The organism is Lacinutrix himadriensis, from assembly GCF_001418105.1.
In the GTDB taxonomy this organism is placed as follows: domain Bacteria; phylum Bacteroidota; class Bacteroidia; order Flavobacteriales; family Flavobacteriaceae; genus Oceanihabitans; species Oceanihabitans himadriense.
The window spans coordinates 1-57,671 of sequence record NZ_LIQI01000032.1 but is presented as its reverse complement, the minus strand read 5'-3'; the positions used below and the strand labels follow the sequence as shown (position 1 = coordinate 57,671).

51 protein-coding genes and 2 pseudogenes (1 of these 53 running past the window's edge) are annotated in these 57,671 nt (G+C 32.4%); 23 read left to right on the top strand and 30 right to left on the bottom strand.

The window, feature by feature from the left end:
• Positions 1–57, bottom strand: the start of a protein-coding gene (locus tag AMD28_RS17475) for a 2,3,4,5-tetrahydropyridine-2,6-dicarboxylate N-succinyltransferase (RefSeq protein ID WP_055445434.1). Its footprint begins 759 nt before the window's first position; 57 of the gene's 816 nt are visible here — the first part of the coding sequence; it begins with the start codon at positions 55–57; its stop codon lies beyond the left edge, outside the window.
• 157 nt (positions 58–214) lie between these two features.
• Between AMD28_RS17475 and ruvX the strand changes: the two genes are divergently transcribed.
• From ruvX to mazG, 5 genes are all read left to right on the top strand, one after another.
• The gene (ruvX, locus tag AMD28_RS17470; protein ID WP_055445433.1) at positions 215–625 is read left to right on the top strand and encodes a Holliday junction resolvase RuvX; all 411 of its coding nucleotides are present in this window, start codon (positions 215–217) and stop codon (positions 623–625) included.
• 153 nt (positions 626–778) lie between these two features.
• Positions 779–1,357: a T9SS type A sorting domain-containing protein gene (locus AMD28_RS17465; RefSeq protein ID WP_055445432.1), complete on the top strand. Its 579-nt coding sequence runs from the start codon at positions 779–781 to the stop codon at positions 1,355–1,357.
• A 116-nt stretch (positions 1,358–1,473) separates the two neighbouring features.
• The gene (gene def / locus AMD28_RS17460) at positions 1,474–2,064 is read left to right on the top strand and encodes a peptide deformylase (RefSeq protein ID WP_055445431.1); all 591 of its coding nucleotides are present in this window, start codon (positions 1,474–1,476) and stop codon (positions 2,062–2,064) included.
• Positions 2,065–2,120: 56 nt separating this feature from the next.
• Positions 2,121–2,540 (top strand): DUF5606 family protein, encoded by a 420-nt coding sequence (locus AMD28_RS17455; RefSeq protein ID WP_055445430.1) that lies wholly within the window; start codon positions 2,121–2,123, stop codon positions 2,538–2,540.
• Positions 2,541–2,619: 79 nt separating this feature from the next.
• Positions 2,620–3,393, top strand: a complete 774-nt coding sequence (gene mazG / locus AMD28_RS17450; RefSeq protein ID WP_055445429.1) for a nucleoside triphosphate pyrophosphohydrolase — start codon at positions 2,620–2,622, stop codon at positions 3,391–3,393.
• A 234-nt stretch (positions 3,394–3,627) separates the two neighbouring features.
• On the opposite strand, the gene AMD28_RS17445 is transcribed toward mazG, so the two are convergent.
• The 12 genes and pseudogenes from AMD28_RS17445 to AMD28_RS17390 all read right to left on the bottom strand — a co-directional run bounded on the left by AMD28_RS17445 (position 3,628) and on the right by AMD28_RS17390 (position 19,300).
• On the bottom strand, positions 3,628–5,550 hold the full coding sequence (locus tag AMD28_RS17445) for a DUF349 domain-containing protein (RefSeq protein ID WP_055445428.1): 1,923 nt from the start codon (positions 5,548–5,550) through the stop codon (positions 3,628–3,630).
• A gap of 113 nt (positions 5,551–5,663) precedes the next feature.
• A complete protein-coding gene (locus tag AMD28_RS17440; RefSeq protein ID WP_055445427.1) occupies positions 5,664–6,401 on the bottom strand; it encodes a shikimate dehydrogenase family protein in 738 nt (245 codons plus the stop codon).
• Positions 6,394–7,413: a DUF368 domain-containing protein gene (locus AMD28_RS17435; protein WP_055445426.1), complete on the bottom strand. Its 1,020-nt coding sequence runs from the start codon at positions 7,411–7,413 to the stop codon at positions 6,394–6,396. Before AMD28_RS17435 ends, AMD28_RS17440 begins: the two co-directional genes overlap by 8 nt.
• A pseudogene (locus AMD28_RS17430) lies at positions 7,414–8,420 on the bottom strand (DUF368 domain-containing protein).
• Between the two features lie 55 nt (positions 8,421–8,475).
• Positions 8,476–9,861: a tetratricopeptide repeat protein gene (locus AMD28_RS17425; protein ID WP_055445425.1), complete on the bottom strand. Its 1,386-nt coding sequence runs from the start codon at positions 9,859–9,861 to the stop codon at positions 8,476–8,478.
• A 139-nt stretch (positions 9,862–10,000) separates the two neighbouring features.
• The gene (locus AMD28_RS17420; protein ID WP_055445424.1) at positions 10,001–11,185 is read right to left on the bottom strand and encodes an aspartate aminotransferase family protein; all 1,185 of its coding nucleotides are present in this window, start codon (positions 11,183–11,185) and stop codon (positions 10,001–10,003) included.
• 2 nt (positions 11,186–11,187) lie between these two features.
• Positions 11,188–12,999, bottom strand: coding sequence for an OstA-like protein (locus AMD28_RS17415; protein ID WP_055445423.1), 1,812 nt, complete (start codon positions 12,997–12,999; stop codon positions 11,188–11,190).
• A gap of 127 nt (positions 13,000–13,126) precedes the next feature.
• Entirely contained in the window at positions 13,127–14,398 is a 1,272-nt protein-coding gene (locus AMD28_RS17410; RefSeq protein ID WP_055445422.1) for an adenylosuccinate synthase, read from the bottom strand.
• A gap of 10 nt (positions 14,399–14,408) precedes the next feature.
• Positions 14,409–14,861, bottom strand: coding sequence for a Fur family transcriptional regulator (locus tag AMD28_RS17405; RefSeq protein WP_055445421.1), 453 nt, complete (start codon positions 14,859–14,861; stop codon positions 14,409–14,411).
• Between the two features lie 24 nt (positions 14,862–14,885).
• On the bottom strand, positions 14,886–17,099 hold the full coding sequence (locus AMD28_RS17400) for a RelA/SpoT family protein (protein ID WP_055445420.1): 2,214 nt from the start codon (positions 17,097–17,099) through the stop codon (positions 14,886–14,888).
• Positions 17,100–17,178: 79 nt separating this feature from the next.
• On the bottom strand, positions 17,179–18,411 hold the full coding sequence (locus tag AMD28_RS17395) for a M48 family metallopeptidase (RefSeq protein WP_055445578.1): 1,233 nt from the start codon (positions 18,409–18,411) through the stop codon (positions 17,179–17,181).
• Between the two features lie 88 nt (positions 18,412–18,499).
• Complete coding sequence (locus AMD28_RS17390; RefSeq protein WP_055445419.1) at positions 18,500–19,300, bottom strand: TrmH family RNA methyltransferase; 801 nt, start codon at positions 19,298–19,300, stop codon at positions 18,500–18,502.
• A gap of 37 nt (positions 19,301–19,337) precedes the next feature.
• On the opposite strand from AMD28_RS17390, the gene AMD28_RS17385 reads away from it, so the two are divergent.
• Together AMD28_RS17385 and AMD28_RS17380 are read left to right on the top strand one after the other, a co-directional pair.
• Positions 19,338–24,011, top strand: a complete 4,674-nt coding sequence (locus tag AMD28_RS17385) for a T9SS type A sorting domain-containing protein (RefSeq protein WP_055445418.1) — start codon at positions 19,338–19,340, stop codon at positions 24,009–24,011.
• 104 nt (positions 24,012–24,115) lie between these two features.
• Positions 24,116–24,919: a DUF6503 family protein gene (locus AMD28_RS17380; protein WP_055445417.1), complete on the top strand. Its 804-nt coding sequence runs from the start codon at positions 24,116–24,118 to the stop codon at positions 24,917–24,919.
• A 79-nt stretch (positions 24,920–24,998) separates the two neighbouring features.
• On the opposite strand, the gene AMD28_RS17375 is transcribed toward AMD28_RS17380, so the two are convergent.
• Both AMD28_RS17375 and AMD28_RS17370 read right to left on the bottom strand, forming a co-directional pair.
• Positions 24,999–25,331: a hypothetical protein gene (locus AMD28_RS17375; protein ID WP_055445416.1), complete on the bottom strand. Its 333-nt coding sequence runs from the start codon at positions 25,329–25,331 to the stop codon at positions 24,999–25,001.
• 43 nt (positions 25,332–25,374) lie between these two features.
• Positions 25,375–26,442 (bottom strand): DUF3810 domain-containing protein, encoded by a 1,068-nt coding sequence (locus AMD28_RS17370; protein ID WP_055445415.1) that lies wholly within the window; start codon positions 26,440–26,442, stop codon positions 25,375–25,377.
• Between the two features lie 299 nt (positions 26,443–26,741).
• Here AMD28_RS17370 and AMD28_RS17365 point away from each other — a divergent pair, with 299 nt between their 5' ends.
• Positions 26,742–28,202 carry an aminoacyl-histidine dipeptidase gene (locus AMD28_RS17365; RefSeq protein WP_055445414.1) on the top strand — a complete coding sequence of 487 codons (1,461 nt, stop codon included), beginning with the start codon at positions 26,742–26,744 and terminating at the stop codon, positions 28,200–28,202.
• Positions 28,203–28,278: 76 nt separating this feature from the next.
• On the opposite strand, the gene AMD28_RS17360 is transcribed toward AMD28_RS17365, so the two are convergent.
• Genes AMD28_RS17360 through AMD28_RS17350 form a run of 3 tightly spaced genes read right to left on the bottom strand, consistent with a single transcriptional unit; the run spans position 28,279 to position 31,040 of the window.
• A complete protein-coding gene (locus AMD28_RS17360) occupies positions 28,279–29,460 on the bottom strand; it encodes a peptidylprolyl isomerase (RefSeq protein ID WP_055445413.1) in 1,182 nt (393 codons plus the stop codon).
• 22 nt (positions 29,461–29,482) lie between these two features.
• On the bottom strand, positions 29,483–30,028 hold the full coding sequence (gene gldI / locus AMD28_RS17355; protein WP_055445412.1) for a gliding motility-associated peptidyl-prolyl isomerase GldI: 546 nt from the start codon (positions 30,026–30,028) through the stop codon (positions 29,483–29,485).
• Positions 30,021–31,040, bottom strand: coding sequence for a DHH family phosphoesterase (locus AMD28_RS17350; RefSeq protein ID WP_055445411.1), 1,020 nt, complete (start codon positions 31,038–31,040; stop codon positions 30,021–30,023). Before AMD28_RS17350 ends, gldI begins: the two co-directional genes overlap by 8 nt.
• Positions 31,041–31,128: 88 nt before the next feature.
• Here AMD28_RS17350 and AMD28_RS17345 point away from each other — a divergent pair, with 88 nt between their 5' ends.
• The 4 genes from AMD28_RS17345 to AMD28_RS17330 all read left to right on the top strand — a co-directional run bounded on the left by AMD28_RS17345 (position 31,129) and on the right by AMD28_RS17330 (position 36,168).
• Entirely contained in the window at positions 31,129–31,548 is a 420-nt protein-coding gene (locus tag AMD28_RS17345; protein WP_055445577.1) for a nucleoside-diphosphate kinase, read from the top strand.
• A gap of 116 nt (positions 31,549–31,664) precedes the next feature.
• A complete protein-coding gene (locus AMD28_RS17340; RefSeq protein ID WP_241492541.1) occupies positions 31,665–34,211 on the top strand; it encodes a M4 family metallopeptidase in 2,547 nt (848 codons plus the stop codon).
• A gap of 74 nt (positions 34,212–34,285) precedes the next feature.
• Positions 34,286–35,170, top strand: a complete 885-nt coding sequence (locus AMD28_RS17335) for a LysR family transcriptional regulator (RefSeq protein WP_055445409.1) — start codon at positions 34,286–34,288, stop codon at positions 35,168–35,170.
• Positions 35,171–35,247: 77 nt separating this feature from the next.
• The gene (locus tag AMD28_RS17330) at positions 35,248–36,168 is read left to right on the top strand and encodes a YeiH family protein (protein ID WP_055445408.1); all 921 of its coding nucleotides are present in this window, start codon (positions 35,248–35,250) and stop codon (positions 36,166–36,168) included.
• Between the two features lie 97 nt (positions 36,169–36,265).
• Here AMD28_RS17330 and AMD28_RS17325 read toward each other — a convergent pair whose 3' ends face one another.
• The 4 genes from AMD28_RS17325 to recF all read right to left on the bottom strand — a co-directional run bounded on the left by AMD28_RS17325 (position 36,266) and on the right by recF (position 38,372).
• Complete coding sequence (locus tag AMD28_RS17325; RefSeq protein WP_055445407.1) at positions 36,266–36,457, bottom strand: cold-shock protein; 192 nt, start codon at positions 36,455–36,457, stop codon at positions 36,266–36,268.
• 81 nt (positions 36,458–36,538) lie between these two features.
• A complete protein-coding gene (locus AMD28_RS17320) occupies positions 36,539–36,835 on the bottom strand; it encodes a DciA family protein (protein ID WP_055445406.1) in 297 nt (98 codons plus the stop codon).
• Positions 36,836–36,864: 29 nt separating this feature from the next.
• Positions 36,865–37,296, bottom strand: coding sequence for a hypothetical protein (locus AMD28_RS17315; protein WP_055445405.1), 432 nt, complete (start codon positions 37,294–37,296; stop codon positions 36,865–36,867).
• Positions 37,293–38,372 carry a DNA replication/repair protein RecF gene (recF, locus tag AMD28_RS17310; RefSeq protein ID WP_055445404.1) on the bottom strand — a complete coding sequence of 360 codons (1,080 nt, stop codon included), beginning with the start codon at positions 38,370–38,372 and terminating at the stop codon, positions 37,293–37,295. The genes AMD28_RS17315 and recF overlap by 4 nt, the downstream gene beginning before the upstream one ends.
• Positions 38,373–38,505: 133 nt before the next feature.
• Between recF and AMD28_RS17305 the strand changes: the two genes are divergently transcribed.
• The 8 genes and pseudogenes from AMD28_RS17305 (at position 38,506) to AMD28_RS17275 (ending at position 45,155) form a co-directional block, all read left to right on the top strand.
• Positions 38,506–39,276: a tetratricopeptide repeat protein gene (locus AMD28_RS17305; protein WP_055445403.1), complete on the top strand. Its 771-nt coding sequence runs from the start codon at positions 38,506–38,508 to the stop codon at positions 39,274–39,276.
• A 24-nt stretch (positions 39,277–39,300) separates the two neighbouring features.
• Positions 39,301–39,783, top strand: coding sequence for a 6,7-dimethyl-8-ribityllumazine synthase (gene ribH, locus AMD28_RS17300; RefSeq protein ID WP_055445402.1), 483 nt, complete (start codon positions 39,301–39,303; stop codon positions 39,781–39,783).
• Between the two features lie 460 nt (positions 39,784–40,243).
• Positions 40,244–40,525, top strand: coding sequence for a hypothetical protein (locus AMD28_RS17295; RefSeq protein ID WP_055445401.1), 282 nt, complete (start codon positions 40,244–40,246; stop codon positions 40,523–40,525).
• A gap of 3 nt (positions 40,526–40,528) precedes the next feature.
• Positions 40,529–42,382 carry a DNA mismatch repair endonuclease MutL gene (gene mutL / locus AMD28_RS17290; protein WP_055445400.1) on the top strand — a complete coding sequence of 618 codons (1,854 nt, stop codon included), beginning with the start codon at positions 40,529–40,531 and terminating at the stop codon, positions 42,380–42,382.
• A 51-nt stretch (positions 42,383–42,433) separates the two neighbouring features.
• Positions 42,434–43,203 (top strand): annotated as a pseudogene (locus AMD28_RS19195) (rhomboid family intramembrane serine protease).
• Positions 43,203–43,898, top strand: a complete 696-nt coding sequence (locus AMD28_RS17280) for a rhomboid family intramembrane serine protease (RefSeq protein ID WP_338035251.1) — start codon at positions 43,203–43,205, stop codon at positions 43,896–43,898. The pseudogene AMD28_RS19195 and the gene AMD28_RS17280 overlap by 1 nt, the downstream one beginning before the upstream one ends.
• Positions 43,862–44,065 (top strand): DUF6576 domain-containing protein, encoded by a 204-nt coding sequence (locus tag AMD28_RS19125; RefSeq protein WP_338035257.1) that lies wholly within the window; start codon positions 43,862–43,864, stop codon positions 44,063–44,065. The genes AMD28_RS17280 and AMD28_RS19125 overlap by 37 nt, the downstream gene beginning before the upstream one ends.
• Before the next feature lie 58 nt (positions 44,066–44,123).
• On the top strand, positions 44,124–45,155 hold the full coding sequence (locus AMD28_RS17275; protein ID WP_055445399.1) for an endonuclease/exonuclease/phosphatase family protein: 1,032 nt from the start codon (positions 44,124–44,126) through the stop codon (positions 45,153–45,155).
• A gap of 136 nt (positions 45,156–45,291) precedes the next feature.
• Here AMD28_RS17275 and AMD28_RS17270 read toward each other — a convergent pair whose 3' ends face one another.
• From AMD28_RS17270 to AMD28_RS17240, 7 genes are all read right to left on the bottom strand, one after another.
• Positions 45,292–45,600: a DUF6122 family protein gene (locus AMD28_RS17270; RefSeq protein WP_055445398.1), complete on the bottom strand. Its 309-nt coding sequence runs from the start codon at positions 45,598–45,600 to the stop codon at positions 45,292–45,294.
• Positions 45,600–46,208 carry a WbqC family protein gene (locus AMD28_RS17265; RefSeq protein WP_338035256.1) on the bottom strand — a complete coding sequence of 203 codons (609 nt, stop codon included), beginning with the start codon at positions 46,206–46,208 and terminating at the stop codon, positions 45,600–45,602. The genes AMD28_RS17270 and AMD28_RS17265 overlap by 1 nt, the downstream gene beginning before the upstream one ends.
• Before the next feature lie 19 nt (positions 46,209–46,227).
• Positions 46,228–47,829 (bottom strand): signal peptidase I, encoded by a 1,602-nt coding sequence (gene lepB, locus AMD28_RS17260; RefSeq protein ID WP_055445396.1) that lies wholly within the window; start codon positions 47,827–47,829, stop codon positions 46,228–46,230.
• An 87-nt stretch (positions 47,830–47,916) separates the two neighbouring features.
• A complete protein-coding gene (dapB, locus tag AMD28_RS17255) occupies positions 47,917–48,615 on the bottom strand; it encodes a 4-hydroxy-tetrahydrodipicolinate reductase (RefSeq protein ID WP_055445395.1) in 699 nt (232 codons plus the stop codon).
• Positions 48,616–48,700: 85 nt separating this feature from the next.
• Positions 48,701–49,318, bottom strand: a complete 618-nt coding sequence (locus AMD28_RS17250; protein ID WP_055445394.1) for a DUF5683 domain-containing protein — start codon at positions 49,316–49,318, stop codon at positions 48,701–48,703.
• A complete protein-coding gene (locus AMD28_RS17245; RefSeq protein WP_055445393.1) occupies positions 49,308–50,213 on the bottom strand; it encodes a ParB/RepB/Spo0J family partition protein in 906 nt (301 codons plus the stop codon). The genes AMD28_RS17250 and AMD28_RS17245 overlap by 11 nt, the downstream gene beginning before the upstream one ends.
• A 3-nt stretch (positions 50,214–50,216) precedes the next feature.
• Complete coding sequence (locus AMD28_RS17240) at positions 50,217–50,981, bottom strand: ParA family protein (protein ID WP_055445392.1); 765 nt, start codon at positions 50,979–50,981, stop codon at positions 50,217–50,219.
• Positions 50,982–51,259: 278 nt separating this feature from the next.
• On the opposite strand from AMD28_RS17240, the gene AMD28_RS17235 reads away from it, so the two are divergent.
• Positions 51,260–54,028: a M16 family metallopeptidase gene (locus AMD28_RS17235; protein WP_055445391.1), complete on the top strand. Its 2,769-nt coding sequence runs from the start codon at positions 51,260–51,262 to the stop codon at positions 54,026–54,028.
• Positions 54,029–54,608: 580 nt separating this feature from the next.
• Positions 54,609–56,117, top strand: coding sequence for a succinate CoA transferase (locus AMD28_RS17230; RefSeq protein ID WP_055445390.1), 1,509 nt, complete (start codon positions 54,609–54,611; stop codon positions 56,115–56,117).
• A 116-nt stretch (positions 56,118–56,233) separates the two neighbouring features.
• Here the strand turns inward: AMD28_RS17230 and AMD28_RS17225 are convergent, their stop codons facing one another.
• Complete coding sequence (locus tag AMD28_RS17225) at positions 56,234–56,947, bottom strand: PH domain-containing protein (protein ID WP_152975645.1); 714 nt, start codon at positions 56,945–56,947, stop codon at positions 56,234–56,236.
• A 351-nt stretch (positions 56,948–57,298) separates the two neighbouring features.
• Here AMD28_RS17225 and AMD28_RS17220 point away from each other — a divergent pair.
• The coding region (locus AMD28_RS17220; protein WP_152975609.1) for an IS110 family transposase at positions 57,299–57,671 on the top strand (373 nt) is incomplete at its 3' end.

Sequence of the window (57,671 nt, the reverse complement as noted above, 5' to 3'; positions counted from 1 at the left end):
TTTTAATAGTTCTCTATCGTTCCAAGCTGCTTCAATAAGCTGTTGTAATTCTTTCATTTAAAATTATATTATCATTTCCGTTAAAGCGGAAACCTCTTTTGTTTAAAAATATACTTGTGCAAAGATAAATCTATAATTGATAAAAGTAAATGGTTACATTAAAAATATGGTATAGCTATTGAAGCTTAAAAATTAAGTTTAAATTTGCAGCACTATGAAAAGAATATTAGCCTTAGATTTTGGTACTAAAAGAACAGGAATAGCTGTAACCGACGAATTACAGATTATCGCTTCTGGCTTGACTACAGTGCATACTAAAGAATTAATTTCTTTTCTAAAAGAATATTTTAATTCCGAAAAAGTAGAATTGGTTGTTATTGGGGAACCAAAACAAATGAATAATGAGGTTTCAGAAAGTGAAGCAGCTATTCAAGGTTTTATTAAAAAATTCACTAAAGCTTTTCCTGAAATGCCAATGCAACGCGTAGATGAGCGTTTTACTTCTAAAATGGCATTTCAAACGATGATAGATTCTGGTCTATCTAAAAAGAAGCGAAAAAATAAAGCTTTGGTAGATGAAATTAGTGCTACCATTATTTTACAGAGTTATTTGTATTCTAAATAAGGTTTTTCATTGTTTTTTACAAAAGAACGTGCATTTCATCGGTTTAATTTGCATTAAAAAACAGAACAACGAAAATTTGATTGCAGTCATCTAAAAATTAGTTGGTTATATATTTTCAATTATATATTTGTTGCAACCCAAATTATTAAACTTATGAAAAATTACTACTTAACAATGCTAGTATTAGCATTATTCTCGGCAACTCAAATTCAAGCACAATTTTGTCCACCAACTGGATTCGCAACAGCATCTAATCTATATTTTATATATGATGCAGGAACATCAGACTGTATGGATAGACCAACAACAGTTAGTGTTGGTACTTCTATTTTTACGCAAACTTCTTGTGGAGATGAATTATCTGTTTTTGAATTAACTTCAGGTGCTGCTTTAACAGATACTAGTGATATTGCTGTTGATTTCGGATTTTCTATTTGTGAATACGCAGGAGGAACGTTATCTGCTGAAGAATTTGAAATGATTTTTAAATCCATGATTAAAGTATATCCTAACCCTGTTACTAGTGGAGATAACTTAAATATTAAATTAGGTATTAACACTTCTGTTAAAGTAGAGATATATAATGTTACTGGAAAGAAAATGTTAAGCACCGATACATCGGATTTAAGTAGTGTAAGCGTGAATGTTTCTAATTTAGAAAATGGTATTTACATTGCACAAATTATTACAGATATTACTACAATTAGTAGAAAGGTAATTATAATGAATTAAAAAATAAACGACTATCATATTAAGAACTCCTTAAATTTTAAGGAGTTTTTTTGTGCTTTTTAGCTAAGTAGTTCCGTAAGTATTGTATTTTTGCATGAAATTATTTAAAATACCTCATGATATTACCTATTGTAGCTTATGGAGATCCTGTTTTAAAAAAAGTAGGAAAAGACATTACTAAAGATTACCCGAAACTAGACGAACTAATTGCTAATATGTACGAAACTATGTATGGCGCTTTTGGTCTTGGTTTAGCAGCTCCGCAAATTGGATTGCCAATACGTTTGTTTATTGTAGACGCAGAACCTTTTGCAGAAGACGAATCTTTTACTAAAGAAGAACAGGAAGCTTTTAAAGGCTTTAAAAAAACCTTTATCAATCCTAAGATTTTAGAAGAAAAAGGAGACGAATGGCCTTTTAATGAAGGTTGTTTAAGTATCCCTGATGTTAGAGAGGATGTTTTTAGAAAACCAGAAATTACTGTAGAGTATTTTGATGAAGACTTTAAAAAACATACAGAAACGTATGATGGATTAATAGCTCGAGTGATACAACATGAGTATGATCATATTGAAGGTGTTTTATTTACAGATAAACTATCTTCTTTAAAAAAGCGTTTAATTAAAGGGAAACTGGCTAACATATCTAAAGGGAAAATAGGTATCGATTATAAAATGAAGTTTCCTAATCAAAAAAAGAAACGATAAAATTTGTTTTGCATTGGCAAACGCTTGATATTTGCCATCGTTAAAAAAAGAAGCATATGAGTTTAGATAAAGTATTATCCATTTCTGGAAGACCAGGATTATATAAATTAATAGCACAAACACGTGGTGGTTTTATTGCAGAATCTTTATTAGACAAAAAAAAGATTTCTGTTAATATGCAACATAATGTCAGCATTTTAAGTGAAATTGCTGTTTACACATTACAAGAAGAATTACCTTTAAGAGAAGTTTTAAGTAAAATAAAAACGAAAGAAAATGGTAAACCAACTTCTGTTAGTCATAAAGAAAGTAAAGACAAATTAGAGGAATACTTTTTTGAAGTATTACCAGATTATGATGAAGATAGAGTATACGCGAGTGATATTAAAAAAATCATTCAATGGTATAATTTATTAGAAAAGCATAATATGTTAGACTTTGATAAAAAAGAAGCATCTTCAGACGAAGAAGAATAAGCTTTTCAACTATAATATTTTAAAAATCCAACTCATGTAGTTGGATTTTTTGTTTGTAAATTTACCAAAACACCAAATTATGAATGCTAGAGAAAATCAACTAAAAGCCTTTGATAGATTGTTAACTATCATGGATGAATTACGTGAACAATGTCCTTGGGATAAAAAGCAAACCATGGAAACCTTACGTCATTTAACCATAGAAGAGACCTATGAACTTGGTGATGCTATTTTAGATAAGGATTTAGAAGAAGTAAAAAAAGAACTTGGTGATGTATTGCTGCATATTGTGTTTTATGCAAAAATTGGAAGCGAAACAAAAGACTTTGATATTGCAGATGTATGCAACAGTATTTGTGATAAATTGATACATAGACATCCGCATATTTACAGCGATGTGGTAGTCGAAAATGAAGAAGATGTTAAACGAAATTGGGAAAACTTAAAACTTAAAGAAGGAAAAAATAGTGTTTTGGAAGGTGTCCCAAAAAGTTTACCCGCTTTAGTAAAAGCAAATAGAATACAAGATAAGGTTGCTGGTGTTGGTTTTGATTGGGAAGAACCACAACAGGTTTGGGAAAAAGTAGAAGAGGAGCTTAAAGAGTTTCAAGATGAAGTAAAAGCAGAAAACCAAGAAGCCATGGAAAGCGAATTTGGGGATGTTTTGTTTTCTATGATTAACTATGCTAGATTTTTAAATATAAATCCAGAGAATGCATTAGAACGCACGAATAAGAAGTTTATAAAACGTTTTCAATATTTAGAAGAAAAAGCAAAGGCTTTAAATAAAAACTTAAAAGATATGACGCTAGAAGAGATGGATGTTTTCTGGGAAGAAGCGAAAAAAATGTAATTTTTTTAATTCTCGAAATCCAAAATTAAGTTTCCCCCGTATATACTATTAAATGACACTACTTTCATGAGTAGATTAATAGCAGAATCAAATTCTTTTAAAGTGTCATCTTATATCAAAGTTGTTTTTTATCTTAAAAAATAACAGTTTAGTTAGTTTAGTTAGGAACTAATCCTATTTGAATAATTTATTTATTCAAATAGGATTTAGTCTTTTATACAAGGAGCTTTGTAACTAATACAGCTCTTTAATCTTACTCAGTTTTGTTTTCCAAAGTGCTAAAGTACTTTTGTGTTTTTCAATATTTTTGTAGACTTCTTTTACAAGAGGATTATCGTCTTTTACATGTTTAAAGAAAAGTAAATTGTTTTCTAACTGGTTTATTTCCCCTTTTACTTCATCAATTTTCTTTCTAATAAATGAGCGTTCATTATCTAAGAATCTACTGTCGTTAGCATTGCTTAAGTTTTCTAACTTGTTTTCAAACTTAATCATTTCTGCTTCCTCTTTATCCATTTTAAGAGCGTCAAATAAAGCGTCTAAAGCCTTACCGTATTTCCCCTCTATATAACGTTTGTTTTGAGGCACAGCACCTAACGCTTTCCATTGCGCAATATGATCTTTAATAAGTTGTAAGTCTTGTTTATTGTCACCACTCATTTCCAGAGTTTTCATGTTGTCTAACAACTCTTTCTTTTTGTTGTATACTTCTAAGCTTTCTTTGTTTTCGGCATCTTTAGTAGCATGAAACTTGTTAAAATAGTGATTGCAGGCACCTTTAAATTGTTTCCAAATTTTGTCACTATCTCTTCTTGGTACATGACCAATATTTTTCCACTCATTTTGAATTTTCTTCATCAGTGGTGTAGTGGTTTCAAAATCTTCACTATCCTTATTTTCTTCAGCAATTTTAATTAAAGCTAATTTTTTATCTAGGTTATTGTGTTGTTCTTTTTTTAAGTCTTTATAAAAAGCATTTTTATTTCTATTAAAATCTCTAACAACATCTTTAAATTTAGACCAAGTAGCTTCATTAACTTTTACAGGAACTTTACCAGCACTAAAAAACTCTTTTCGTAAAGTTTCAATTTCTTTTATTTTGTTTTGCCAAGCACTATGAGATTTTACAGGTTGTTTAGAAATGGCTTCAATTTTAGAAATTATAGCGTGTTTTGTTTCTAGATTTAGTTCGTAAATCTTATCTAAGTCTTTAAAATAATCTTGACGTTTGTCATGGATAATTTTGGTTGCAGCTTTAAATCGATTCCAGATTTCATCTCTGTTTTCTTTTGCAACAGGACCAAGGTCTTCTTTCCACAGTTTATGTAAAACTTGCAGTTCTCTAAAAGCACGATTTAAATTATCGTCTTGTGCTAATTCTTCAGCTCTTTCAATTATTTTTAATTTTTGATCTAGATTGTGTTTAAAATCTAAATCACGAAGGTCTCTGTTTAAATGAAGGAAATCATAAAAAATTTCTACGTGATGGTGGTATGTGTTCCAAGCATTATTGTATTTATCTCTTGGTATTGCACCAGCATTTCGCCATTGTTCTTGTAGCTCTTTAAAATACTTGTAGGTTGTATTTATGTTTTCTTCTACATTAATTAAACCTTTTATTTCTTCAATAATACGTAAGCGTTCTGCTAGATTATCTTTATGGTTTTTTTCAATGCTTTGGTAGTGAGTTTTTAGTTTATCACGATACACAAAATACGTTTCTTTAAACTGTTTGTGTATTGGACTAGAGTAGTGGAAGTCGATTTCATTACCTCCTTCGTTTAAAAACTCTTCTTTTTTGTCTTCTAAAAGCACATTGAATTTTGTTTTAAATTCTGCTCTTATATCTTCAACATGCGTTTTAATTGCTTGCGCTTTCTCGTCATTTACCAACTTTTCAAGTTCTGCAACTAAATCTTCTAGCTCCATTGCATGATAGTCTTTTACCTCTATTTCGTGCCTCCCTTTTGTATCTTCATCTTCAGCATCTTCCGCATTTACAGCTTCAATTTCGTTTAAAACTTCATCTTGGCTTTCTGGTATCTCCTGATTTTCTGTTGGTTCAGTTACTGTTTTTTCTTCTGTTTTAGCAGAATTTTCTGTAGACTGATTTTCTAATTTTCCGTCTGCTTGCAGCAGGTTATCTTTCTCTGACATTATAAAAATAATTGGTTCGTAAAAGTACTATAGGGTTAAAGATACTAAACAAGGCTTATACTTTCAAAAAAGAAGCTAGTATTAACTAAATGAATTTTTAGGTGTACTCGTATTTATTGCTTGTTCCAGATTTTCCAAGATTTTTCTGCTTGTAATTGCAACATCTTGTAACCATTAATTATGGTTGCGTTTTTTTTCTTGCCGTACTTTAAAAAAGTAGTTTCTTCTGGATTGTAAATAAGATCAAAAAGTAAGTGTTTTTCTGTAATTGCTTTATAAGGAATATCCGGACAAGCATTAATGTCGGGGTATGTTCCTAAAGGGGTACAGTTTACTATTACGGTATGGTTTTTTACAATTTGTTCTGTTAGCTGTTGGTACGTAATTTGATTTTCTTTTGTAGCGCTTCTAGAAACATAGGTGTATGTAATATTAAGCTTCTTTAAAGCATAGGCAATAGCTTTACTTGCGCCTCCGGTTCCTAGAATTAATGCAGCCGTATGTTGTGGTTTTAAGTGTGGTAGTATGGCGTTTTTAAATCCGTAGTAATCGGTATTATATCCTTTTAGTTTTCCTTTTTTTGTAAACTTTATAGTATTTATTGCTCCTATTTTTTCTGCGTTTTTATCTAGGGTATCTACATACGGAATGATAAGTTCTTTATACGGAATGGTAATATTAAAACCTTTAATATTGGTGTCTTCTAAAAGGGCAGGGAAATCTGTGATGCTTTCTAAATCAAAGTTTTGGTACGAAGCATCTGTGATTTCTTCCGTTTTAAATTTTGCAGCAAAATAGGTTTGCGAGAATGAGTAATCTATGTTTTTTCCTATTAATCCGAATTTACGCATTTGTTTTTTTTGTTTTTCGTCCGTAGAACTCTAAAGCCAAAACTACTGCAATACCAATAATAGTATATAGTATAGCAAGGTAGGTTTCGGGGTTAAGTTCTGGTATAAAACGTTTGTAGTTTTCTATAATTTTTCTACCAGCGGAATCTATTAAAAAGCCACCATCTTCATTTAGTTTATAAACCGTTTTTTTAAATGGCCAAACGACACCTAAAGATCCTACTATAAAACCAATAATGGAAGCAGTTGTAATACTTTTGTAGTTTTTCAAGATATAACTTAATACATGGGAAAAGGTTACCAAACCTGCAAAAGAGCCAAGTGTGAATACTACAAGTACTTTTAGCATTCTTAAGCGTTCGGCATTTTTTAAAAATGAAAAATCGCCTTTAATCATATTAGCAAAACTATCATACAAAGCATTTACAGAATCGACTAATAGCAGTACATAATTACCTAAAAGAATTAAAATAAAAGAACCAGAAAAACCTGGAAGGGTCATCCCAGAAACACTAATAATACCACAAAAGAATACAAACCAAAGGTTATCATTTTCTTTAGCAGGATCTAAAAAACTAATACTTACGCCAATGGTAATACCTATAAAAAGCGCTAGATAGGTTTTAAAATTCCAGTCTTCAAAATCTTTACTAATGTAATATATGGAACCTATAATCATTCCGAAAAAAACACTCCAAACATAAAGCTCAAAATGGATGATTAAATAATCTAATATTTTGGAAACGCTAAAATAGCTAATAATCATTCCGAAGAATAACAAGCTTAAAAAACGACCATTGATATAAGTGAAGAAACTTTTAAATCTTCCGTTAATTAAAAGTTTAAAGGCTTTGCCATTTATTTTTTGAAGCGAATAGATAAACTCTTCATAGAAACCAGCAACAAAAGCAACCACGCCACCAGAAACACCAGGAACTTTATTCGCAGCTCCCATTCCTAATCCTTTTAAGACTAGAAACATTTTGTCTGTAAATGTTCTGGTTTGTTCCATTTATTTTACTTTGTTTCCTGTTTTTTCAAGTATAAAAATGGTTAAAAATCCAACCACCATTAAGGACATTGCTACAAGTACTTGTGCGTCTATTTGATTTACATCGGAATAATTAGAGGGTAAAATACTCTTCTCTACAATAGTTTTATAGCTTTCAAAATCTTGAGTTGCTTTTTGATAAACAGAGAGTGTTCCTAAATCACTAACAGTAGAAAAAGGAACCACTTCTTTTGTGGTATCATGCATCACAGAGATGGTTTTTTTCCAAGGCCAAATTTTGTTTAGGGATCCAAAATAAAGCCAGTTAATACGGCTAATGTTATATTGTGATAATGTTTAAATAACCATTTTAAAACTCGTGAAAAACTTAATAAACCTACAATAGCACCTAAAGCAAAAATGGCTATTTTTTTTAAATCTAAACTATCAATAGCAACACTTAATGTTTTATAAGCGCCAAGAATTACTAAAATAAAAGATCCTGAAATTCCGGGTAAAATCATTGCGCAAATAGCAATTGCTCCAGCGAAAAATAAGAAAAATGGATTGTCATTACTTGCCATAGAAGGCAATGAAGTTATATAATACGCAAGAACGGCACCTATAATTACAGCTATGATGGTTGCTAGATTCCACTTTGTAATTTGCTTGGCTATAAAAAGAATACTGGCTATAATTAGTCCGAAAAAGAAAGACCAAATTAAAACGGGATGTTCCTCGATAAGGTATTTTGCAAGCTTCATAAACGAAGCAAAACTTACTACCATTCCTAATAAAAGAGCTAGTAAGAAGTTACCGTTTACTTTTTCCCAGAAGGCTTTAATTCCTTCGGTCTTTAAAACTTTTAAAGTATTTAAATTTACGTTGCTAATGGTATTTATAAGTTCTTCATAGATACCAGAAATAAAAGCGATGGTTCCTCCAGAAACTCCTGGAACAGCATCTGCTGCTCCCATTGCCATTCCTTTAAAAGATATGATTAAGTAGTCAATAAAACGTCTTTGCATGCTTTGGTTTTTTTGCTAAATCCAAAGGTAATATTTTAAGAAGACAATTTTTGTATTATTTTACTTTTAGTAACTTTTTCACCATTGGTTTATCAAAAACATTAGGAAAAAGTTCTTCAATAATAAAAGCATATTCTTGATTATTACGAACCGCATTTTTTAAATGAAATGTACCTTTTTCTGTTTCATGTTGTAAAAAGTATAAACCACCAAGTCTATATTCTAATTCTGCATTTTCTGGATGAAATTCTGCAGCTTGCAAAAAGTTATAAATAGCAGCTTCTTGCTCTCCAAGTTTTAAAAGGATGTCTCCACGAGCAATCCAGGTATCAACTTCGTAATTACCTAATTCTAAAGCTTTTTTAAATCCGCGTTCTGCTTCTTCTAAAAAGTTTAAACGGTGATTTATTTTTGCATAAAGCTTCCAATAAACCACATTTTCTGTGTCTATATTTATTGCTTTATTGATATAATATAAAGCCTTGTTGTAGTTTTTCTTTTTGTTATAAAACTTAGTGATAGCAATCCAACCTTTATCTAATAAAGGGTCTTCGTGTACTGTTTTATAAAAATATTGAACAGCTAAATCGTCCTTTCCTAATTTTTCATAGCATTGTGCAATACGTAAAAGTGCAAAGGAAGTAGGATCGTCTAATTGCAAGGATAAGGTGTAGCTTTCTATGGCTTCTTCATATCTTTTTAATTTTTCTAGAACTTTTCCTTTTTCTAAATATGCACCAACAAAAGTATCGTCGGATATAATTGCAAAATCATAAGCAGCAAGTGCTTTGGTGAAATCTTTTGTTGTATAATATTGCTTCCCTAGTTGATGCCAAGCAACCTCACAATATGGATTCGTGTTTAAATATTCATTTAAATATTCTATAGCTTCTTCATTTTGATCTAGAAAATCAAAACAATAAATCATATTATATAGTGCAGAATAATCTTCAAGATCTTGTTCTAAACACTTCATGAAGTTTTGTTTCGCCTCTTCAAATTTGTCTAAAAATAGATATTCCATACCTATTAAAGAGTATAAATCTGTAGTGTCATCTGCAAACTCTAATGCACTTATTAATACATCCACTGCTTTTGCATGATTGTCTTGTTTAGAAAAGATATTTGCTTTCTGAATATAAATTTCTTCGTTTTGTGGTTCTAGATTGTGAAGCTCATTTAAGAGCTTATCTGCTTTGGTAAGTTCATTTTCAAAAATATACACTTCTACTTTAAACAATCTTAAATTTACAGAAGTAGGATGCTGCTCTAAACCTAATTTGATGGCTTTTTTAGCTAATGCAACCTTACCTTGATTAAGATAATGATGTATAATATTCTCGAACTCCTCTGAATCGAAAAACAACACGTTGTTTGTTTTTAACATCGATTCAAATTTTGTAAGCGGTAAATTGTTGTTGTCGTTTTGACTAAACTCCATAGGCAATTGTATAGTTCTACTATAATAAATGTACTATTCTAAACAGCTAATACGTGGTAATTCTTTAAATGTTTTTAACAAAGTAATGAACAGCAATGATTTTGTTGTTTACAGTTGAATAATAGTAGGTTATAAGGTGTTATTTTGCTTGTATACTATCTAAAATAGCAATAATAATGCCACATCCTTCTATTATTTCTTGGTTAGAAATGGTTAATGGAGGTGTAATTCGGATTGCCTTTTGCTCAAAAAGCAACCAAAATAATATTAAACCAGCGTCTTGAGAACGTAAAATAACTTGATTTGTTATTTCTGCGGAAGGAGTAAACGCAGCCAGCATTAATCCTTTTCCTCTAATTTCTGTAATTAATGGGTGCACTAAATGTTTTCTAAAAAGGGCTTCTTTTTCTAAAGTTTGGGCAATTAAATCACTTTCTGTCACTTCTTTTAAAGTTGCTAAAGCAGCAGCAGCAATTACAGGATGCCCACCAAAGGTAGTGATATGTCCCAGTTTCGGATTGTCTTGTAGTAAATCCATAAGAGCTGATGAAGCAGTAAATGCACCAATTGGCATGCCACCACCAAGACCTTTTCCTGTAACTAAAATATCTGGAGTACAGTTGTAGTTTTGAAAACCGAAAAGCTTTCCGGTACGACCAATTCCTGGCTGTATTTCGTCTAAAATTAAAAGAGCACCAACTTCTTTACAACGTGCTTCAACCTTTTGTAAATAATTGTTTTTTGGTTCTATAAAACCTGCACCACCTTGAATGGTTTCTAAAATAACACAGGCCGTTTTTGTGGTGATTTGTTGTAAATCTTTTTCGTTATTGAAACCAATAAACGAAACATCTGGAAGTAAAGGTCTGAATGCTTGTTTGCGTTCTTCAAATCCCATAACACTCATAGAACCCATGGTGTTTCCGTGATATGCTTTTTTTGCAGCAATAATTTGACTTCTTCCTGTAGCTCGTTTTGCTAATTTTAAAGCCCCTTCAATAGCTTCGGTTCCAGAATTTGTTAAATATGTCTTTTCTAAAGATTTTGGGAGATGCTTTGCTATTAACTTGGTGAGATCTACTGCAGGTTTCTGAATGTATTCCCCATAAACCATGACATGTAAATAACTATCTATTTGTTCTTTTAGTGCAGCAACTACTTTTGGATGTCTATGTCCAAGTGTGCATGCCGAAACTCCTGCTACAAAATCTAAATATGCTTTTTGGTTCGCGTCATAAATGTACGATCCTTCGGCATTAGAAATTTCCATGGCTAAAGGATGCGTAGAAGTTTGCGCTTGATATGTTAAGAAATTTTTTTTAATGACTAATCTTTTTTAGGTTCTATTAACTGTGATTTTTCTTTTAGTAAAGTAGGAGCAGGAGCCATAACACCTTTGTTAAGACTGTTTTTCGGTACGTTTCTAGATGCTTTCGGGTTCGTAACTGGTGTCTTCGATTTTTTTGCTTCCGACTTATCTGCTTTGTCCATTCGTTCTAACATAGCGTCATCAAAGAAGTCTTCTTGAGGGATATAATCCTCTAACCCTTTAATTATTGGTAGCACTAAAGGAGGATCATCGCTAAACAGATCTTCAACATTTTTAGGTCTTTCTTCTTCTCTCCAATTAAACCCTCGCAGTTTTCTTACGTTTTCAGGAAATTCAGATTCTGGATAGGTCTTTCCGTCTACTTGTCTGATCTTTCGGAGCTCATCAATATCTCCATTGGAAAATAGCATCATAATGCTTCCCGATTTAGACTTGTCAATTCCTACTAATTCGTTTTTTTCATTTCTAGCAAAATAAATAGACTCCGCATTCTTGTTAATATCTACTTGCTTTAGTGTATTGTCTTCATCAAAAAGACCAATAAGTATTTTTCCGACAATTTGATTATAACCTGCACCAAGTGTGTCTTTACTAATAATGAAAGCATTGTCAAACACTAAAAGGGAATCTAACTTTTCGGTTTTCGGATTCGATTTTATTTGAATAGTATCTCCAGTCATTTGGTTGCCAAGATTCCATAGAATAGGTTGTCTTTTGGTTACAAATGCCTCTTTAGATGTTGTATTGGTTAGGTTGATAAGTTGTGTTAATCCTGTTAGATGGTTTACATGAATAGAATCTGCTTTTCCGCTCATGTCTGTTTTAAAAAACTTAGCATTTTTATACGCTCTTGTAATTCTTTTTTCTGCTTTACCAGTAACCATTAAAGTGTCTGCATGCATGTACACAGAATCATTTTCTTGTACCGAAATAGCTAAAGCACGTTTGGTTATAAAAACGGAATCTTTGAGTTTGTATATTTCAGCGTAATGCCCTTTTACAATACTCTTGTTTATGGTGTCTGTAACTGTTATGTTATTGGTTGCAGAAGCAAAGCTTTGGTTGTTGTCAAAGTACATACTATCTCCTTCAAAAATACGATTTTCATAATCTATCCTAGATTTCTTTACAGCATAACCTTGTTTGGTTTCGGTATTAAAAAAGCCTTTTTCGCAGTAGATTTTACTGTCTGCAGTAACAATAGTCGAAGGTCCATAAAGAAAAGCATGACCTGTTTCTGTGAAAAAATCTAATCGTTCGGTATCAATAGTGTAATCCGGATTTACCAATTTTACATTTTTTACAAATTGGTATTTTTGGGAGTTCATATAGTAACGACCAATTTGACTAGTAATCGTTCCAGAAGAATCTCGTACTACTTTTCCACCACTTTTGTAAAACGATTGTTGCTTTGCACGATCAAAATACAAGGTGTCTGTGGTTAAGGTAGAAGCTGGTTCTTTTAAAATAACATCGCCACTTGCAAATGCTAGTTTTGTTTTTCCGCTATACTCTACATATTTAGAGGTCATGTTAATGCTGTCTCCTTGTTTCATTTTTACGTTTCCGTAGGCTTCCACAAAATTATCATTGGAGTAGAGTAGTGCTTGGTCACACCACATGTCTACACCTTCGTGTATAATATGAATTTGACCAGAATCATCACGTGTCATGATTTTTAAACCAGGAGTATCTGCTTCTTTAAATTCTAAGAATCCAGAATATTTAATTTCTATTTGCTGTTGTTGCGCTTGTACGAAAGCAAAAGAGAAAAATAGTAATAATGTATATATGTGCTTTACCTTCAAAATCTATAATTTGTGGTAAAAATAACTATTATTATGATGTGTTATTGCAGATTAAGATTTTTTTAATACTAAAAAACCTGTCGAGTGGTTACAAGACAGGTTTGATTTTATTTTTTATATGCGTTTATTACATATATATAGTTTGCTTTCTATCTGGACCAACAGAAACCACATGAATAGGGATTTCTAATTCTTTTTCAAGAAAAGCGATATAGTCGTTTAATTCTTTTGGGAATTGTGACTTATCTGTCATTTGCGTTAAATCTTCTTTCCAACCTTTAAAGTCAGTATAGATTGGTTCTAGATTTTCTGGTTCTACATTATAAGGGAAATGCGTAATCGTTTCCCCTTTGTATTTGTACGCTGTACAAATTTTAAGTGTTTTAAATCCAGAAAGTACATCTCCTTTCATCATCATTAATTTAGTCACACCATTTACTTGGCAAGCATATTTTAATGCTACTAAATCTAACCAACCACAACGTCTTGCTCTTCCTGTAACTGCGCCAACTTCATTACCAATGATTGCCATATCTTCACCAACTTTATCAAAAAGTTCTGTTGGGAAAGGACCAGAACCAACTCTAGTGGTGTATGCTTTAAAAATACCATATACATCGCCAATTTGGTTTGGTGCAACGCCTAAGCCAGTACAGGCTCCTGCAGCTGTGGTATTACTTGATGTTACAAAAGGATAGGTTCCAAAATCGATATCTAGAAGAGAACCCTGCGCTCCTTCAGCAAGAATGGTTTTTCCAGCTTTTTGTGCTTGGTATAAATATTCTTCAGAGTCAATAAATTGTAAAGACTTTAAAACTTTAATAGATTCAAAGAATTCTGCTTCCATTTCTTCTAAATCGTATTGCACATCTACATTGTAGAAGGCAATCATAGCTTCGTGCTTATTTGCTAAAGCTCTGTATTTTTCTTTCCAATCGCTTAGTTCTAAATCCCCAACACGAATTCCGTTTCTACCGGTTTTATCCATGTATGTTGGACCAATTCCTTTTAAGGTAGAACCAATTTTTGCTTTTCCTTTAGAGGCTTCACTTGCAGCATCTAAAAGTCTGTGCGTTGGTAGGATTACGTGGGCTTTTCTAGAAATGATAAGCTTGGTTTTATAATCTAAATTAAATTGATCTAAACCTTCTAGTTCTTTAGCAAAAACTACAGGGTCTATTACAACTCCATTACCAATTACATTGATAGATTCGTCGTGAAAAATTCCGGAAGGAATCGTTCTTAAAACGTGTTTAATGCCATCAAATTCTAGAGTGTGTCCTGCATTTGGACCACCTTGAAAACGTGCAATAATATTGTAGTTAGCGGTTAAAACATCGACAATTTTTCCTTTGCCTTCATCTCCCCATTGTAAACCTAGTAGTAAATCTACTGCCATTATAATTTAGTTATTTAGTTGCTTTTTTTGTGCCGTAAAAGTATAGTGAGTGGTTTGTGATTTCAATATCAAAAACTTCTTCTATTGTTTTTTTAATAGATTGAATTCTTGGATCACAAAACTCGATGACTTCTCCGGTATCTGTAAGAATTACGTGATCGTGTTGCTTATCAAAATAAGATTTTTCATAGTGTGCCTGGCTTTGCCCAAATTGGTGCTTTCTTACCAATGCACATTCTAGAAGTAATTCTATTGTATTATAAAGAGTTGCTCTACTAACACGATATTTTTTATTTTTCATGTTTAGGTACAACGACTCAATGTCAAAATGCACGTCACTATTATAAATCTCTTGTAGAATCGCGTAACGCTCAGGCGTTTTACGATGTCCTTTACTTTCAAGAAACTTAGTAAAGACATTCTTTACAATCTCCTGGTTTTTTGTATCTGTTTTTACACTCATAATTTCGGCGTAAATTTACACTTTTTATACTCTTTTAACCTTATCAATTCCATTAATTTTTTTAAGGTTATCCATAAGTTTTGTTAATAAGTTTTTGTTTTTCACTACGACATTTATTTTTCCTGAAAAGATGCCATCATCACTTTGAAAACTTATGCTTTTCATATTAACGTGCATATTGGAAGATATCATTTTAGTAATGTTATTTACTAAACCTAAATTATCGATACCGGAAAGTATGATTTGTGCTGAAAAATCTTGCTGACTAGAATCTATCCATTTAGCAGATAAAATTCTGTAAGCGTAGTTTGATTGCATGCTTACCGCATTAGGACAATTCTTTTTATGTACTTTAATTCCTTCATTTATGGTTAAGAATCCAAAAACGGAATCTCCAGGAATAGGGTTACAGCAGACTGCTAATTTATAGTCCAATTTTTCTTCCTCTTTACCAAAAACAAGTAAGTCGTATTTATTTGTAATCTCGTCTTTTTCAAGCTCTTCTTTAGTAGGCGTTGTTTTTCTTGAAATTTTATTCTTTATATAACTAACAAAAGCATTACTTCTAGACGAAGCATATTCCTTTAGCATGATGTTATCTATAGCGCCAGAGCCAACACGATAAAATAAGTCTAAACTTGTTTTAAGTTTAAAATGACTTACCATTTCATTTACTGAATTTTCGTTTAAAGTGATTTTAAGTTGTTTTAATTTTCTTCTTAAAATTTCTTTTCCTTCTTCTGCAACCAGTTTTGTGCTTTCTTTTAAAGCGGTTTTAATTTTGCTTCTAGCTCTTGCTGTTGTGGCGTAATCTAACCAGTTTGGGTTCGGTTTCGCGCTTTCGGAAGTTAATATATCTACTTGATCCCCACTTTTTAATTCGTGACTTAAAGGAACTAATTTACCATTTACTTTTGCACCTCTTGTTTTCATGCCAACTTCGGTATGAATACTAAATGCAAAATCTAACGGAGTGGCTCCTTTTGGTAAGGATTTTAAATCTCCTTGTGGTGTGAAAACAAAAATCTCTTTAGAATACAGGTTGAGTTTAAATTGCTCTACAAAATCCACCGCATTTGCGCCATGATTTTCTAATGCCTCTTGTAGTCTGTTTATCCAAGTTTCTAAGCTATCTTCTTTTTCTTCTTTGTTTTTGTATTTATAATGTGCAGCATAGCCTTTTTCTGCAATTTCATTCATCCGTTCACTACGGATTTGCACTTCTACCCAACGACCTTTTGGCCCCATTACCGTAATGTGTAATGCTTCGTAACCTGTAGATTTTGGGGAAGAAATCCAATCACGAAGTCGTGTAGGATTTGGTCTAAAATGATCGGTTACTATGGAATAGATTTTCCAAGCTAGAAATTTTTCGTTTTCCGGATCACTTTTATAAATAATACGAACGGCAAATTTGTCGTACACTTCATCATAGGAAACACCTTGATTTATTATTTTTCTTCGAATAGAAAAAATAGATTTTGGTCTTCCTTTGATATCGTAATTTAGGTTTTCTTTATCTAGAGAGTTTTTTATAACATCATTAAATTCTTTGATATAGATGTCTTGATCTTCTTTGCTTTCTTTCATTTTAAGCAAAATGTCATTATATACTTCTGGTTCTGTATATTTTAAGCCAAGATCTTCGAGTTCGGTTTTAATATTATAAAGTCCGATTCTATGTGCCAAAGGAGCGTAAATATAAAGCGTTTCGCTAGCAATTTTCACTTGCTTGTCTGCTCGCATAGAATCCATAGTCTGCATATTATGCAATCTATCTGCTATTTTAATAATGATAACACGAACATCATCATTAAGTGTGAGTAGCATTTTTCTAAAATTCTCTGCTTGCATAGAAACATCCATGTCTTTATTAAGCGAAGAAATTTTTGTAAGTCCGTCTACAATTTTGGCTACCGTTTCACCAAAAAGCTGTTCAATGTCTTGAATGGAATAGTCTTCATTGTCTTCTACAACGTCATGAAGCAGCGCTGCAGCAATAGAGGTTGCATCTAATCCGATTTCTTGTGCTACAATTTTAGCAACCGCAATAGGATGGAAAATATAAGCTTCACCCGATTTTCTGCGTTGTTCTTTGTGTGCATCTACAGCAACTTCAAAGGCTTTTCGGATTAGTTTTTTATCTTCAGTACTAAGCGTTCTGTAACTTACCTTAAGCAGTTCTTTATATGCTTTGGTAATGGCTGCGTTTTCTTTTTCTATTTCTGCATCTGTCATAAGTATTAAAAATAGTATAAAGAAAATTAATGCACAACCCTTTTTAGTTTAAAGTTGCATGTAATTTAATATGAGGAAATTATTTTCTCAAATTCTGAATTCGCTTTAATAAAGAAGGATGCGAATAATGCATAAATTCGTACGCTTTATGTGGCGTTAAATTACTTAAGCTGTTTTTAGATAGCTTTTTTAAGGAAGTAATTAAAGGTTCGGCTTTATACGTGTTTTTTGCATAATCATCTGCTTGGTATTCAAATTTGCGTGAAAACCAGTTCATTAGTAATCCTGTGATTTCAGAAAGCGGACTATATAAAATTCCGAAAGCAATTAATCCAATATGAAAACTAGGCGTTTCTACACCTAAAGCTTGTGATAATATAGGTTTTGAAATAAACAAGGAAAGTACAAAAAGGGTGAAACCTGTTAGTAAAACCGAAGCAGCCAAGTTAAATATAATATGTTTCTTTTTGTAATGACCAACTTCATGCGCAAGCACAGCAACTATTTCTTCTTCGTCTAAATCGTTAATTAATGTGTCATATAAAGTAACGCGTTTTTCACTACCAAATCCGGAGAAATATGCATTTGCTTTGGTGCTTCGTTTGGATCCATCAATAACAAAAATTTTGTCTAAGGTAAAACCAACTGTTTTTGCATAGGCTGAGATTTTATCGCGAAGACTTCCAGCTTCTAATGGCGTTTGTTTATTGAAAAGTGGTACGATAAGTTTGGCGTAGAACATATTCATAAAAACCGTAAAAGCAGTAACTAAAGCCCAAGCATACAGCCAAAATTGGTTTCCTGTGGTTTGGTAAAACCAAATTATTGCAGAAAGTATAAGGCTTCCCAGAATAGTCATCATAAACCATCCTTTGATTTTATCGAACCAAAAGGTCTTTTTTGTGGTTTTGTTGAATCCGAATTTCTCCTCAATAACAAAAGTCTGGTAATAACTAAAAGGAGTGGTGAGGATATCGCTTCCTATCATAATTATTCCGAAGAAAATTAATGCGATAAGTATAGGGTTTTCAGAATAACTTCTAGCAATATTGTCAATTGCTTCAAAACCATCAAAAATTAAAAAACCTAGTGTTAATATAATAGAGAACGTAGAAGTTAATATTCCAAATTTATAATTCGTTTGCTTATAATCTTGCGATTTATTGTATTCCGAGGCATCGTAAACATCTTGTAATTCTTCAGGAACAACATCTTTATAATGTTTTGCATTTAATGCATCGAGTGTTTTATCAATTATAAAATCGATGATTAAAATGGCTATTATGATGTAAAATAGAGTAGTAGGTGTCATAAATTCAAATTCCAAAAAATTAAAAAACGAAATGCCAAAAGTACGTTTTTGGATTTTGTTATTTGTATTTTGATTATTGCGAAATTTTTTAAAGAAAATTCCGTTGTCTTTTCGCTTCAAAAATTAAAATCCCTGCAGCAACCGAAACGTTCATAGAATCAATTTCGCCTTGCATGGGTATTTTAATATTTTGTTTGGAAGCTTTTCGCCAAGTATCACTCAAACCATCTGCTTCGGTACCAACTACAATGGCAGAAGCTTTGGTGTAATCTTGTTTGTGATAATTTACTGCTTCTTGTAAAATAGCACTATAAATAGCGATGTTGTTTTTGTCTAAAAAAGATATGATTTCCTCCGTAGTTCCTGTAGCAATTTGGTTGGTAAATACACAGCCAACGCTAGAGCGAATTATATTGGGATTGTAAAGATCTGTTTTGGGGTTTGCTATAATTATAGCATCTACATTCGCAGCATCTGCGGTACGTAAAATAGCACCAATATTTCCAGGTTTCTCTGGAGCTTCGGCAATTAAAACTAATGGGTTTTGGGTATTGAATTTTAGGTTTTCAATAGATAATTCTTTTGTTTTTGCAATAGCAATAATACCTTCGGTAGTGCCTCTGTATGCTAGTTTTTGATATACGTCTTTAGAAACTTCTATAATATCCACTTCCGAAAGGTGAAGCTTGTTTAGTTTTTCTTCCGAAAATAATTGCGGGTAAAATAGAATAGTTGCTATTTCATAATTTCCTTTTAAAGCTAAGGATACCTCGCGTTCTCCTTCAATTAAAAATAATCCGGACTGTTTTCTGTTCTTAGATTTCTCTTTTAAAAAAACTAATTCTTTAATGTAAGAATTTTGCGTACTTGTTATTTGTTTGAAGCCCATTAATTTACCTATATTGTGAGCACAAAGTTACATTATTATGAAGAAAAAAATACTTTTATTACTACTTACCGTTTTATTTAGTTTAAACCATTATTCGCAATCCTCTTATATTACACAGGAGCTCGATTGTAGTACTGGCTGTTCAGACCTTACGGTGGACTTTCCGTTAATTCAGGAAACTTCAAATTATACGGTAGCGAGTATTCCTTTTAATCCGCCATCCAATTTTGATGGTTTAGATTCTGGAACTTCTTTAAATTTAGATGATACATGGAGTGGTATTCTTAATCTTCCATTTGATTTTTCATTTTATGGAGATACGTATAGTGATCTAATAATTGGGGGTAATGGCGTGATTTCTTTTGATACTACTAAGGCTAATGGTTTTAATGGTTGGGCTTTTACAGAAACTTTACCAAACAATACGAATACGGCATTGAGTGATGCTAATATTTTTGGTGCAGCGCATGATATGGACGCAAGTGTTAATGGAGAAATTGCTTACGAGGTTAAAGGAGTTGCTCCTTTTAGAGTGTGGGTGGTTAGTTTTATGGATATGGCAAATTTTTCTTGTAACGATTTAAGAACAACGCAAATGATTGTTTTGTACGAAACAACCAATGTTGTTGAAGTATACCTTTTAAATAAGCCACTTTGTGCTACTTGGAATAGTGGAAATGCAGTTGTAGGAATTCAAAATCCTGCAGGTACTCAAGCGGTTGTTCCTCCGGGAAGAAATACTGGAGCTTGGGAGGCAACTATTGAGGCTTGGCGTTTTAGTCCTTCCGGAGGAAATAATACCGAAAATGTATATACATGGTATGATAATTCTAGTCAGTTTGTAAGTAATGATGCTAGTATTAATGTTTGTCCTACAGAGGATGAAGTGTACACTGCTGAAATAACCTATTACGATCCAAATGGTTTTGAATCGAATACCATACTTCAAGATGTTATGCTGACTAACAGTTTGATAGGGCAAGATCCAGAAAACATGGAGGTTTGTAGACCTTATGAGTTTGATGTAGATTTTAATTTAACAACGCAAACAAATGTAATTACTGGAGGATCTACTTGTAGTATTGTTACGTATTATGAAAGTTTAGTAGATGCAGAAAATGCAACAAATGCTATTGCACATACAAGCGATTATAATAGCTATACCAGTAACCCATTTACTATATATGCTAGAGTGGAAAATAGTAATACTGGTAGTTTTGAAACCACAATGTTTGATTTAGTAGTTAATTTATCTCCACAAGTATATCCTTCAGAATTAATTAATTGTGCAAACAGCGATGGTTTTGCTGCATTTAATTTAACGGATATGAATGCAGGTATAACTAACGGAAACACAGATTATACGGTTGCTTATTATGCTACCATGGCAGATGCCGATAACGAAACAAACATATTACCAGATATTTATGTAGTGGATAGTAACCAAACCATTTATGCAAGAGTTAATACTCTAACAAATGCATGTTACAGTATTGTTGACTGTTTATTAGATGTGAATAATGGTTTAGATTTAAGCGGTATTGGTGATGCAGTACAATGTGGAAATAACGACGTTGCATCCTTTGATTTAGTGACACATGTAGACCAACAAATAAATGGAAGTTCGGACGTAGAATTAACTTTTTACCTAACTCCAGAAGATGCAGAAAATAATACAAATAGCATAGCATCTGCAGATAATTATACCAACATTAGCAACCCGCAAACTGTTTTTGTAAGAGGAACAAATCTTATTACAGGTTGCAATTCTATAGGACCTTTCCAATTAGTAGTGACTACAACACCTACAAGTCTTAATCCTTTGGTGTCCTGTGAAACAGATGGTGATGGTATTAACGTTTTTGATTTAACAGTAATTGAATCGGAATTTATAAATGCAACAATTACATATCATGAATCCTTAACAGATGCTGAAAACCAATTAAATGAAATTGCAGATCCTACCAGTTATACTAATATTACAAATGCACAAACAATATATGTGAGTGTAAATTATGACAATTCTTCCTGTTCCAGTATTTTATACTTAACCATTTTGGTAAGTGAAGCTGTTATAGCAACACAACCAACACCTTTAGTAGCTTGTGGTACAAATGATGAAGCAACCTTTAATCTAGATTCAAAAACGAACGAGATCTTAGGAGGACTAGATCCTAACAACACTTCTGTATCCTATTACGCAACTTTAGCAGAAGCAGAAGATGGGGCAGGAATTATCTACCCTACAAGTGCTTATGTGAATGTAACAAATCCGCAAACCATTTATGTTAGAGTAGAATCAAATGTACCGGAATGTGCTGATATTGTAGCGTTAGAATTAGTTGTAGAAAGCTGTCCTACTACAGTAGATGTAGCTGTAGATTGCGCTTCTGCAGAAGTAGTAAACCAAACCTATTGCTATACCAATGAAGATACTACACAGTTTGTTTTTACTAGTACTGATGGATTGCCACTAGTTGTTGTTTTCAATTCAGGAACGACAGAGAATACCTATGATGCCTTAGTAATTACAGATACCGATGGTACTATTTTATATGAAGGTTATGGGGATGATGGAGATTTAACAGGTTTAATCTTCACATCTTCGGGAGACGCTATAACGGTAGGTGTAATTTCAGATGGTTCTGTTACTAGTTGTACTAATGATCCGTGGGATTTTGATGTCACCTGCTTAGACACAACTGCACTTCCAAATTGTAATGCTTCACTTATAGAATCTTTAAATGAGGCGGTTGCTGTGGATTTAGATACGGACTTAAGTTGGAACGCTGCAACAATAGCGGTAACTGGATATACCTTATATGTGGGAACAACTCCAGGAGCAACAGATGTTTTAGATGGTGTGGATGTTGGGAATGTATTAACCTACGAACCTGGAATGTTAACTTATGAAACCACATATTATGTTACTATTGTACCTTATAATGATAATGGTCCAGCAACAGGGTGTTCGGAAGAAAGTTTTACAACAAAGAATGATCCTAATCAAATTATAGATTGCGCTTCAGGAGAAACCATAAATCAAACCTATTGTTATACGAATAATGATACTTCACAGTTTCTTTTTTCTAGCAATGATGGATCGCCAGTCGTTGTTGTTTTTAATTCTGGAACGACAGAGAATACGTATGATGAATTAGTGATAACAGATACCGATGGTACTATTTTATATGAAGGTTATGGAAATGAAGGAGATTTAACTGGTTTAGTATTTACATCTTCAGGCGATTCTATCACGGTAGGTGTGACTTCAGATGGTTCTGTTACTAGTTGTACTAATGATCCTTGGGATTTTACAGCATCTTGTGCTGGAACTATAGGATTTATAGAAGTCAATGCTTTTATAGATGAAAATACGAATGCTATTTTTGATGCTTCCGAATTTAACTTTACTGAGGGCGAGTTTTCTTATGAAGTTAATAACAGTGGTATTATAAATTATGTGCATGCTTCTACAGGGCATTTTACAATTCCGAATTATTCCGATGCAAATACTTATGATATTAGCTTTACTATCTATGAAGGTTATGGCGGTTGTTTAAGTCAAACCATTACTTTAATGGAAGATGTTTCGGTAATAGGAGGAGAAACGTTGCAAGTAGATTTCCCAATTACAGCAATTCAAAACTGTGAAGATATAGGTGTTGCATTATTATCTAGTGTGCCGCCTAGACCAGGAGTAAGCGCTTACTATACTTTAATTGTAGAAAATCATGGAAGTATACCTGTTTCCGGATCGGTAATCTTTACTCAGGATGCTTTATTAACTTTAAATAATGTTTCTAATGTGGATACTGGTAACTCGGTAACAAATACAGCAACTGGCTTTGTTTTAGATTTTAATAACTTACAAGCAGGTGCGCAAGAATTTGTGAATATAACATTAGATGTTCCTACCAATTTAAATATTGGAGATCTTGTTACCAATATGGTGGTATATACTGTAGATGATATCGACACTAGTAATAACCAATCTGTCTTAACACAAGAAGTGGTGAACTCGTATGATCCTAATAACAAATTAGAAGCACACGGACCAGAAATTAAGTTAGACGAATTTACAAACGAAGACTATTTATACTACACCATAAATTTCCAAAACTTAGGAACAGCAGAAGCTTTAGATATTAGAGTAGAAGATGTTTTAGACGCGCAATTAGATGCTTCTACATTTAAGATGCTTAATGCAAGTCATGATTATATGGTAACGCGAGTAGGTAGTGATTTAAAATGGCAATTTGAGGATATTAACTTACCAAGCGAAAGCATGGATGAACCAAACAGTCATGGTTTTGTGTACTTTAAAATTAAACCATTAGCTGGTTACCAAGACGGAGATATTATTCCAAATGTTGCAGATATCTATTTCGATTTTAATCCAGCAATTACAACAAATATTTTTGAGAGTGAATTTGTAACAACACTTTCTGTGGGCGAATTTTCTACAATAAGTTATTCTATGTATCCTAATCCAGCAAATAACACAGTTAATATTCAGTTTAATACCGCTGTCGCTGAAAAGGTGCTAGTTAGCATTTATAATGTACAAGGTAAATTAGTAAACAAACCAAGTGCTATTGCTAATCAGACTAAGGTTAGCTTTGATATATCTAATTTATCACAAGGAATGTATTTTGTAGTACTTAAAGGCGAAAGCTTTAAAGTGGTAGAGAAGCTAATTGTTCAATAATTAGATACGTTAAATTTAAGTTATAAAAGCTTCCGTAAAACGGAAGCTTTTTTTGTAATGTTTATTTTCGCTTTTCGACATAGTTACAAACCAAAAAAATATTGATGAAAAACTACATTTTTGCAATTGCCTTAGTAATTACATTTTCGGCATGTAAACAAAACACAAAAACAGAAGAAGCTACAGAGAGTGTAGAAGAAGTAATAGTAGAAACTCCAGCAGTTAGCTATCCAGAAAACCTTACTAAGGTATTTGATGCACATGGCGGAATTGATACATGGAAATCTATGAAATCCTTAGCTTTCACAATGGAAAAGCCAAATGGAAAAGAAGTGATAACCACAAACTTAATTTCAAGAGAAGGATTAGTAGATAACCCAAAAGAAAGTATTGGTTTTGATGGTGAAAAAGCGTGGTTTGTAAATAAAACCGAAGGAGATTACAACGGGAAAATGTCAAAATATAAATATAACTTAATGTTCTATTTCTATGCGATGCCTTTTATCTTGTCTGATGACGGAATTAACTATGCAGATGCAGAACCTTTAGTTTTTGAAGGTGTAACCTACCCAGGAATACAAGTAACATATAACGCAGGAGTTGGTGAAACACCAGAAGATCGTTACGTGTTATATTACAACCCTACAACATACCAAATGGAATGGTTAGGCTATACCGTTTCTTTTGTACCAGGAATAGATAAAAAAGAATTACACTTTAGAAGATATAATAACTGGCAAAAAGTGAATGGCGTATTATTGCCTAAAACAATTGTAGGTTACGGTTTTAAAGATGATAAACCAACTGAAGCTAAGCATAGTACAGAATTTACAGAGGTTCAAATTACGAATACAGCGATGCCATCTAGTACATTTGCTAAACCTGAAAATGGAGAATTCGCAAACTAAGCGTTCTTTAATATCACATAAAAAAAAGCGAACATTATATAATGTTCGCTTTTTTTTATGTGGTATTTTAAGTTTAAAATTAAAAAGAATCCGGATTAATAGGTCTATGTAAACCGGGAATTTCTAACATCACTTTACGTAACTCGTTTTTTAAAGTATAACTAGTAAAATCTGGATACGCTGTAAGTCTATTAAAATTTTGTGGCGTAAAAACTAAGTTCCCATTAGGTATCGCTTCAAATTTTTTAAAAGGTGCTGTCGTTTTTAAATTTGTTTCTAAAACCAGAATTTTTTCAAAAGTATAGCTGTCAAAAAAAGAATAACTTTCCTTTTCTATTTTCTTTAGCTCTAAGGTTTGTGCAAAAGAAAAAGAGCTTATAAAAAGAGCAACTAGTATTTGTGTAGTTTTCATAAGATATGGTTTAATACTACTAATTTATGAAAAAATCATCTAATTATAGCGTTTCACTTTGATAATAATTTACCAAAAGAGCCACCACATAACTGTAACTCTTCATACCACCTTGTTGATTATTGGCTTTTAAAAAGTTGGTGTAAAACAGTTTAAAAATAGGCTCTGTAATATTTTGATAGCTATTCCAAAAGTCTTGTGTTTCTTGGTAATTCTTGATGATACCAAGATGTATGCTGTCTAATAATGCTTCATAAACTATTGGGTCTCTTCGATACACTTCCAATAAACAATGTTTTAATCCGAACGTGAAACCAGAATAATTAAAGTAGATATCCGGATTATTTGTTGCTGCTAGAAAACCAATAAAATTAGCTTCATTTTCTTTAGCATAACCTAGTTGATGCGCAACTTCATGCGAAGCGGTTGTTGGGAATTTATATTTAGGTATTAAAGCATCTACCTGTGCTTCATTGGTCAGCGGATTTAAATAACCAGAAAAGCCCATAAAAGTTAAGGGTAAACTAAATAATGATTTTTTAATGCTTTTTCTTTTATAGGAAAGATGTGGGAAATCTTTCTCTAAAACGGCATAACCATTTGGGACTTGTTGTAATAATTCGGTTTTACTAAAAGGCATTACCACTTTTACTGTATCGTTATTGGTGATTTGAAGATGTAAAGCATTCGATTTTTCAATCAGCTGTTTGGTAACCTTAATTAATTGTTCTGTGGTATAATCTGCTTCTAAATTTAAATTTTGGTGTAAAGGCTGTCTGTAATAATTCATAGCCCAAAAAAGATGAAAGGCGAAATAGATAATGGAAACTGCAGCAAAAACATCAATCAACCAGTTTTTGGTATCGTTTATTATCCGCTTTCTATTCAGAATAAACCATCGAATCATGTAAATAATAGAAAAAGCATACACTAAATCGCCAAATGAAAACGGAATCCATCCCAAGGTAAATCTAAAAAGATTCGAAATTACTGGATACAAACCGTTACTATAATAGGTTTCTATAAATTCTGGGAATCTAGAAAACAACTTCACTATAAAGTAAAGTGGTACTATAGAAAAAGCAATATAGGTTTTTGGGTTTTTCAGCATCTTTCAAAAATAAACAAATGTAGCTAATACTTTGCTTGTAGCCTTTGAAAAAAAAATAGGAGGATAGAAAGAAGTTTTCATGGCAATAGTTATCCTATTTTTTTAGACCTATCTTCTTTTCAAGAAGACAATTTCCTTCGTTTAAATATAGCATTGTCCCCTCGAGGAGACTTTAGGGGTGTTTTATTTTATTTAAAAGCAGAGTCAAATAACTTGCCTTCTTTATGCTGAGGTTTTTAAAACCTGCAAGGTTAGTTAGTAGACTATTCGTATCTTCGCACTTTCAAAAATATATACAAATGAATTCAGAAATAAGAGAACTAGAACCGCAACAACTTTGGAACAAGTTTGCAGACCTTAATGCAGTGCCAAGAGCATCTAAAAAAGAAGAACGTGTTATTGCGTTTATGAAAGATTTTGGAAACAAGCTTGGTTTAGAAGTTATTGAAGATGAAGTAGGAAATGTTATTATAAAAAAGCCTGCTACTTCTGGAATGGAAGATAGAGTTACTATTGTAATGCAATCGCATTTAGATATGGTACACCAAAAAAATAATGATACAGAATTCGATTTCGATACCCAAGGAATTGAAATGTATGTAGAAGGAGACTGGGTACGTGCAAAAGGAACTACGCTTGGAGCAGACAACGGTTTAGGTGTTGCAACTATTATGGCTATTTTAGAAAGTACCGATATTGCACATCCAGCACTTGAAGCTTTATTTACCATTGATGAAGAAACGGGTATGACAGGAGCAATGGGTTTAAAAGGAGGTTTGCTGGAAGGCGGAATCTTATTAAACTTAGATACCGAAGAAGATGATGAAATAGGAGTAGGTTGTGCTGGTGGAATCGATGTTACAGCAACTAGAGAGTATAATGTAGAAGAAACGCCAGAATTTAAAACAGGGTTTGCTATTACGGTAAACGGTTTACAAGGCGGACACTCTGGAATGCAAATCCATGAAGGTTTAGGGAATGCGAACAAAATTATGAACCGTGTTTTATTTGACGGTTTTGAAAACTTTGGTTTACGTATTTCTGAAATTGATGGAGGAAGCTTACGTAATGCAATTCCAAGAGAAAGTAACGCTATAGTTGCAATCGATGCGGTGCATGAGGCTGCTTTTATAGCAGAAATGGAAGAAATGGCAAAAACCATTAAAACCGAATTAAGAACTATGGAACCGGATTTAGAAATTACAGTTTCTAAAACGGAAACACCAGAAACTATAATGGATCTTGGTGTACAAGAAGGAATAACAAGAGCAATTTATGCGGCTTGTAATGGTGTGTATAGAATGAGTGCAGAGATTCCTGGTTTGGTAGAAACATCGAATAATATTGCGAGAGTAATTATTAAAGATGGTGCCATTAAAATAGGATGTTTAACGCGTTCTTCTGTTGAGAGTGCAAAAGACGATTTAGCAAATACACTTCGTGCAACTTTTGAGCTTACAGGTTGTGAGGTAGAACTATCTGGTGATTATCCTGGTTGGGCACCAAATATGGATTCTTCTATACTAAAAGTATTAGATGGTTTATATGAAAAAATGAATGGCGAAAAAGCACATGTTGCTGCTTGTCACGCAGGATTAGAATGTGGTATCCTTGGAACGCATTATCCAGAAATGGAAATGATTAGTTTTGGACCAACCATTAAAGGAGCACACTCTCCAGATGAAAGAGCAAGTATTTCTTCTGCTCAAAAATACTGGAAGTTTGTTTTAGAGATTTTGAAAGAGATTCCTAAAAAGTAAGAACAGTAAATACAATATAGTAGAAAACAAAAAAGCAGCTCATCGAGCTGCTTTTTTTAGGTAATACAATTAGGAATTACTTTTGAATCCCCATTATTTCTAAGTCAAAAACTAAGTTTGTGTTTCCAGGAATTGGTCCCATTCCGTTTTCACCATAACCTAAATAACTAGGTATGAAAACGTGTGCTTTATCACCAACGTTCATGTTAAGCATTGCTTCTCTAAAACCAGGAACTAATCCAGCAGTTTCATTATAAATCATTGCAAAAGGCTTGTATCCGTTACCTTTATCGCGTTGTTCGTTATATTGGTCGTTATCTTTAGCAACTTGAACCCAACTGGTATCAAATAATCTGCCGTCTTCAAAGAATCCAGCATAATTAACTAGAACTTTATCTGTAGAATTTGGTTTTACACCGTTTTTAGCTTCATCAATAATCATTACTAAACCAGTAGGAAGTGTTTTTATGGTTCCTTCTAAGCTTTCGTTCTTTTTTAAGAAGTTTTCAGTCGCTTGTTTTGCTTGTTCTTTCAGTTTTGCTTCAGACTCTTCTTTCAGTTTTTTTATGTTTTCGTCAATTTTTGGTAACTCTTCAGTGTACACTTTAGGAGCATCAAAAGCTTTCGCTAATTTTCCTTTTCTAATAATGTTTAGTTCCGTAATAACTACATCTACTAAAGGCTTGTTGTTTGGTTTTTGTGTTTCTACGTTAGAAATACTGTCTTGTACATCCATTCCTAAAACTACTTCTCCAAAAACAGCATGACAACTTACTCTTGGGTTGTCACATTTTTTTAAATTTCCTTGTGCATCAAATGCATCTAAGTTTGGTGTAGGACCTTCTGTTATGAAAAACTGACTACCATTAGTGTTTGCTCCAGAATTTGCCATGGATAAAATCCCTGGTTTATTGTGTCTCAATTCTGGGTTAAACTCATCAGTAAATTTATATCCAGGATCTCCAGATCCAGTTCCTGTAGGATCTCCTCCTTGAATCATAAACTTGTCGATAATTCTGTGAAAAATAATACCGTTATAAAATCTTTTTCCTTTTAAGGAATCTGTAACATTTGGATGTGTACCTTCTGCTAAAGCAACAAAGTTTGCAACAGTAACAGGTGCTTGTTCAAAATACAATTTAGCAACCATAGTACCTTGGTTGGTTACAAATTCTGCGTAAAGTCCGTCTTCAAGATCAGGATATTTATCTTGGCAAGAGGTTGCACTTAGCAAAAGCGCAATAATAAAAATTTTCATAGTTTGTTTTAAAAAATTCATGTTAATTAGATTGATTTAGAGTTATTGAATTTACTGTTACTTCGCACATTAATGGTATGCTAGTACCAATTCTATTATTGTCGCCATAATAACCATACGCTTTTGGTGAAGGAAAAAGAAAAGTAACGGTTTCTCCAGATTTCATAAGTTTTAAACCTTCACGTAAACCAGTAAAAAGTTCTTGCTTATCCATAGCATAGTTTTGGGGTTTTAATTCCTCTTTCGTGTAGATTAAATCTCCATTTAAAGATTTAACATTATAATTAAAATTTACAATGTCACCAAAACTTGGTTTAATTATGCTGTCTTCTATTTTAGTATTATAGTAATACCAAAAACCACTTTGTGAAGCGATATAGTTGTTTTCTGGATTCTTATCCATAATAGCTTCAATACGAACTTGTTCTTTAGCATAGAGCTTTTTGTTTCTTTCTACAGATTCTTCAATAAAAGAACCAGAAGTTGCAGATACAGGTCTTCTTGCTTCTGGTGATTTACAAGAAGCAAATAGTAGGAAAATAAATGGTATTATTAAAAACTTATTCATTGTTTAAAGCCTTTTTATAGCTTGGTAATATACTAATAAATTTTTCAACGGTTTCATTTAAGTCGCTATCACTTTTACCTCCAGCAGCATTGGTATGTCCTCCTCCAGAAAAATGTGCTCTTGAAAATTCGTTTACCGAAAAATCACCTTTAGAGCGTAAGGATATTTTAATGATATTTTGCTTTTGGTCTTCTATAAAAATAGCAGCAAATACTATGTTTTGTAGGGATAGGGCATAGTTAACAAAGCCTTCAGTATCTCCTTTTTTGTAATCAAAGTTATTTAATTCTTGTTGAGAGAGTGTTATATATGCTGTTCTATATTCTGGTAAAACCTTTAAATTACTTAATGTACAACCTAATAATTGTAATCTGTTGTAGCTATTGGTATCGTAAATAGCATTGTGTATTTGTGCGTTTTCTGCTCCTTTGTCTATTAAGTCGGCAATCACTTTATGCGTTGTAGATGTAGTCGAAGAAAATCGGAATGACCCAGTATCTGTCATGATTCCTGTATATAAACATGTAGCAATATCTGCATCAATCTTATTTACATCGGCTAACATATCTATAAAATGATATACCATTTCACAAGTAGAACTCATCGTTACATCACTATAGGTATATAATGCATAATCATCTGGTTGTTGGTGATGGTCTATCATTATTTTTATGGCCTCACTTTTCGCAAGAACAGCCTCCATATCTCCAGTTCTATTTAAAGCGTTAAAATCTAAGGTGAAAATAATTTCGGCTTGATTTATTAAGGTGTTACTCGCTTCATTTTCGGTATCATATTTTAAAACGGTGTCTTCGCTAGGCATCCATTTTAAAAATTCAGGATAATCATTTGGAGCAATAACGCGCACTTCATGATTATATTTTAAAAGGTATAAGTAAAGACCTAATGTAGAGCCAATAGCGTCTCCGTCAGGATTTTTATGAGGAACAATCACAATTTTTTTAGGAGATTGTAAAAGTGTCTTTATATTGGTAATGTCTTGTTTTTTCATAAGTAGCGAAGATACAATTTTTTAATAATGGATTATATTGTTTTTATGAAGAAATACATTACTTTTGCAAAAAATTAAATTAAAAGAAATGGCAACAAATAGAACATTTACAATGCTTAAACCAGATTCTGTTGAAAAAGGGAATATTGGTGCAATTTTAGAAAAAATTACTGCTTCTGGTTTTAGAATCGTAGCATTAAAGTTAACACAAATGACATCTGCAGATGCGCAAGCATTTTATGCAGTACACAACGAACGTCCTTTCTTTGGGGAATTAGTTGAGTACATGACACGTGGACCAATTGTAGCAGCAGTTTTAGAAAAAGACAATGCAGTGGAAGATTTTAGAACTTTAATTGGAGCAACTAATCCAGCAGACGCAGCAGAAGGAACTATTCGTAAACTTTATGCAGCATCTATTGGTGAAAACGCTGTTCACGGAAGTGATAGTGATGAAAACGCAGCTATTGAAAGCGCTTTCCATTTTTCTGGTAGAGAAATGTTCTAGTACATAAATATAACAAGTATAAAAAAGCCTGCAATTTGCAGGCTTTTTTTGTTTATGTAAGCTAGCTAACTAAAAAAACGAAATAACTGTAGTATCTTTAGAAAAAAAATATGATGATGAAATCAACAAAAGTTCTATTTGTTTTATTCTTGTTTACAATTGCTAGTTATGGACAGGAAACACAAAGAAGTATCTCTTCTTTTGTTAAAGAAACAAATGCAACTGTCTCCATTAATGAGAATACAAATATTGCAAGCTTTATTAAGTTTAAGCAAAGTAATCCATTAGAAGTCCAAGGAACAACGATAGAAGAAAAAGCATTTACTTTCTTAGAAAAGTATAAAGCTATTTTTAATCTGAAAACGGTTAATGATTCGTTTATTGTTGAAGAATCTAAAACAGATACATACGGATTTAAACATTTAACGCTAAATCAAGTGTATAATGGCGTTGCTGTGTACGATGGTAAATTAAAGTTTCATTTTGATACAGAAAGTAAATTAACTTCTATTAATGGAAACTTTATTCCTAATATAAAACTTAATGCTGTACCAAGTATATCTGCTTCAAAAGCTAATAGCTTGGCGCTTCAAACGGTTGAAAATCAAAAAATAAATGCTTCAGGAACTCCTTTAATGGTAAATGAAAACACATTATATGTTTTTCAAAAAGGACTAGCGCAAGGAAACTTCACATCCAAACATCTTGTCTATGAAGTGGAAGTACGTAATGATAATGATGTTAGAGAATTTATTTTTATAGATGCTATTACTGGTGAAATTGTAGAGCAATTTACAGGAATGGCCAGTGCTTTACATAGAGTTGTTTACGAGAGTAATACGGTTTTTGTTGTTTGGGAAGAAGGAGATCCTTTACCAGGAACATTATCTATCTGGCAAAGAAATGAGGTAGAAACTGCGGGACACATGTATAACCTATTTAACAATACTTTTGGTTTTGATTCTTATGATGGTGCAGGTGCACAAATGAGAACAATTAATAATGATCCTAATGTTGCAAATGCAAGTTGGAATGGTTCTACTACTAATTATCGTGATGGTACTGCTGCAGATGATGTTATTGCACATGAATGGGGACATGCATATACAGAATATACAAGTGATTTAATTTATGCTTGGCAATCTGGAGCTATTAATGAGTCGTATTCTGATATTTGGGGAGAAACTGTAGATTTAATAAATAATTATGAAGATGAAGGAGAAGATGTTTCATTAAGAACTGGTTGTCAAAGTTCTGTGAGATGGAGAATGGGAGAAGATGCATCCTTTTTTAGTGCTCCAATACGGGATCTTTGGGATCCTACTTGTAATGGAAACCCAGGAAAACTTACAGATAATTTTTACCATTGTGCAGATTCGGATTCTGGAGGAGTTCATATTAATTCAGGCGTATCCAACCATGCCTATGCTTTGTTAGTTGATGGTGGTACCTATAATGGACAAACCATTAGCGGAATTGGTTTTACAAAAGCAGCACATATTTTTTGGAGAGCACAGAGCACGTATCTTACTGCAACAAGTAATTTTTATGTGTTAGCAGATGCTTTAGAAGCTTCTTGTTTAGATTTAATGGGAATTAATTTAGAAGGACTTACAACTACAGCTACTCCTGCTGGAGCATCTGGAGAAATAATAACAACTGCAGATTATGATGAATTAGTGAAAGCGATTTTAGCTGTCGAAATGCGCATAAATCCAGAACAATGTGGCTTTGAAGCGATTTTAGAAGAAGCTCCAGAATTATGTGAGTTAGCAGAAAATGATCCCGTATTTTTTGAAAATTGGGAAACTGGTTTAGGAGATTGGCAAGTTTCAGAGTTTGTTGTAAATTCTGCTTCTTGGGAGTCTAGATCTTGGACTATTCAAACGGATTTACCAAACGGAAGAGAAGGACAAGCGGTTTTTGGTGCAGATCCTATTAATGGAGATTGTGCAGCTAATTTACAAAACGGAATTCTAAGACTAGATAGTCCTTTAATTACCTTGCCAGATTTTACAGAGGGAGTTTATGAGCTGGCTTTTGATCATTACGTTGCTACCGAATTTCAATGGGATGGTGGAAATATAAAATATAGTTTAAATAATGGAATTACTTGGAACATGGTGCCAAGTGGCGCATTTACACATAATGCATATAACAGCATATTAAATACAGATGGAAATGATAATCCAATGCAAGGACAAGATGCCTTTACAGGTTCTGATGGCGGTTCTATAACCGGTAGTTGGGGAAAAAGTATTATAGATTTATCTGTAATTGGTCTTGGAGCGAATAGCACTTTTAAACTTAGATTTGAAATTGGTACAGATGGTTGTAACGGTATAATAGGTTGGTATCTAGATGATCTTGTAATTTATAATTGTAATATGCCATTATCTGTTTCAGAATATGAAGCATTAAATAGCAGTATTGCAGTATATCCAAATCCTTCAAAAGGGATGTTTACATTAAAGAAAACACAGAATATAGATTTAAGTTCTGCGAGTATTCATGATATTAATGGGCGATTTATTAAGCAAATAGATTTAAGTACCATGCAGGTTGAAAGACAAATGAATATTACAGATCTTGCTTCCGGTATTTACTTTATGACGGTTACTTCACTAGATAGTAAAACGGTTATAAAACTTGTAAAAGAATAATTAGATTATAATAACTTAATAAAAAGCACAGCTAGTAATAGTTGTGCTTTTATTGGTTATTTACATAAGATAGAATGAAAACGAAGCTACATATATTTAAAGTTGTTGCAAAACATTTGAGCTTTACTAAAGCTGCAGAGCAATTATTTATTTCGCAACCAGCGGTATCTAAATCGATTAAAAATTTAGAAGAAGAATATAAAACAACGTTTTTTACTAGAAAGAGAAACTCCATAGAACTTACAGCAGAAGGGAAGTCCTTTCTTTTATATGTCAATAGAATACTCGCTGTTTTTTCTGAAATGGAGGAACAGTTTCTCCACAAAAAGGACGTTTTTCCAGAAGTTATTGAATTGGGCGTTAGTACGACATTGTCTAATTATATAATTCCTAAAATAATAGCAAAGTTTAGAGTCCAGTTTCCGCAAACAAAATTTAAAATAATAAGTGATAATTCAGCCCATATTGAAGATTTTATTCTGAATGAAGAAATAGATTTTGGTATTACCGAAGGTAGTATTTCTAATACTAAACTGCATTTTGAAAAATTTATTAAAGACGAAATTGTATTGGTCACTAATGTGAATAACAATCTTTTTAAGAAAGGGAGTATCACTATGGAGACTTTACAGGAAATCCCTATTATTGAACGTGAAAAAGGTTCTGGAACAAGGACTATTATTGATGCGTTTCTATTACAAAACAATATAAAAAAGCTAAACAGTGTCGTGTCTTTAAATAGTACCGAAGCAATTAAAAACTACTTGTATCATTCCGATCATTATGCGCTTTTATCTATTAATGCTATTCATAATGATCTTGTTCATAATAAATTAAAAATAATAGATATTAAAGATTTAAGCATCGAAAGATGGTTTTACTTTATCAAAAGAACGGGTTTTCAATCGAAGACTGTAGATTATCTAGAAAATTTCATCCGACAAAACTATAACTTTTAGTTATGCTTAATAACTAATTAATTTGCTTACAGGTTATTTCTTAGGTTTACTTTTGTATGATAATAATACAAAATTAGATGAAAGATTTGTTTACCAAAGCAGCCTACCTCCTTATAATTAGTATCGCTTTTTTAGGCGGAATAAATAGTCCGACAGCATTAGTGCTTGGCTTTGTGTTTACACTTGTATTTCATAATCCCTTTCCAACGTACAGTCAGAGGGGTTTTCACCTTTTTTTGAAGGTCTCTGTAGTTGGTTTAGGTTTTGGAATGTTTATTAATGAAACATTAGAAACGGGTAAGCAAGGTTTAGAATTAACTATGTTTTCTATTTTTTTAACGATTGGTTTCGGATACATCTTAGGAAGAATTTTGAAGTTAGATGTAAAATTAGCACATCTTATTAGTTCTGGAACTGCTATTTGTGGCGGAAGCGCCATTGCAGCAATTGCACCAGTTATTAAAGCGAAAAGTAAAACCATAAGTGTTGCAATAGGTATTGTGTTTTTTTTAAACGCTATTGCGCTATTTGTTTTTCCTGCAATAGGTCATTTTTTTAACTTAACACAAGAGCAATTTGGTTTATGGTGCGCTATTGCTATTCATGACACAAGTTCTGTAGTTGGAGCAGCTTTAGGTTATGGAGATGAAGCTTTACGAATAGCAACAACAGTGAAATTAACAAGAACCTTGTGGATTATTCCTTTATCTATTTTATCTATGTTTCTATTTAAAACCAAAGGAGAGAAAATAAAGATTCCCTATTTTATTATTCTATTTATAATTGCCATTTTTATAAATAGTTGCCATGTTTTACCAGAGCAAGCAACTAGTTTTATTGTGCTTATGGCAAAACGATTGCTTGTTGTAACATTATTTCTTGTAGGATCTAATATATCTATTAATGATTTAAAAGCATCTGGTGTAAAGCCAATCGTGTTTGCATCTATATTGTGGTTGTTTATTTCCGTTTTTTCGTTAGCTTATATTTTAAACTAAAAAAGAAATGTAGTGTAGAAGGTTAAAACAAAACGATCACAAACAAAAAAAACGCAACCAATTGGTTGCGTTTTTGCTTTAAAAAGATAAGTATATATTATATAACTTTTACGTTTATTGCGTTTAATCCTTTTTTTCCTTCTGTTAATTCGAACTCAACGTCATCGCCTTCACGAATCTCATCGATTAATCCCGAAATGTGTACAAAATGTTCTTTGTTTGAACCTTCTTCTGTGATAAAACCAAATCCTTTGGCATCGTTGAAGAACTTTACTGTTCCTTTACTCATTGTAATGTAATTTAATTTGTTAATATGTAATAGTTTACAAATATAATGCCAATAAATTAAATAAACATAAAAATTAATAAATTATCTTAATACCAATTTTTTTATAATCTCTTTACCTAGACTTTCATTAAGCATTTTAATTATTTTTTCTTTACCATAGCTCAGTTCTTCACGCAAAACACTAGAACTTAATTGTATATATAAAGTTTCGCGTTCTAATTGTATTGCTGTTGTATAATTATTGACACCATTTCCCATTAGGTTCGCCCAAGCATCAGCTACATTGACTTTATCTAAGCCACGTTCTAATTTATTGGTTTCTACAAATTCCTTTAAAGCATCCGAAATGCTTAGATTTTCATTATTACGTTTTGCCATATTCCTTTTCCGCAAAAGCGGAAATCTTTTTAATTTTTATTTATCCCTTCTAAATCTAAAGGTTGATAGCGTTTGTATAAATATACGTCCTTATTCTGGTTTATTATTTTTAATTGCGATGTACTTGCTAATAATATAGTTTCTTTCCATTTCGCAAAAGGGGTCTTATAATATACGTTTAAACTGTCGTTTTCTATTATAATCTGCATCGTTTCAGCATCTTTAGACGTTTCGTAAGTTCCTAAAAAATTAGGTTTCATTTTTTTTCTAAACCCAGTTAAACTATCGTTTATTTCAAAATAATCTATAGTATCATTATAGTTGTAGTCTTTTTTACTTCCATCGTGTAAGGTTACTTCGTCAATTTCCCAATACCCATTTATATGGGGAATAAACGTTTCCGGATTTGGAGAACAACTAAAAATAGTTAGGGCTAATAAAAGGATTACATGTTTTTTCATAGCTTAAAAATTTCAAAAGATTGGTGTACTTGTTTTACGGCATTTTCTGTTCGTTCGGCGTGTGTATCACTAATAAAAAGTTGTCCGAAGTTTTCATCATCTACCAATTTAATAATTTGTGCAACGCGTTGTTCATCTAACTTATCAAAAATATCATCTAAAAGTAGAATCGGGTTTACACCACTTTGTTTCTTTATAAAATCGAATTGTGCCAACTTTAAAGCGATTAGAAAGGATTTTTGCTGTCCTTGACTTCCAAACTTTTTAATAGGATGATCTGCAATATTAAATACCAAATCGTCTTTATGTATTCCTATACTAGTATACTGTAAAGCTTTGTCTTTATTAATAACGCGCATTAAAAGTGTGTTGAGGTCTGCTTCAAATAAATCACTTTTATATATCAAATCTACACTTTCGTTATTATTGCTAATCGCTTCATATCGCGATTTGAAAATAGGAATAAACTCTTGTAAAAAAGCATCTCGCGATTTAAAAATCCGTGTCCCATAATCGGTTAACTGATTGTTGTAAATTTCAATAGTATCGTGGTTATAGGTGTTGTTAAGCGCAAAATATTTCAATAACGAGTTTCGTTGTGCTAAAATCTTATTGTACTTAATTAAATCGTCTAAATAGGTTTTATCACTTTGCGAAATCACACTGTCAATAAATTTACGTCTGGTGTCACTTCCTTCGGTAATTAAATCTCTATCTGCTGGCGAAATTATAACCAAAGGTAAGAAGCCAATATGTTCACTAAATTTTTCATAAGCCTTATTATTTCGCTTAATAACCTTTTTCTGACCTTTTTTTAAGCTAATTGCAACTTTCTCTAAATTATTTTCTTTTTCATAATCGCCATTAATGACAAAAAACTCTTCGTTGTGTTTTATATTTTGTGATGCTACCGGATTAAAATAACTTTTACCAAATGAAAGATGATAAATAGCATCAAGAACATTGGTTTTACCCACGCCATTGTTACCAACAATGCAGTTTATTTTTTCATTAAAGGTGAAAGAAATGCTGTCAAAATTCTTATAATTAAGTAAAGAAAGTGATTTTAAAATCATAAAAAAGTGAGATAATCGGAATTCTAGAAGTTGTTTTCTTGAAATGTCTTGCAAAATATTGAAAAATAACAAATAAATAAACCTTATTTGTGAAGAAAAATTTTATTTTTGCCACGCAATAATTAAGAAAATAATGGCAACGTACAAGAAAAGAGGTTATAAAGCAAATACGAAAGAAGAAGTAGAGCAAGTTGAAGAAGTAAACTCAACAACTGCCGAAGTCTTTAATACACTAGATGAAACAGCTTCTAAAACAGAAGACTGGGTTATTAAGAACCAAAAATACATTTTTGTAATAATTGGTATTGTAGCTGTAGGAGTATTAGGTTACTTAGGGTATAAAGAATTTGTAGCTAAACCAGCACAAACAGAAGCGATTAACGATATGTTTCAAGCGCAAAAATATTATAACGAAGCAGTAACAGGAGCTGACAAAGATTCTTTATTTAATTTAGCATTAAATGGAGGAGAAGGTAAGTTTGGTATGTTAGATATTATATCTGAGCATAGCGGAACAGAAGCTGCAAACCTTGCAAACTATTACGCAGGAATGGCTTACTTAAACCAAAAAGATTACAAAAATGCGGTTTCGTATTTAGGTAAATATACTGGTAAAGACCAAGCAACTGGACCTATTGCTAAAGGAGCAATTGGAGATGCATTTGTACAATTAAACCAAAAAGAAGATGCTTTAGGTTATTATGTGCAAGCGGCAGAAATGCGTAACAATGAATTAACAACGCCAATGTACTTATACAAAGCAGGAATTACTGCTTTAGATTTAGGAAAAGCTAGTGAAGCGTTAAAACATTTTACTAAAATTAAAGAAGAATATCCTACTGCAACTGAAGCTACAAATATTGATGTATTTATAGGGAAAGCAGAAGTGTTGGCTACTAAATAAATTACCGCTTTCGCGGAAAGAAACATGGCAACAGTAAATAAAAATTTATCCGATTACGATAAAAACACAATCCCAAACGCGAAAGATTTTCGGTTTGGGATTGTTGTTTCAGAATGGAACGATAACATCACCGAAGGATTATACAAAGGTGCTTTTGATACGCTAATTGAAAATGGTGTAACCGAAGAAAACATACTACGTTGGAATGTTCCTGGTAGTTATGAACTTATATTTGGTGCAAAAAAAATGCAACAGTATAATGTAGATGCTGTAATTACTATTGGTAGTGTCATTCAAGGAGAAACCAAACATTTCGATTTTGTTTGTGAAGCGGTTTCTCAAGGTATCAAAGACTTAAATGTGATTCATGATGTTCCTGTAATTTTCTGCGTACTTACAGATATGAATATGCAACAAGGTATTGATCGTTCTGGTGGAATTCATGGGAATAAAGGTACCGAAGCTGCTGTAGCTGCAATTAAAATGGCTGCTTTAAATAATCTGTAGTCACTTATCAGTCAAAGTATTTAGTCACAGTCGCAGTGTTCCGTCTTTGTTTTAACAGGTAAAGAAAGCATTTCGTTTCTTTGCATCTTCGTGACTTTGTGAGAAAATAGTGTGTTTCATCATCTTTCCGCTGTCATCCTACACGTTTGTTAACAATTTTTAGCATTTACAAACCCATTTTTCCTTGTAAATTAAGTAAATTTGAAGGTAACGTATACTTTTAATTTTACAGTGAATTTATTTAATCAACGCAGAAACAAATCGTTTAGTTATACTCCTAAGCACCAAAGAGAGCAGGACAAAACTCAAAAAGAAGAGCTAACTTCCCAATGGGACGGAATTCGTAGAACCTCTAAACGAAAAGGAAGTTTTCTATCTAGCTTGACCATTATGGTGTTATTCTTGATAGCTGTATTGGTGTTATTATACATTTTAGGTAGTTACTAATAAAGCAAAGATTATGGGAATTTTTAAAACAAAACAAAACAGAAAGTTTGATTATACACCTCAATACTTTAAAGGGGAAGGAAATCCGTATGAAATCAAGCATAAATTTGATGACCAACGACAAACGGTTGGTAGTCAAGGAGGAATAAAAACAAAGCTAATTTCTGCGCTTAACGACTATAAAAACAACGAAGATAAAACAGCAAATAAACGCGTTTTAATTATTCTTGCAATACTCATATTTGTATTTTTGTTTATTATAGATTTCGATTTATCTATATTCTTTTCAAAATAATTTATGGCAGACATTATTCAACTTTTACCAGACCATGTTGCTAACCAGATTGCAGCTGGTGAAGTAGTACAACGACCTGCTTCTGTAGTAAAAGAATTACTAGAAAATGCTATTGATGCAGATGCAACCAGCATTAAATTAATAGTAAAAGAAGCTGGTAAAACCTTAATTCAGATTATTGACGACGGTAAAGGAATGAGCACAACAGATGCTCGTTTAAGTTTTGAGCGTCATGCAACTTCTAAAATTAGAACCGCAGATGATCTTTTTAAATTAAACACCAAAGGTTTTCGCGGAGAAGCTTTAGCAAGTATTGCGGCTATTGCGCACGTAGAATTAAAAACCAAGCAAGAAGATGAAGAGGTTGGTACCAGTATCATTATTGAAGGTAGTGAAATTGTAGAACAAGAAGTAATTGTTACGCCAAAAGGAACTTCTATTGCCGTTAAAAATCTGTTTTTTAATATTCCTGCAAGACGCAACTTTTTAAAGTCGAATACCGTAGAATTACGTCATATTATTGATGAATTTCATAGGGTTACTTTGGCACATCCAAATATTACATTCGCCATGTATCATAACGGTTCTGAAGTTTTTCAACTCCCAGAAAGTAATTATAGACAGCGTATTGTAAACCTTTTCGGAACAAAAACCAATGAGAAATTAGTTCCTGTTGAAGAAGATACCGAAGTATTGAAGATTTCCGGATTTGTAGGAAAACCAGAATATGCTAAAAAATCTAGAGGCGAACAGTTCTTTTTTGTAAACGATAGATTTATAAAAAGCGCCTATTTAAATCACGCAATAGCTTCGGCGTTTGAAGGTTTATTAAAAGATGGCGCGCATGCAAGTTATTTTTTAAACTTGCAGGTAAATCCGCAAACCATAGATATCAATATACATCCAACAAAAACAGAAATTAAGTTTGATGATGAGCATACTTTATATGCCATTTTACGTTCTGCGGTGAAACATAGTTTAGGGCAATTTAATATCGCTCCTGTTTTAGATTTTGATAGGGATGCTAATTTAGATACCCCTTACGGATTTAAAAATAAAGGAGGAAGTACGCCAACCATAGAGGTGGATCGTAGTTTTAATCCTTTTCAAGAAGAAAGAACTCCTGTTGCTAAACCACAAGTTTCCTATAAAAAGGAAGTTGCAGGTAGTTGGGAAGGTTTATATGTTGGATTAGAATCTAAAAGTACCAAGACACAACAAGATTTTAGCGAAGTTCATTTTGAAAGTGATGAGCAAACGGCTTCTATGTTTACTAATGAAAACGAAGTAGAACAACAGCAATCTACCTACCAATTAAACAATAAATATATTATTAGTAAGGTAAAGTCAGGGATGCTACTAATAGATCAGCATAGAGCGCATCAACGTGTTTTATATGAAGATTTCCTTAAAAACTTGACCGTAAAAGAAGCGATGAGTCAGCAATTATTATTCCCTTTACAATTGCATTTTTCATCCCAAGAAATTACAATTATCAATCAAGTAAAAGAAGATTTAGAGCATACCGGATTTATGTTTGCTTCTATAAATGAAGATAGCTTAGAAATTACAGGAGTTCCTGTAAGCGTTCCCGAAAGTGAGGTTTCTATCATTTTAGAACAACTTATTAGCGATGTAGAAAACGAAGTACCAGACAGTAATTTTAGTGCTACCGATTTACTAGCAAAATCGATGTCTAAAAGTTTGGCTATTAAAACCGGGCAAAGCTTAAGTTTACAAGAGCAAGAGCATTTGGTTAATAAACTTTTTGCATGTAAGGAACCTAATGTTTCTGCAATGAATAGGCCAACTTTTGTTACCATGACCATGGACGAGTTGGATAGAAAATTTTTATAGATTACAAAACAATAAAAGGATTCCCTTTTTCAAGGGAATGAAAAAATTAATATGAATAGAATAACAGACACAGTAAAACATTTAATAATCATAAACGTGCTTATGTTTATTGGTACTTTATTTGTTGGAGGCGGACAATTGTTTTATGAGTGGTTTGCTTTATATTTCCCTAAAAACGAAGCATTTCAACCTTGGCAAATAATAACACACATGTTTATGCATGGAGGAGCAGATTTGCAAAAACTTAGCTTAATGCATTTAGGTTTTAATATGTTTGCTTTATGGATGTTTGGTTCACCAGTAGAACAGGTTTTAGGAAGTAAGAAATTTTTGTTTGTCTATATCTCGGCAGGATTAGGAGCGGTATTGTTCAGCTAGGGTATTACTATTTTAGCTATATTCCATTATATGATGAATTGATTAGCTCTGGATTAACGAATGATCAGTTAGTTCATATGTTTACTTCTAACGAAACTATTTCTGGAATTACCGATGCACAACTAATAAACTTAAAAGCAGCTTTTCCTATTTATAACGCTTCCATGGTTGGAGCATCTGGTTGTATTATGGGGATTTTAGCGGCTTTTGGAATGATGAACCCAGAAGCAAAACTAATGATGATCTTCTTGCCAATTCCTATAAAAGCAAAGTACTTTATTCCGGGAATTATACTATTAGATGTTATCTCTGCAGTTTCAGGGCAATCGTTCTTTAGTCCAAGTAACACCGCATATATGGCGCATGTTGGAGGAGCAATTACAGGATTTTTAATTATGTGGTATTGGAAAAAAAATCAGTTTAATAAAAACCGTTGGGATTAATGACAAATCTAAATCAAGATATTAAACAAAAACTAGCACAGCTTAATGTGTTTGAAAAGCTTATTGCGGTTAACGTTCTTGTTTTTATATTAGCACAAGTTTTAAGATTTGTTTTAAAGACAGGATCTAGTATGTCTTGGTTCGAGCTGCCTAGCGATTTTTTTGATTTTCTAAAACAACCATGGAGTATTATTACTTATGCCTTTGTGCATTATGATTTTATTCACATGCTGTTTAATATGCTTTGGTTATATTTTATTGGTAGAATGTTTATTAATTTATTTAATACCAAACTTGCTTTAAACGTATATTTTCTTGGTGCTATTTCTGGGGCTTTATTGTTTTTATTAGCCTATGCATTACTACCAACTGTTTTTAGTTCTGGTCACCGATTAGTTGGCGCTTCTGGAGCAGTTAGGGCTTTACTTATTTTTATGTGTGCATATATGCCTAACATGGATTTACGCGTTTTTACTTTTAATATCAAACTGAAACACGTCGGTATTGCCATTGTTGTTCTAGATTTTGTAGGTCTTTTTGGAGGCAATGCAGGAGGGAATCTTGCACATTTTGGAGGTACTATTCTTGGTTATTTTTATGCAACACAATTAACCAAAGGAAAAGATATTGGTAAAGGTTTTGAAGGTTTTATGGAAGTATTACAAACCTTTTTAAAAAGAACCCATCTAGACTAAAAACCGTACATAAAAAGAAAGGTAAAGTTGCTGGTTATACTAAAGATGAGTTTAAAGAGTTTAACAACCAAAAGCAAATTGATATTATTCTAGATAAAATAAGTAAAAGTGGTTACGAAAGTTTAACCAAAGAAGAAAAAGAATTATTGTTTAGAGCTGGGAAATAGTGATCAGTATTCAATCATCAGTAAGTAGTTAACGGACTTATAGCGTCCACTAAAACACATGAAAAAATTAAATTTTTTAAATAAAATAGTATTCTTCTTCAACTCTGTTGGGGCTACGCTTTTATTGCTTTCTTATGTGTTGCCTTTTGTGGCTCCAAAAACATTTTCCATTTTATCGGTTTTAAGTTTAGGGGTTCCGTTTTTAATTATAGTTAACGTTTTGTTTTTTCTGTATTGGTTACTAAAAATCAAAAAACAGTTCTTTTTATCTTTTGTAGTTTTAGTAATAGGTTATTTGTCGTTTGGATCTTTGTATAAGTTTTCGAATACAAATGAAGTAAACAAAGAGAATAGCCTTACTGTCATGAATTATAATGTGCGTCTTTTTAATTTATATGATTGGATTGAAGAAGCAAATACAGATGTAAAACTGATTGATTTTATTAAGGAAAAAGCACCAGATGTAGTTAATTTTCAAGAATACCATCCTAATGAAAATATAGATTTATCTTTTTTTAAATATAAATTTGAAAAGCTAACGGGTAATAAAATTAAATTCGGACAAGCTATTTTTTCACAATATCCCATAATAAATTCTGGTTCTGTTGGATTTCCTAATACTTCAAATAATGCCATTTTTGTGGATATTGTGAAGGAAAGAGATACCATTCGCGTGTATAATGTACACTTACAGTCTCTAAAATTAGATACTAAAGTTAAAGTAGAAGCTATTTCACAAGAGGATTCGGAACGTTTGGTGAAACGAATTGGTAAGTCATTTGAAATGCAACAAGCACAAACCGAATTGTTTTTAAAACACAAAAATGCATGTAAGTACAAGGTGATTATTAGTGGCGATTTTAATAACACCGCATTTTCTTATGTGTATAAAGAAATGAAGGAAGGCTTACAAGATGCTTTTAAAGTTGCAGGAAATGGTTTTGGTAGAACGTATGATTTTAAATTCTTTCCTACGCGTATCGATTTTATTTTAGTAGATGATGACTTTGTTGTAGATGCTTTTAAAACCTATGATGCGCATTATTCCGATCACTTTCCGGTAATGGCTAGATTGTCGTTATTGGATTAACCTTTATTCCTGCGAAATCGAAGATTCACGATTTCAATATTAAAAAAAAGAATTAATGAGTAATGCAGGAATCTGTTTATTAGTAAATGAAAAGTTTTTGGTCATATAGCAGTGATTCCTTTTTCAAAGGAATGTATTACATAAAAGAACAGTCTACATAATCTGCAAGGATATGAATACATAAGCCTAATCCTATTAATCTCGTTTTTTTAGGAAGTAATAATAACACATAAACTACCATTGCGTAATACGTGTGTAAAGGGTGAAAGTTGATGCTGCATCTATTGGCTTCAAAAATAGGTGTTGCTAGTAAATGATCTACATCTATTAGTATTCCGGCAGCCATAATTAGATAAGCTACTTTCCAATTGCTTTTAAAAAAGACTAGGGCAACTAATAATGGAAAGCCAAAGTGAATGCCATAATGTAGAATAGATTGTAGCATTATAAGTGTTTAAACTGATTTTCTAAATAGCTTAAAGCATTCGGACCTTCATTAAAGAGCAAGTCTAAGATGCTTAAATTGCCAATAAAACCATGTTTTTCTCCAAATACTTGTGTGTAATTATCAAAGTTGAAATTGGGTTCTTTTCTGGAGTTTGCTAAATATCTAAAGTCTGATTTGTCGGTGGTTTCTTTTTGAAAGCTTTCGGTTTCCGAGGTAGTTAAATCTAATTGAAGGCAATCTAAAATAGTTTCAAAACACTTTAAATTAAAGGCTAAAAGATTTACTGCTTCCTCTGTAAATAGCGGTAAAAGCTCATCTTCATAAAATTCAAAAAAAGGAGAAGTCTTGTATGCAGATTCCAAAGATTTCCAATGCAGCATTTGCCACTTTTCGGTATTATGAATGTTTATATTACGATACTGTTGTCTTTCCTTTTGCGAATAAACAACAGGTACACTTAATTGTAATTTACCATTTGCACCATATATAAAAGTTCTATTTCTATAGGTTTGCTTTTGGTAATTATCATGCATCTCCAACACAACTTCACCTGCTTTAAGCATGGCAGCAAAGTGCGCTACGTTTGGGAAGTATGTTGGATGAATAAGAATGTTCAGTTAACAATTAACTATTCGCTTCTTTTCTTTTTTTCCATTTTCCATATCCAAACCATCCAAGTAGTAAAATGATAAACGGAATTAAATAAGAAACGCGTTCTCCGCTTCCGCCAACAGTAGTAAATAAACGATCCCAACGGATTTTGTTTTTTAAGCCAATACCATCACTATCTACACTAAACCAAATAAAGACAGGCTTACCAACAACGTGATCAAATGGCACAAATCCCCAAGTTCTTGAATCTTGAGAGTCATGTCTGTTATCTCCCATTAACCAATAGTAATCTTGCTTAAAGGTATAGCTTGTAGCAAGCGCTCCATTAACAAAGATCTGATTTCCTTTAACTTGTAGTGTATTGTTTTCGTATTCGGTAATGATACGTTTATAAAGCGGTAAAACGTTTAAATTTAAATCTACAGTTTTTCCTTCTTCAGGGATATATAAATCTCCAAAATAATCGTTATTCCAGTTATAGTTTGGATCATGAGGGAAAATTCCTGAATTTCGTTTTCCTTCTTCTTCTTTTACAGGAATAATTTGATCTACTTTCGGGTTGTTTTTAAATTTCTCTAAATCCCCTTTATAAATTCCCATAAATTTATATACATCTTGATCTACTTTTCCAACTCTATTAGGGTTCATGCCATATCTGTCATGAAGGTATTGTAAGTTAAAATCTTGATTATTTTTTGTTTTTACTAAATAAGAGAACTGCAATTTAGCTCTATCTGGTAATTCGTTTTGTTTTCCGTTTATAAACACATAACCATCACGAACAGATAAAGAATCTCCAGGTAAACCAACACAACGTTTTACATAGTTTGTTTTCTTGTCAATTGGTTTGTTATAGTTTCTGTCTGGTCTTGGTACAGACATGCTATAAGACGTATCTATTGGCCAGTTAAAAACTACAATATCATTACGCTTTATCTTTTGCAATCCTGGGATTCGCATATAAGGTAAAGACAGTTTGTTGATCCAAGAAGTATTTTTTTCTTCTAAGACATCATCATATAAATACGATTTCTTTTTAATAAAAGGAATCGTATCATGAACCATTGGCGCAGCAATGGTTGTCATTGGTACTCTTGCTCCGTAGTGAAACTTACTCACAAATAGAAAATCACCAACGAGTAACGATTTCTCTAAAGAAGAAGTTGGAATAGTATACGGTTGCATTACATACGTATGCACAATGGTTGCAGCTACAATAGCAAATAAAATAGAACTTACCCAATCTCCAGATCCAGATTTTGGATGTAAACTTCTATCTTTTACATGTTCTACATCGGTGAAGTAATTAAGGTAATAACTATAAAAGCCTAAGGTTATTATAGCTAAGAAAGTATCTAAAGGTTGATTTTTACCAAAACTTCTAGCGGTTTCTACCCAAATTACAGGAAACATGATAAGATTAACAATTGGCAAAAACAGCAGAATAGTATAATACCAAGGTCTGTTAATAATTTTCATTAGAACCACAGCATTGTAGACTGGTATAAATGCTTCCCAAGCTTGTCTTCCAGCTTTTACATATAGTTTCCAAGTTCCTAATCCGTGAATTACTTGAATACTAACGAAAAAGATAAATAATTGCGTAAATGTCATAATTTGTATACTAATAATTGTCTCCAGACAATTGTTTAATTTATGTTAGTGATGTAAGCGTTTTATACGTTACAAATATATTACTAGTTAACTAATGTTTAACACATCTTTCATAGTAAATACACCTGTTTTTCCATAAAGCCATTCTGCGGCTACAACAGCACCAAGCGCAAAGCCTTGTCTGTTATGTGCGGTATGCGTAATATCTATAGTGTCTACATCGCTTTTGTAACTAATAGTGTGTGTACCAGGAACGTCTTCAATTCTCTTCGCAGTAATTGGTAAAGCGGCTTCTGTTTCTGTATCCAAACTCCAAGAAGTATAATTCGTGTTTTCTTTTATAATAGCATCTGCAAGCGTAATTGCCGTTCCGCTAGGAGCATCTAGTTTTTGGGTATGGTGAATTTCTTCCATAGATACTTTATAGTCTTTTAAAGTATTCATCATTTTTGCTAAATAGCTATTTAGCTCAAAAAAAATATTTACACCTAAACTAAAGTTGGAAGCATAAATAAATGCGCCTTTTTTTTCTTCGCATAAAGAAACAGCTTTATCATAATCTTCAAGCCAGCCTGTAGTTCCAGAAATAACAGGAATGTTTTTATTAAAACAATTAGAAATATTTTTAAAAGCGGCAGAAGGTATACTAAAATCTATAGCTACATCGGCATCTGTAATATCATAATTGTCATCCATTGCTTTTGTAACAATAGTATGACCACGTTGTAATGCTATTTGTTCAATGGTTTTACCCATTTTTCCGTAGCCAAGAAGTGCAATTTTCATTGAAAAAGTATTTTTTTTATTCCCTAGCAGAAGGGAATCTGTATAATATTTGTTTCCGAGTCATCGAAAATCGTATTAATATTTTTTAAAATTTAAAATTTACAGAGAGACCAACATCACCTGTATTATCAAATTCGTTAATTTTATAATGCGGCATAAAAGTCAGGTTTTCATCTACATTAAATTGCAGTAAATGCGCATCTACATTGGCCCAAACGATATTTAGAATGTAAATTCCAGCAGTAACTAAAAGGGATAACTCTTTGTTTCTTCGAAGTGTTTTTTGTGCTTCTTCTAAACCATCATCGGTTATGGCTCCATAAAACTCATCATCTGTAAAGCCAGCTAATCTACGTTTGTAGGCATCGCGATATCGATTGTATTCTTTATGGTTGTCTAAATAAAAATAGACTCCAGCACCAAGTCCTACGTAAATAACAGGGACCTTCCAATATTGTTTTAGGTGAATATGTCCTAAACCCGGTAAAACAGCAGAGTAAAAAGCAGCTCGAGCAGGAGTTAAAGGATCTATTGGTTCTCTAGTGCTAATTTCGCCATCGATAACAATACCTTGATCCGCGAGTTGTTTTTTTTCTTTTTTTAACGCTTTGTTTTCTTCTTCTTTAGATTCCTTTTCTTGGGCTAAAGCCGAAAAACTAAAACAAATGCTAAATATTATTAATATGAAAAGTTTATTTTTCACTTTGTACTAACTTTTTAATTCTATTAAAATCTTCTTCAGAATGAAATGGAATCGTAATTCTTCCTTTCCCATTACTAGAAACTTTAACGTCTATTTTATGACCAAAGTATTCTGAAAAATCTTTCATACCTTTTTTAACAAACTTTGGCAATTCTTCTTTTACTTTTGGTGGTACACTTACTTCTTGTGTCTCGTTATAGGTTCTTACTAACGTTTCTGTATCTCTAACAGAAAGTTTGTTTTGTAGTATTTTTTCGTAGATATCTAACTGAATCGATTGGTCTTCAATATTAATAATTGCACGACCATGACCCATAGAGATAAAACCATCTCGCATTCCGGTTTGAATGATAGGATCTAGTTTTAACAATCGTAAATAGTTAGCAATAGTAGAACGTTTTTTACCAACACGTTCACTCATTTGCTCTTGGGTTAATTGAATTTCATCAATTAAACGTTGGTAGGATAATGCAATTTCTATAGGATCTAAATCTTGACGTTGAATGTTCTCCACCAAAGCCATTTCTAGACTTTCTTGGTCGTTTGCAATACGAATGTATGCAGGAACAGACGCTAAACCAATAAGTTTACTTGCGCGAAAACGACGCTCTCCAGAAACCAGTTGGTATTTGTTAAATGCTAATTTTCTAACCGTAATTGGTTGTATAACACCAAGTTCTTTAATGGAGGAAGCTAATTCGCGAAGCGATTCTTCATTAAAATTGGTACGTGGTTGAAACGGATTCATTTCAATTAAATCCAGTTCTAACTCGACAATATTACCTATTACTTTATCTGCATTTTTGTCTTCTGCATTTTGTATATCGTTGCTTGGGTCTTTTAAAAGAGCAGAAAGTCCTCTACCTAAAGCTTGTTTTTTGGTTGCCTTCGCCATAATCTAGGAGTTTTTTGTAATCACTTCTTTAGCCAAACTTAAATAATTAGATGCACCTTTACTAGCCGCATCATAATTAATTATGCTTTCACCATAACTTGGTGCTTCACTTAAACGTACGTTACGTTGTATAATGGTTGTAAAAACCATATCGTTAAAATGTTTTTGTACTTCTTCTACCACTTGGTTAGATAAACGTAAACGCGAATCGTACATAGTAAGCAGTAAACCTTCAATATCTAATTCCGGATTGTGAATTTTTTGAACACTTTTTATGGTGTTTAATAATTTACCTAAACCTTCTAAAGCAAAATATTCACATTGTATAGGAATAATTACCGCATCTGCTGCAGTTAATGCATTTAGTGTTAATAAACCAAGAGAAGGAGCACAGTCAATGATAATAAAATCATAATCTTCTTTTACTTCTTGTAATGCTTTTTTAAGCATATACTCTCGTGCTTCTTTATCTACAAGCTCAATTTCAATGGCTACAAGATCAATATGCGCAGGAATAATATCTAGATTCGGTGTATCTGTTTTAACAATAGCTTGTTTAGCTGTGTTTGTATGTTCTAAAAGTTGGTAGGTACCAATTTCTACTTCTTCTACATTAATACCTAACCCAGATGTTGCATTGGCTTGTGGATCTGCATCAATTAAAAGTACTTTTTTTTCAAGTACACCAAGTGAAGCAGCTAAATTTATTGAAGTTGTAGTTTTGCCAACACCACCTTTTTGATTAGCAATTGCTATAATTTTACCCATTAATTTCATTTGATTTTAGGAACAACCAAAAATACGATTATTTATGGGTTTATAAAATGGAAGTTGTTAACAGTTGGTTAAAAGAAAGGATTAATTTCTATATATAGCATAAGTGTAGTGCTTTGAATGCTATTCCATTTCTTTTTTTTAAAATTTCGAGCGATAAATCTTACGTACAATTACTATTTTATTCATGATTTTGTGAAATTTAGTGACTGATTCACAGAAGTTTAAGGGCTTTTTTTTATCTTTAATATCTATTAATCAATTTCTTAATCATGAAAAAAAATAATATTATTTTTCAAAAGACCTTAATTGTAATCCTACTATTCGCATTTTCTGTAACCGTGCAATCACAAATAAAAAAGACGGCAAGCGTGGAAGGAATTACAGAATATATGCTAGACAACGGCTTAAAGGTGCTGTTGTTTCCAGATAATTCTGCACAAACCATTACGGTAAATATTACTTACAAAGTGGGTTCACGTCATGAAGGCTATGGGGAAAAAGGAATGGCGCATTTATTAGAACATATGGTGTTTAAGGGCACGCCAAACCATCCAAATATTCCGGAAGAATTAACTTCCCATGGTGCACGACCAAACGGAACTACATGGTATGATCGTACCAATTACTTTGAAACATTTAATGCAACCGAAGAAAATCTAGATTGGGCTTTAGATTTAGAATCGGATAGAATGTTGAATTCCTTTATAGCAGAAAAGGATTTGAAGTCGGAATTTTCAGTAGTACGAAATGAATTTGAAATGGGAGAAAATTCACCATCCAGAGTACTTTTAGACAATGTAAGTAATGCTGCATTTTTATGGCATAATTACGGAAAAACTACCATAGGAAATCGATCGGATATAGAACGTGTGCCAATTGAAAATTTAAAAGCATTTTATAAAAAATATTATCGTCCAGATAATGCAGTTTTAATGGTAACCGGAAAGTTTGAAGAAGCAGACATGTTGACTAAAGTGGTAAAAAAGTTTGGCGTTCTTAAAAATCCGGGAGCACCTTTAAAAGACGTACCAACCATTGAGCCTGCACAAGATGGAGAAAAAAGAGTAACGCTTAGTCGCGTTGGCGATTTACAAATAGTTTCTGCATTGTATCATGTTCCAGCAGGATCACATGAAGATGCGGCTGCGATGGCAGTTGCAGAGTTAATACTTACCGATTCTCCTTCTGGAAGATTATATAAAGCATTAATAAATGAAAAAAAAGCATCTAGCATTTGGTCTTTTACTCCTTTTACCAAAGAACCAGGTTTTATGTATATCAATGTGGATGTACCTTCTGATAAATCCTTATCGGAAGCAGAATCGACCTTATTATCTTTATTAGATGACTTAGGAAACAATCCGGTTACCGAAGAAGAAGTGAATCGCGGAAAAGGAAAATTTTTAAAGGAAGCAGATGCGATTTTTAGAAATTCTTCCCGATTAGGAACTTTTATGAGCGAATTTATTGGAGCAGGAGACTGGCGTTTAGCGTTTATCTTTCGCGATCGTGTAGAAAATATGACAGCAGATAAAGTGAATGCTGCAATACAACGCTATTTAATCAATACCAATAGAACGGTTGGACTTTTTATTCCAGAGAAAAAACCAATGCGCGTAGAAATAGAACATACCGAAGGTCTTACCGATTTAGTAACCAACTATAAAGGAAAAGAAGGACTGGGAGCAGGGGATACTTTTGATGTTTCTTTTGAGAATATTCAAAACACATTGAACTCCGGAAATTTAACTAAAAGCCCAATAGAATACGGATTTATTAAAAAGAATAATCGTGGTAAAACAGTAAACGTTTCCTTTACAAGTAGAACAGGGAATGAGTCTCAGCTAATGAATAAAGGGCTTGCAGCAAGTTATACCGCAAAAATGTTGAATAAAGGAACTAAAAGTAAATCAAGACAAGATATTGAAGATAAATTAAGTGCGATTAAATCCTCGGTTAGTTTTGGAGGTTCTAATGGTAGAATAACAGCAAATGTTAATAGTACCGAAGAACATCTTACCGAAGCTTTATCCTTAATGGCAGATATGCTTAAGAATCCATTGTTTGATGCTACCGAATTGGATAAACTAAAAACGGAAGCTTTGGCTGGTATTGAGCAAAACAAAACAGATCCTCAGTTTTTAGCGATTAGAGAAATGGGATTATTAAATCAGCATTATCAAAAAGGACATCCGCTTTATAGTATGACCATAGACGAAGAAATCGCTGCAATTAATGCCATTACCACTAAAGACCTTCAAGCGTATCATGATGCGTTTTATGGAATTTCAGATAATGCAACTCTAGTCGCTATTGGTAATATTGACGAAGAAGCATTAAAAGGTTATTTTGAAAAGGAGTTTGGAGATTTTAAATCCGATTTAGCGTATACCGCAATTAGTGATCCTTATCAAGATAATAAAGCTGTAAATCAAAAAATTAAAACACCAGATAAAAAGAATGCTATTTCTTTCGGAATATTACCAATCGCAACTAGTAAATATGATGAAGATTATGCAGCGCTTCAAATGGCTGGTGAAATTTTAGGAGGTGGTTTTATAAGTTCTAGAATAGCAAATCGTTTACGTCAACAAGATGGTGTAAGTTACGGTGCTGGAGGAAGAGTTAATGTCGATAATAATAAAACGGACAACAATTCTGCAGCTATGGTTTACGCTATTTATGCACCAGAAAATGCAGAAAAAGTACAACTTGGTTTTACCGAAGAAATTGCTCGTTTTATTAAAGATGGTATTACCAAAGAAGAACTAAAAACAGCTGTGGATGGTTGGGTACAAGAACAAAGTGTATCTAGAGCAAAAGATGGTGAGTTGTCTAGAGTTATTAATGATAATATGTATTATGATAGAGATTTAAATTTTCAAAAAGACATTGAAGCCAAAGTAAGTAGTCTTACTGTGGAAGATGTGAATAAAGCGATTAAAAAACATTTTAAAAATTTTGAAGAATGGACCGTTGTAAATGCGGGAGATTTTGAAAGTTTTGAAATTAAAAAAGAGGATAAAAAAGTAGATTAATTTAAGAAGCTTTAATAACATAAAACTTGCCAACTAGTAATTATTCTAGTTGGCAAGTTTTATTTGTCTACATATTTTAAATCAAAAATATTTTATTGTTTATGAGTTAATTCCACGGAAGTTTTACCTATTAAGGAAAAGGATTTGTTATAGTTTTAGTCGTTTTAGTAACCTTTTTCACAGGCTAATATCCATTGTTTTTGAGTTAAAAAAGAATATAAAAAGTATGGTTTCAGTGATGTGCTATCCATCGATTTCTAAATTGTTATATACACATGCTGTGCGTCTTATTCATCTTGTTTTAAAGGGACGCTTGGAAGAGAGGTGAGGAAGCAATAAATTATATACGCTAATATAAATGTTTACGTTAGCAATGTGGATGAAGCTTATTTTAAGTTATTTGTTTTGTGTGAAATACTAGTATTACTAGGTCATAAATAATGTTAAAGTAAATAAGTTGTTCTATAATTTTATTAAATTTATGGTTTTTAACAAATAAAAAATTGATGATTAATCAAGTGCAGAAACGCCGGTTTTTGTATGATACAATTCATTATATTAAAAATAGAGACCCATTCCTATGAATAGAATTAAATACCCAGCTTATTTAGATAAAATTTTAACACCAAAAGTAGCTGCCATGATTATTAAAAATCATGACGTTCTTGGTGTTAGTGGCTTTACTAAAGCTGGTGATAGTAAATCTGTTTTACCTATGGTAGCAGATAGAGCATTGCATGAAGATATTAAAGTTACCGTTTTAAGTGGTGCATCATTAGGATATGATACAGATGCTGATTTAGCAAAAAATGGAGCATTATATAAAAGGATGCCTTTTCAAGCAGATCCCACTTTAAGAAAAAGTATTAATAGCCATGAAGTTTTGTATGTAGATCAGCATTTAGGTCAAACCGCAGATATGTTGCAAAAAATTGATTCTTTTAAAATTGATGTTGCAATTATAGAGGCAGTTGGTGTAACAGAAGAAGGCTATATTATTCCTACAACTTCAGTGGGTAATTCTCCTGCTTTTACTGAAAAAGCAGAGAAAATTATTATAGAAATTAATACGACATTTCCAGAAAGTCTATACGGTCTTCATGATGTTAAATTTTTAAAGAAACAACCAAACAGAGATGTGATTCCTGTATTGAAATCAGATACAAGAATTGGAGATCCATTTATTAAAATTGATCCTGAAAAAGTGGTCGCTATTGTTTATACCGAAGTGCCTGATAGTCCTGCAGTAATTTCTGCTCCAGATGAAAAAACTACTGCAATTTCTAAACATATACTTGATTTTCTAGGTAATGAGGTTGATGAAGGCAGATTAACAGAATCTTTATTGCCTTTACAAGCAGGTATTGGAAAAACTGCAAATGCTATTTTATCGGGATTTACAAATAGTAGATTTAAAGATTTAACGATGTATTCTGAAGTGCTTCAGGATAGTACTTTTGAGCTTTTTGATGCAGGAAAGTTATCTTTTGCTTCTGCTTCATCTATTACTGTTACTGAAGAATGTTCCAAAAATATTTTTAGTGATTTTGATAAGTATAAAGATAAATTGGTTTTAAGACCACAAAACATTAGTAATTCAGCTGAAGTGATTAGTCGTTTAGGAATTATTGGTATTAATACAGCTATAGAATTTGATATTTATGGTAATGTAAATTCTACGCACATTATGGGAACCAATATGATGAATGGAATTGGTGGTTCTGGCGATTTTGCTAGAAATGGTTATCTAAGTATTTTTGCTTGCCCTTCTATGTCTAAAGAAGGTAAAATTTCTCATATTGTTCCTATGGTTTCTCATACAGATCATACAGAACATGATATAGATATTTTAGTAACAGAACAAGGTTTGGCAGATATTAGAGGTTTGGCTCCAATTGAAAGAGCTAGAGTTATTATTGATAAATGTGTGCATCCTGATTATAAGGCACAATTGTTATATTATTTTGAAGAAGCGTATAAGCTTGGTGGTCAAACACCTCATATTTTACCAGAAACATTTAGCTGGCATACTAGACTTAAAACAGAAGGAAGTATGAAAATAAAAAAGGTAGTGAAATCAATTGTTTAAAGAATTAAGTTAATAGTTGTGTTTCCCTATTTTTAAATAAAAAAAGCCCAAGCATTTGCTCGGGCTTTTTAGTTATGGTATAATTTATAATTATCAGATATTATTTTTATACGGTGTTACCCAACGTTTTTATTTCTCATTATTAAATCAGCAGCTTCTACTGCTTCTTTCTGATAAGCTTTTCTATTATTCAAAATTTCATTTAATTCACTTTCAGTTTTGGATTGAAACTTTTCGACATACTTTTCCACCACACTTTTTTCTTGAGCTTGTTTTAATTCAATCGCTTCTTTAGAGTCTAATTTATTAATGTATTGAAACATTCTAAATCTGAACTTCGTATTCTTCACAATTGGTTTTTCGTGTAAAAAGTCAACCAAGAAATTTGATATGTAAAATGTGTCTCCATTATTAAATTCCAAATCCCAATAAGCTAAATCAGAATTCATCATTTTCAAACGTCTGGCATTGTCAATCCGATTTTTATAGTAAACTCCTAAATGATATATAGAAGATTTAATATTAGATATTTTATATTGTTTTTTAATTCCGTTTTCGCTAATTATTATTTCGTCAGAATCTAAATCAATATCGATTCTTGTGTTTTTGTTTTCCCTGTAATAGTTTATGAAAATGAGAAAGTTTGGTAAGTTGAAAACGAGAATTATTCCAATCATTATTTTTACGAAAAGGAAGTCCAAAACAAATGTTTCTCCGTTTTTGATGTAATGCCAAATAGGTATAATAATAATTAATCCAATTATTAGATATACATTCTCCCTTAATAGGGTTTTCAGAAGTTTATTATTTGGTTCGTAGCTTTTTTTCAAATGTTGGGTAACGTTGTTGTGTATGATTAGTGGCGTTTTTAAGCACCTAATTTAGCAAATAAAAACGGAATAGAAAATCCGTAAGGATTTCCGTAAGCAAGCTGGAACTAGCCATTAATTATAAACGTCTTAAGTTTACATTTTAAATAAAACATTAAATTAAGATATATAAATCAGAAAGAACAAAAGAGAGAAATAAGATTAGTATACACGGTGAAGCATTAGACTTCGACAACATTGATAATCCTCTCTCTTTTTCTACTAATATTTCGTTCAGTTCTGTGAGACTTTAGATCTCGATTTCAAGTTGTTGAAACATCAGTAGCTCGTTCTTTCCAAAATTCAATTCTTATGAATAAATATAGTGAAATTTTTGGATTAGACATTAGCAAAGATGTCTTTGATGTTTATGGTTCAGAGACAGGACATGACCAATTTAAAAATGATGAGAAAGGCTTTGTGAAATTCATAAAAGGCTTACCAGAAAGTGTTTTGGTGGTTATGGAGGCTACAGGTTATTATCATTACAGGTTGGCACAGTTTTTATATAAATCTGGAGTATGTGTGTCTGTTGTAAACCCTTTATCTGTAAAGCGATTTATCCAGATGAAATTAGCCAAAGTAAAGACCGATAAGAGTGATTCTAAAGCCATTTGTGAATATGGACAAATGAATGATGTTCCTCTTTACACAGCTTTAAATGAAGTTCAGAGTGAGTGCTTGC

What these genes read in the sequence shown, in the direction of transcription:
- AMD28_RS17345 (WP_055445577.1), top strand. Translation starts at nt 31,129, where the DNA reads ATGGCAACAAATAGAACATTTACAATGCTTAAACCAGATTCTGTTGAA.
- AMD28_RS17395 (WP_055445578.1), bottom strand. Translation starts at nt 18,411, where the DNA reads ATGACACCTACTACTCTATTTTACATCATAATAGCCATTTTAATCATC.
- AMD28_RS17320 (WP_055445406.1), bottom strand. Translation starts at nt 36,835, where the DNA reads ATGGCAAAACGTAATAATGAAAATCTAAGCATTTCGGATGCTTTAAAG.
- AMD28_RS17410 (WP_055445422.1), bottom strand. Translation starts at nt 14,398, where the DNA reads ATGGCAGTAGATTTACTACTAGGTTTACAATGGGGAGATGAAGGCAAA.
- AMD28_RS17270 (WP_055445398.1), bottom strand. Translation starts at nt 45,600, where the DNA reads ATGCTACAATCTATTCTACATTATGGCATTCACTTTGGCTTTCCATTA.
- AMD28_RS17330 (WP_055445408.1), top strand. Translation starts at nt 35,248, where the DNA reads ATGAAAGATTTGTTTACCAAAGCAGCCTACCTCCTTATAATTAGTATC.
- AMD28_RS17350 (WP_055445411.1), bottom strand. Translation starts at nt 31,040, where the DNA reads ATGAAAAAACAAGACATTACCAATATAAAGACACTTTTACAATCTCCT.
- AMD28_RS17235 (WP_055445391.1), top strand. Translation starts at nt 51,260, where the DNA reads ATGAAAAAAAATAATATTATTTTTCAAAAGACCTTAATTGTAATCCTA.
- AMD28_RS17325 (WP_055445407.1), bottom strand. Translation starts at nt 36,457, where the DNA reads ATGAGTAAAGGAACAGTAAAGTTCTTCAACGATGCCAAAGGATTTGGT.
- ribH (WP_055445402.1), top strand. Translation starts at nt 39,301, where the DNA reads ATGGCAACAGTAAATAAAAATTTATCCGATTACGATAAAAACACAATC.
- gldI (WP_055445412.1), bottom strand. Translation starts at nt 30,028, where the DNA reads ATGAATAAGTTTTTAATAATACCATTTATTTTCCTACTATTTGCTTCT.
- ruvX (WP_055445433.1), top strand. Translation starts at nt 215, where the DNA reads ATGAAAAGAATATTAGCCTTAGATTTTGGTACTAAAAGAACAGGAATA.
- AMD28_RS17385 (WP_055445418.1), top strand. Translation starts at nt 19,338, where the DNA reads ATGAAGAAAAAAATACTTTTATTACTACTTACCGTTTTATTTAGTTTA.
- AMD28_RS17425 (WP_055445425.1), bottom strand. Translation starts at nt 9,861, where the DNA reads ATGGAGTTTAGTCAAAACGACAACAACAATTTACCGCTTACAAAATTT.
- AMD28_RS17365 (WP_055445414.1), top strand. Translation starts at nt 26,742, where the DNA reads ATGAATTCAGAAATAAGAGAACTAGAACCGCAACAACTTTGGAACAAG.
- AMD28_RS17400 (WP_055445420.1), bottom strand. Translation starts at nt 17,099, where the DNA reads ATGACAGATGCAGAAATAGAAAAAGAAAACGCAGCCATTACCAAAGCA.
- AMD28_RS17230 (WP_055445390.1), top strand. Translation starts at nt 54,609, where the DNA reads ATGAATAGAATTAAATACCCAGCTTATTTAGATAAAATTTTAACACCA.
- AMD28_RS17390 (WP_055445419.1), bottom strand. Translation starts at nt 19,300, where the DNA reads ATGGGCTTCAAACAAATAACAAGTACGCAAAATTCTTACATTAAAGAA.
- AMD28_RS17315 (WP_055445405.1), bottom strand. Translation starts at nt 37,296, where the DNA reads ATGAAAAAACATGTAATCCTTTTATTAGCCCTAACTATTTTTAGTTGT.
- AMD28_RS17445 (WP_055445428.1), bottom strand. Translation starts at nt 5,550, where the DNA reads ATGTCAGAGAAAGATAACCTGCTGCAAGCAGACGGAAAATTAGAAAAT.
- dapB (WP_055445395.1), bottom strand. Translation starts at nt 48,615, where the DNA reads ATGAAAATTGCACTTCTTGGCTACGGAAAAATGGGTAAAACCATTGAA.
- AMD28_RS17335 (WP_055445409.1), top strand. Translation starts at nt 34,286, where the DNA reads ATGAAAACGAAGCTACATATATTTAAAGTTGTTGCAAAACATTTGAGC.
- mutL (WP_055445400.1), top strand. Translation starts at nt 40,529, where the DNA reads ATGGCAGACATTATTCAACTTTTACCAGACCATGTTGCTAACCAGATT.
- AMD28_RS17380 (WP_055445417.1), top strand. Translation starts at nt 24,116, where the DNA reads ATGAAAAACTACATTTTTGCAATTGCCTTAGTAATTACATTTTCGGCA.
- AMD28_RS17305 (WP_055445403.1), top strand. Translation starts at nt 38,506, where the DNA reads ATGGCAACGTACAAGAAAAGAGGTTATAAAGCAAATACGAAAGAAGAA.
- AMD28_RS17455 (WP_055445430.1), top strand. Translation starts at nt 2,121, where the DNA reads ATGAGTTTAGATAAAGTATTATCCATTTCTGGAAGACCAGGATTATAT.
- AMD28_RS17440 (WP_055445427.1), bottom strand. Translation starts at nt 6,401, where the DNA reads ATGCGTAAATTCGGATTAATAGGAAAAAACATAGATTACTCATTCTCG.
- AMD28_RS17360 (WP_055445413.1), bottom strand. Translation starts at nt 29,460, where the DNA reads ATGAAAATTTTTATTATTGCGCTTTTGCTAAGTGCAACCTCTTGCCAA.
- def (WP_055445431.1), top strand. Translation starts at nt 1,474, where the DNA reads ATGATATTACCTATTGTAGCTTATGGAGATCCTGTTTTAAAAAAAGTA.
- AMD28_RS17275 (WP_055445399.1), top strand. Translation starts at nt 44,124, where the DNA reads ATGAAAAAATTAAATTTTTTAAATAAAATAGTATTCTTCTTCAACTCT.
- AMD28_RS17370 (WP_055445415.1), bottom strand. Translation starts at nt 26,442, where the DNA reads ATGCTGAAAAACCCAAAAACCTATATTGCTTTTTCTATAGTACCACTT.
- recF (WP_055445404.1), bottom strand. Translation starts at nt 38,372, where the DNA reads ATGATTTTAAAATCACTTTCTTTACTTAATTATAAGAATTTTGACAGC.
- mazG (WP_055445429.1), top strand. Translation starts at nt 2,620, where the DNA reads ATGAATGCTAGAGAAAATCAACTAAAAGCCTTTGATAGATTGTTAACT.
- AMD28_RS17280 (WP_338035251.1), top strand. Translation starts at nt 43,203, where the DNA reads ATGACAAATCTAAATCAAGATATTAAACAAAAACTAGCACAGCTTAAT.
- AMD28_RS17245 (WP_055445393.1), bottom strand. Translation starts at nt 50,213, where the DNA reads ATGGCGAAGGCAACCAAAAAACAAGCTTTAGGTAGAGGACTTTCTGCT.
- AMD28_RS17435 (WP_055445426.1), bottom strand. Translation starts at nt 7,413, where the DNA reads ATGGAACAAACCAGAACATTTACAGACAAAATGTTTCTAGTCTTAAAA.
- AMD28_RS17405 (WP_055445421.1), bottom strand. Translation starts at nt 14,861, where the DNA reads ATGAGTGTAAAAACAGATACAAAAAACCAGGAGATTGTAAAGAATGTC.
- AMD28_RS17375 (WP_055445416.1), bottom strand. Translation starts at nt 25,331, where the DNA reads ATGAAAACTACACAAATACTAGTTGCTCTTTTTATAAGCTCTTTTTCT.
- AMD28_RS17240 (WP_055445392.1), bottom strand. Translation starts at nt 50,981, where the DNA reads ATGGGTAAAATTATAGCAATTGCTAATCAAAAAGGTGGTGTTGGCAAA.
- AMD28_RS17340 (WP_241492541.1), top strand. Translation starts at nt 31,665, where the DNA reads ATGAAATCAACAAAAGTTCTATTTGTTTTATTCTTGTTTACAATTGCT.
- lepB (WP_055445396.1), bottom strand. Translation starts at nt 47,829, where the DNA reads ATGACATTTACGCAATTATTTATCTTTTTCGTTAGTATTCAAGTAATT.
- AMD28_RS17465 (WP_055445432.1), top strand. Translation starts at nt 779, where the DNA reads ATGAAAAATTACTACTTAACAATGCTAGTATTAGCATTATTCTCGGCA.
- AMD28_RS17295 (WP_055445401.1), top strand. Translation starts at nt 40,244, where the DNA reads ATGGGAATTTTTAAAACAAAACAAAACAGAAAGTTTGATTATACACCT.